The following is a 47,455-nucleotide window of genomic DNA, read 5'->3' on the forward strand; positions in this document are numbered from 1 at the left end:
ACAATTAAAATAACAATAATTCCTAGAAGAAATTTAGTTTTAACGTTTTACTTCTATATCGTTTTAATATAAAATGAATACGTGCAGAATTATTGGCTTTTCTGTAGAAAAACGCTAATTAATAATTGAAACGAAACATTACATAAGTTAAGGGGGTAAAGTAACATGGTAGCTAGTCATGCTTCAAACTCAAAAAAGCAATTCGAACTTAATGGTAAAACGTATAATTATTACCATTTAAAAGCACTTGAAGAGCAAGGCTTGGGTAACGTTTCACGCCTACCTTATTCAATTCGCGTGCTTTTAGAATCTGTATTACGTCAATATGACGGTCATGTTATTAAGGATGAACACATTGAAAAACTAGCAAAATGGGCTGATGGTGAAAAAGTAGATGTTCCTTTCAAACCATCACGTGTTATTTTGCAAGACTTTACAGGTGTACCAGCAGTAGTAGACTTGGCATCACTTCGTAAAGCAATGGTTGATATGGGTGGTAGCCCAGATCAAATCAACCCAGAAGTACCAGTAGATTTAGTAATCGACCACTCTGTACAGGTAGATCAATATGGTACTAAAGACGCATTACGTCTCAATATGGAAATGGAATTTGAGCGTAACAAAGAGCGTTATGAGTTCCTACACTGGGCACAGAAAGCATTTGATAATTATCGTGCTGTACCACCAGCAACAGGAATCGTACACCAAGTAAACTTAGAATATATTGCAAATGTTGTTCACGAAAAACAACAAGAAGATGGAACTTATGATGCGTTCCCAGATACACTTGTTGGTACGGACTCACATACAACTATGATCAATGGTTTAGGTGTTCTAGGTTGGGGTGTAGGTGGTATTGAAGCAGAAGCAGGTATGCTTGGTCAGCCTTCATACTTCCCAACTCCAGAAGTTATTGGTGTTAAATTAACTGGTAGCTTCCCAGATGCAACGACTGCAACAGACTTAGCATTAAAAGTAACACAAGTGCTACGTGAAAAGAACGTTGTCGGTAAGTTTGTTGAATTCTTCGGTCCTGGTCTTACAGAAATGCCATTAGCAGACCGTGCAACAATTTCAAACATGGCGCCTGAATATGGTGCAACATGTGGTTTCTTCCCAGTTGATGAGGAAACATTAGACTATATGCGTTTAACTGGTCGTACTGAAGAGCAAATCCAGTTAGTTAAAGAATATTTACAGAAGAACGATTTATTCTACACGTCTGACCAAGAAGACCCAGCATTCACAGAACTTGTAGAAATTGATCTTTCTGATTTAGAACCAAACTTATCTGGTCCAAAGCGTCCACAAGACTTAATTCCACTTTCAAATATGAAAGAATCATTTGACAAAGCGTTAACAGCTCCTGCTGGTAATCATGGTTTTGGTCTTGATGAGAAGGATAAAGAAAAAGAAGCTGTTGTTAAGTTTAACAATGGCGACGAAACAACGATGAAAACAGGTGCATTAGCGATTGCGGCGATTACATCTTGTACCAACACATCTAACCCACACGTTATGTTAGGTGCTGGACTACTTGCAAAGAAAGCTGTCGAAAAAGGCTTAGAAGTACCTTCGTATGTTAAAACGTCATTAGCGCCTGGTTCAAAAGTTGTTACTAACTACCTTGAGAATTCAGGTTTAATGGAATATCTTGATCAATTAGGTTTCAACTTAGTTGGTTATGGCTGTACGACTTGTATCGGTAACTCTGGACCTTTACTACCTGAAATTGAGGAATCAATTGCTGAAGCTGATTTAACAGTATCATCAGTGCTTTCAGGTAACCGTAACTTTGAAGGTCGTATTCACCCATTAGTGCGTGCAAACTACTTAGCTTCACCACCGATCGTAGTAGCATATGCATTAGCTGGAACAGTAGATATCGACATTTTAAATGAGCCTTTAGGTCAAGATGCTGATGGTAATCATGTTTACTTTAATGATATTTGGCCATCTTCTGATGAAATTAAGACTGAAATCGAAAAAGTTGTAACACCAGAAATCTTCCGTAAAGAATATGAAGATGTATTTGACTCTAATGAAGAATGGAATAAAATCCAAACAACTGACGAGCCATTATATGAGTTCGATGAAAATTCAACTTATATCCAAAACCCACCATTCTTCGAAGAAATGTCTAAAGATCCAAAAGAGGTTCAACCTCTTGATGGATTACGGGTCGTTGGTAAATTCGGTGACTCAGTTACAACCGACCACATTTCTCCAGCAGGTGCTATTCCTAAAGATATGCCTGCGGGTCAATATTTAATTGGAAAAGATGTTTCTCCTCGTAACTTTAACTCTTATGGTTCTCGTCGTGGTAACCATGAAGTTATGATGCGTGGTACATTTGGTAACATCCGGATTCGTAACGAAATTGCAGGAGGTAAAGAAGGCGGATTTACAACTTACTGGCCAACTGGTGATGTAATGCCTATTTACGATGCTGCAATGAAATATAAAGAAGACGGCACTGGTTTATGTGTCATTGCCGGTGATGATTATGGAATGGGTAGCTCTCGTGACTGGGCTGCTAAGGGAACTGACCTACTAGGTATTAAAACTGTAATTGCCCAAAGTTTTGAGCGTATTCACCGTTCTAACCTTGTTATGATGGGTGTATTACCACTTCAATTCCAGAAGGGTGACACGATTGAATCATTAGGTTTAACGGGTGAAGAAGCAATTGACGTTCATGTAACTAAAGATGTTAAACCACATGACTTAATTAAGGTAACAGCAACAGACGACAAAGGTGAAACTAAAGAATTTGAAGTAGTTGCTCGTTTCGATAGTGATGTTGAGGTTGATTACTACCGCCATGGTGGAATCTTACCAATGGTACTACGTAAAAAGTTACAAACAGTTGAAAAGTAATAATTTCTTATAGTCAAAAGCCACCGTTATATATAACGGTGGCTTTATTAATAGTTACGCTTGTTTTTCATCCTTTAATTCCCGGTCCCAATGTCTATGATTGGCTAGCTGTTCTATAAAACTTTGACTATAGTCTGTTAATTGATCAGATTGGATCGTAAGAACTCCCATGTCATTAAATAATTCATTTTTGGATTGTTCGTTAGCTAATTGTGTTTGCTTGGGTAAAACAGTTGAAAATAAGTTTATTGCTTCATTACTTGCTCCTAGTGTTTTTGCGTGAGCAAAGGTATCTTTAATGAAATCTTTAGCCTCTTTATGAGTCGTCAATTGATCGACATGTTGTTTACCACCTGGAATAAATAATGCATCATACATCACAGAATGCGTGGTGGCATAGTTTTTTTGGACATTTACCGGTTCATTTTGATCACTATGCACTTTACCTAACGTTTTACTAATGATCTCTATATGAACATCTTGGTTTCGTAATGCATTCATCATTTCCTGTACTTCTGAGAATTTAAATCCATCTGCTAATATTATGCCAACTTTACGCGTACTCGGTGAAAATTTTGTTTGTAATTGGCTTAAAGCAGGGGAAGGGGCAACCTTTGGCTCTTGATTGTTTGACTGTGGTGGCTCTACTCCAACACCTTTAGCAATTTCATTTGCCAATGTATGATTAACATTACTAAACATCTCGACAACTTGTTGTTTAATGTTAGGATCTTTCACACTACCAACCTCAAAATGAAATGCTTTATGAAGATGACGTTTTTCAGGTTCTGACAAGCTGTTATAAAATAATGCTGCCTGTGTATAGTGATCTTTAAAACTCTCACTTCGCATCCTTACTTTTCGACCATCAACTTTTTCTTGATAATGCTCAAACCCGCCCTCAATAAAGCTACTGGTAGCTGGGTCATTGTTTAAAATCCCGTTTGGACTATATGACACTTTACCCTTATTAATCGTCATGCGATGAAAGCCATCTCTTTGATTATTATGAATGGGAGCAAGCGGTCGATTAATCGGAATTTCATTAAAGTTAGGCCCGCCTAACCTTAGTAATTGTGTATCCAAATAGGAGAATAATCTTCCTTGTAACAGAGGATCATTTGTAAAATCAATTCCAGGTACAATATTCCCCATATGAAATGCTACTTGTTCTGTTTCAGAGAAGAAATTATCTTGATTTCGGTTTAGTGTCATCTTACCAATTATTTTTACAGGCACTTGTTCTTCAGGCCATAACTTAGTTGAATCGAGAATATCAAAATCGAAATCAAACTCTTGCTCCTCTTCAATAATTTGAACGCCTAATTCATACTCAGGATATTCTCCATTATTAATCGCATCCCAGAGGTCTTGTCTATGGAAATCAGGGTTTTTACCAGCTAACTTTTGTGACTCATCCCAAGTAAGAGAATGTACACCTAAAAGTGGCTTCCAATGAAATTTAATAAATCGTGCTTTTCCTTGGTCATTAACAAACCTAAACGTATGAACGCCAAAGCCTTCCATCATTCGAAAACTTCTAGGGATAGCTCTGTCAGATAATAACCACAGCATCATGTGAGCTGACTCACGATTATGAACGACCCAATCCCAAAGTGTATCATGGGCAGCTGAAGCTTGTGGGATTTCATTATCAGGTTCTGGTTTAATGGCGTGCACGAAATCAGGAAATTTCATACCATCCTGCATAAAGAAAACAGGCATATTGTTAGCAACTAAGTCAAAATTACCGTCTTCAGTGAAAAACTTTGTAGCAAAACCTCTAACATCCCTAACTGTATCAGCAGACCCTCTAGAACCTACTACAGTCGAAAATCGCACAAAGACAGGTGTCTTAACGGAAGGATTTTGAAGAAATTTTGCCTTTGTTAATTCAGGCATTGACTCATAAGGCTCAAAATATCCATGAACGCCAAACCCTCTTGCATGAACAACTCGTTCTGGAATACGTTCATGGTCAAAATGTGTCATTTTCTCGCGGAAATGAAAATCCTCCATAATGGTTGGACCACGATCACCAACTTTCAGTGACTCAGAGCTGTTTGAAATCTTTATTCCTTGATCCGTGCTCATTTTTTCACCTTGATTACTGTTCTTATACTCATTTAGCTGTTGATTTTTAGCATCTTGCTGATTTTGTTTATCATTTGACATGACTATACCTCCTAGATCTATGTAATTCATCATCTAGTTTGTCAATCGGAACCATATTTATTCCTAAATTTAGTAATAATTTTAAGTTCACTGAATCGTAAATCGTTACATACGTATTTTAAAGAAAAATTTGATATGATTTATAAGTAGGAGTGGTAAGATGAATGATTTGATTCAAATAGGGCCTTTAAATATATTTGTCCCTTATTTATTCTATATTGCTGGTATTATCGCATCTGCTGTGATTGCACACTTATTAATCAAACGTTTGATTAATTTTCCAATAAGGAAAAAACCAGCCGATTTAGTTATTGAATATTGGGTTGTATTCATTGCTGTATGGAAAATCAGTTATTTTATTAATTATCCCATGGACATACTAAATAATCCTTTAGCCATTATTTATTTTGATGGTGGTACAATTGGTATGATTCTAGGTTTTAGTGCACTTTTGTTATATTCGTTTTACCAAAAACAAAAGCATGAAGTTTCATTTAATGTTCAACTGATCTTAATGCTACAGTCTTTATTTGTATTTATAATTTTTGAAAGAGCATCACTGTTTTTATATGGCTTTGATCTTTACATTTTTCTAGAGGTTGTTTCATATAGTTTATTGATAGTTGTATTAGTTTGGAAGACCCCAAAACCGACTTGGTTCAATGTCTTTAAAGCATTTAGGTGGTTCTTAATCACCTGGGCTCTTTTTAGGGTCATCACAGACGAAATACACTTATATACAGGTCCATTAATGCTAGCATTATTCATTGCATTAATTACCTTCATTTTTGAATGGTACATAGTAGCTAAGCAGAAAGGAGATACAAAATGAGTATAATGATTAAACGTCTAATTGGGTTAGCGATCATAGGAGTTTTACTTGGCATAATAGTTTATAATACATGGTTTGATGATGATACAGCCCAAGGTGACCCATCAGAAGAAGCAGTGTTTGTCCAACCTGAAGGAGTAGATATTGATACAGATGGTGTTGATGTAGGAGATGTAGCACCTAACTTTCAATTAGAAACGCTAGAAGGTGAGGACGTTGAATTAGCGGATTTCAGAGGCCAAAAAGTATTTATTAATTTCTGGGCAACATGGTGTCCGCCTTGTCGTGCGGAAATGCCACATATGCAAGAAATACATGAAGAATACGAAGATGATGTTGTCATTCTTGCTGTTAATGCTACAAGTCAAGAAACTTCATCAGATCAAGTAGAGGAATTTGTTGATGAACTTGAATTGACTTTTCCAATCTTAATGGATGAAAGTGGCGAGGTTAATGTTAGGTACCAAGCACTAAGTTTACCGACGACTTATTTCGTTAATACAGAAGGAGAATTACAAGTACCAAGACATGTTGGACCTCTTTCATATGATGATATGATCAGAAAAATCGAAGAATTAGATTAAGTATAACTTTTACGAATCATGGCAATCCTATACTAAAAAAGGAGACGATCATGATGCGTAGGAAAGAACGATTATCATTTCAGGCTTTGGTGAGAAATGAAAAAGAGAAGATTTTAAACAATCCAGAAGAACTAGATAAGATTTATGACAAAATTGAACAGCGCATGGAATTAGTTAGAAATCCGAAAAAGCATGCATAGGACGGTTTAGTTATCAAAAAATAATGATTGTCACCATCAAAAGTTTAAGGAGAGATGTTGAATGCCTAATCATAATCAAAAGCCTAAACCGGACAATCGTCGTGACAATTTAAAGAAAATTCAAGAAAACATTGAAAATACACTTGAGAATATTCAAGAAGCTGAACACTCAGTGGAGACAGCTTCAGAATTCCAAGAAGAAGAGATCCGCCGTAAAAATGAGCGTCGACGAGAATCAATTGAAGGCATGCGCGATGAAGTTCGTGATGAACACGCACATCAAAAACGTAAGAAAAAGTAACTACTTTAAAAGGCTAGCTTTTGCTAGCCTTTTTAACTTGGTATAAAATATAGTAAAGAAATAGACAAACAAACTAGAGGGGGAAGTACTCAATTATGGTATTTAATGAAACAGAAATCAAAGTGCGATATCAAGAAACCGATCAAATGGGTGTTGTTTATCATGCCAATTATTTAGTCTGGTTTGAGATAGGACGTACACACCTAATAGAAGATTTAGGCTTTAAATATGCTGAAATGGAAAAAGAAGGAATTGTTTCGCCCGTTATAGATCTTGAAGCTAAATATAAACGACCATTAACATATGGCCAAACAGCAAACGTTAAAACATACATAAAAGAGTATGATGGATTTCGAGTTGTGTACAGATATGAGATTTACACTGAGACAGGGGAATTAGCTGTCACTGGTTCCTCGTCACATGTTTGTGTAAAGAAATCCAACTTTAGACCAATTTCAATTAAAAAGAAGTTCCCAGATTGGCATAAAGCATATACTGAAGCGATGGGTGAAGACAATGGCATTCGGAATTAAACGAGATGAATTAAAACAATGGAAAAAAGATGTTAAATCTGGAGAAATTGCATTTTTAACACATTACTGGGCAGATGATCGTTTTCCTAAAATGAATACAGTCACAAAAGTAGGGTGTAGTGACATTAGAAAGTTAAAACAATGGGGGAAGAAATACGGACTTAAACCGAAATGGATTCATCAAGATGAACGATACCCACATTTTGATTTAATCGGCTCATTTGAAGAAGACATTTTATTTGCAGAAGGTAAGATTGAACAATTGAAACGTTTTAAAAACATTTCAAACTAAAATTTATAATTATTCATGTGATGGTGAATTGAGTCAAAGGAACTTAAGTAATGCCTAGTTCTAGGTATGATTCAGATTAAGTCTTCACAGTTACAATTGAATGTTTCAAGTATGAATTCAATATTAGACGGTTCGATCTCTTTTTGTTGAAAAGTATTACTGTATTATCAATTCAAAAAAACACGTGAACAAGTAGATTAAAAGGAGTGCTCTTTCTAAAGAGAGCACTCCAGCACAGTAATTCCTAAATCTTATTGACCACTCTTGTTTTTACCTTTTTTGTTTTTTCTTTCTGGAATTGGATCAAATCCACCTTCATGAAATGGGTGACACTTTAATATCCGCCTAATCGATAAATAAACCCCTTTAATCACTCCAAACCGTTCAAATGCCATTAAACTATAATGTGAACAAGTAGGATGAAATCGACATGTAGGCCCTAATAGGGGTGATATGAAGTTTTGATATAATTTAATTGGCCAAACAAATAAATATCGCATGATCCGCTCACTCTATTCAGTCCGTTTATCATAAGTTATTGAAGCAATGGCATCGTGTAAGTGAATCGACTCTTCATTTAAACATTTAACTGAGAATTGAACAATTTCATCAATTTCATATAAATCACAAGAGACTAGCCTAACCATATCCTCAACAAATCGAGGGTTCTCATAGGCTTGTTCTGTTACCATCTTTTCATCTGGACGTTTTAGCACCGGATGAATGCGAGCACTTGCGTTCGATTCAGCAGCTTCTAACAAAAGAAACTTCCAATCATGCTGTTCTTCATTAAAATCTTCACTCAAAGTAACTTCCATTTCAATATTTCCACGCTGATTATGTGCACTATATTCACTAATTTCCTTTGAACAAGGGCATAGTGTTGTAATTTTCCCCGTTAAACCAACCTTTATATCATAGCCTTGTTCTTGGTCATAATGAACTTTAATCCACGCATCAGCATAGTTTAAGCCAGCTTTTTCTGAATACGGTGCTTTACGTTCAAAAAACCATGGAAATGATACAGTCATCTCAGCATCATTTTGTTCTAAACGTTCACGTAAATGATATACAAATGATTTTAACGTTTTTAAATCTAATACGAATCCATCTTCATAATAACTTTGCAGCTGCTCTGTAAAACGGCTCATATTAGTTCCTTTTGAACCTTGCGAAATAGAAGATGCGAAGTAAAATGTGCCAACACTTGTCTGAGTTTCTGGCGTTAAGGAACTATTGATCACAACTGGGTGTTTCACATTTGAAATTCCAACTACGTCAAGTTCAAATAAAAAGTCTTTCTTTGTATTTTGTAAATCCTTCATTTTACTTTTTTCCATCGGCTTATGTTTAGGTCCAGGTTCCACAGAGCCGAATAATTTATGACGTTCTTGTTTATTAGGTAGCTGTTTTTTTGCTGTTTCGTGCATATCAAAGACTCCTTTCAAATCTAAAGAAAAGAACATAACTACATTTAAATTATACATGATTATATTAGAGCTATTCAATTTTTTAAACTTAATCAAAATAAGGTACAATTTTAACATCTGAAGAAAAGCTTTTAATATGGTCAACTGTATCATCAAATAACTTTTCCGCCTCATCTAAGTCAAATTCATCTGCTTCTATAAGTGGCATAACTTGAAGGTCAATTAAGACATCTTCATGATCCTCATAATAGTTATAAGTAGGCATAACCTTCGCATTAACTACATCATAAGAAATCGTTTCTTTAGTAATTTCTTTCGTTAATTCAACCTGTGAAATAGCACCTATTTTACGCTCAAGCCCTCTTTGACCTGATAAAAAGTTACCTAATGAATAAATGACAAACTGGTTTTGATCATTGAAAGAAAACCAATCAATCGGCTGCAAAACATGGGGGTGGTGACCGAGAATGACATCTGCCCCTTCACTTGTTAGTAATTCAGTTAAATGGATCTGTTCATCATTAGGAAGTGGCTGATACTCTTGTCCAAAATGCATACTTACTATTACAAAATCAGTTTCTTCTTGCATGTTGTGTATATCTTCAATTATTCTTTGTTCATCAATTAAATTTACTAAATAATCTTTACCATCTGGAATAGGAATACCATTTGTTCCATACGTATAAGCTAAAAACCCAACAGAAATGCCGTTTTTATTTATAACACGCTTTGTTTGTTGGTCTTGATCACTTTGATAACCACCTACATAATCAATACCGATATCGTTTAAATAATTCGTCGCATTCATAACCGCTTCTTCACCGCGGTCAAGTGTATGGTTGTTAGCAATTGAAACAATATCAACCCCAGCATATTTTAATGCATCGCCAACCTCAAAAGGTGAATTAAATGTTGGATAGCCAGATAACCCTATTTCTTCACCACCAAGTATTGTTTCTTGGTTCGCAAATATAAGGTCTCCACCTTCTAAATAAGGCTTAATGGGTTCAAGCATGGATTTAAAATCAAACCCATCATCAGTATGAGCACCATCATAAACACGGTCATGAATTAAAATATCTCCAACAGCATTTAATGTTAAACTGGTATTAACAGTACGCTCATCAACCACTGAATGTGCTATTTCCTGATGTGAGCTAACTTTTACACTACTGCGGTCAGTTTCATTTACAGGGTTGATCATAGCCATAATAAGAACAAAGAGGCTAATGATACTTATTCCAGATAATACGGCTATTTTTCTCAAAAGAATCACCCTTAATTACGACTCGTTAAAACCACGTTATTTTAGGTTCTGTTTTATTTTTAATGCGCTTAATATTGTCGGTATGTCGGTATATGACAAATGAAGCTAAAAATACAGTAACAATAATTAACCCTAAATCTTGCATGATTAAAGAAGTGATCACGGCTGTCACACCAGTTAAAATGGATGCTAACGACACGTATTTAAAAAGCTTTAAAAACACAAAGAATGAAATAACTAAAATAATAAATAATAGCGGACTAACACCAAGTAATACTCCACCTGATGTCGCAACAGCTTTTCCACCTTTAAACTTCGCAAAAATAGGATAAATATGACCAATTACTGCAAATGCACCTACAATTAAAGGCTCTAAGTTAGATGCCAATACTATGACAATTAAAACAGGGATTGTACCTTTTAATATATCTAAAACTGTTACAACTAATCCTGCTTTAACACCTAAAACACGAAAAGTATTGGTAGCACCTAAGTTTCCACTCCCATGCTCTCTAACATCAATCTTATAAAATAACTTGCCTATAATTAAAGCACTAGGAATAGAGCCTATTAAATAAGCGATTATTGCATAAGTTACATATTCCATATGATTCTCCTTTTCTAAGACTTTGAATATACCTTATTTTATCAAATGTATCATGAATAAAGAAGTTAATATTAAAGATCAAGAGAAAATCATTAATATAATAGCGTCAAAGTTGAGAAATCGCTATAAAAACGCTATCCTAATAATTATCAAAAACATTTAAAATAGGAGAGATGACATGCAAAACCCTTCTAAAGAAACAATGAAAGACATTTTAGTGAACTCTAAAACAATCGCTGTTGTTGGACTTTCAGATAAAGAGAGTCGTACATCCTATCAAATAGCTAAAGCAATGCAGGAGAAAGGTTACAAAATTATCCCTGTCAACCCAACAGTTGATGAAGTATTAGGTGAAAAAAGTTATCCATCTTTAGCTGAAATTGAAGAGAACATTGATATTATTAATGTTTTCAGACGTTCTGAACATTTAGTTGAAGTTGCTGAAGATGCTTTAAAAACTAATTGTAAAGTATTTTGGGCTCAACAAGGAATCGTTAATGAAAAAGCAAATGAGCTGTTGAAAGAAAATCAATTCACAGTCATAATGGATTCATGCATTAAAGTCGTACATGCTGTAACAGTCTAAGAAGTCATAATTTGTAGTAAAATCTCTGCTATTAAGCAGGGATTTCTCATGTCTTAGCGAATGTATATCTCATACGAGGATTTATAGAGAAAGGGGTCTAATATAGTGACTCAATCAAAAGAACTTTACAACGATGATTCCATACAAGTATTAGAAGGACTAGATGCCGTTCGTAAAAGACCTGGAATGTATATTGGAAGTACTGACCATCGTGGTTTGCATCATTTAGTCTTTGAAATCGTGGATAACTCAGTAGATGAAGCTTTAGCAGGATACGGACAGTCTATAAAAGTAACGATACATAAAGACAACTCCATATCTGTAAGTGACGAGGGAAGGGGTATGCCTACTGGAATGCACAAAATGGGTAAGCCAACTCCTGAAATTATTTTCACTATTTTACACGCAGGTGGTAAGTTTGGCCAAGGTGGTTATAAAACGAGTGGTGGCCTTCATGGTGTAGGTGCATCAGTTGTAAATGCTCTATCTGAATGGTTAAAAGTAACAATCTATCGTGATGGTAAAAAGCATGAATTAAAGTTTGAAGATGGCGGAAAGCCTGTAACAGACCTACAAGTAATTGGTAATACACGCAAATCTGGTACAACCATACACTTCAAACCAGATGAATCCATGTTCACAACAACACAATTTCAATTTGATACATTATCAGAACGTTTAAGAGAAGCAGCCTTTTTATTAAAAGGTATTGAATTTGTCTTAAAGGACGAGCGTGAAGATACAGAAGAAAAGTATATATACCCAGATGGACTAGAATCGTTTGTCGACTATTTAAACGAAGAGAAGGATGCTTTACATTCTGTTGTATCATTAGAAGGTGAAGTGAAGGAAATTGAAGTTGATTTCGCCATGCAATTTAATGATGGCTATTCTGAGAACATCTTATCTTTTGTTAACAATGTTCGTACAAGAGACGGTGGTACACATGAATCTGGTGCGAAAACAGCAATTACTCGCGCATTTAACGAATATGCCAGAAAGATGCAATTTCTAAAGGAAAAAGATAAAAATCTAGACGGAAATGATATTCGTGAAGGTTTAACAGCCATTGTTTCAACGCGTATACCTGAACAACTTTTACAATTTGAAGGCCAAACGAAAAGTAAATTAGGTACACCTGAAGCTAGAAGTGCTGTCGATAGCATCATTGCTGAGAAGCTAACTTATTTTCTTGAGGAAAACCCTGATACATCAAAGATGCTAATTAAAAAAGCAGTTAAAGCACGTGATGCAAGAGAAGCTGCCAGGAAAGCTAGAGAAGATGCCCGAAATGGTAAAAAGCGTAAACGCAGAGATGCTTTATTGAGCGGAAAACTAACGCCGGCACAGTCTAAAAACGCCTCAAAAAATGAACTGTTTTTAGTTGAGGGTGATTCAGCAGGTGGTTCAGCAAAACAAGGGCGAGATCGACGTTTTCAAGCTGTACTCCCTTTACGTGGTAAAGTCATTAATACAGAAAAAGCAAAAATTGACGATATATTTAAGAACGAAGAAATCGCAACTATTATTCATACAATTAACGCTGGTGTAGGGTCAGACTTTAATATTGAAGACTCACAATATGATAAAGTCATCATTATGACAGACGCCGATACAGACGGTGCTCACATTCAAGTCTTGTTGTTAACATTCTTCTATCGTTATATGAAACCATTAATCGAACAAGGTAAAATATATATTGCCTTACCTCCATTGTTTAAAGTCTCTAAAGGAAAAGGCAAAAACGCTAAAGAATCCTATGCCTGGGATGAAGATGGGATGGACCGCTTATTAAAAGAATTCAAAAGCGGCTATACCATTCAGCGTTACAAAGGTTTAGGTGAGATGAATGCTGATCAATTATGGGAAACAACGATGAATCCAGAGTCACGCACGTTAATTAGAGTGACAATAGATGATGTAGCACGAGCTGAAAGACGTGTTGCAACGTTAATGGGCGATAAAGTTGAGCCAAGACGTAAATGGATCGAATCAAACGTTGCATTTGGTATGGAAGATGACGATACAATATTAGACAATGATAGATTGCTTAGCTAGGAGTGAATGGATTTGGCTGAACAAGCAAAGTATTTAGATTTACCATTAGAAGAAGTAATTGGTGACCGGTTTGGTCGCTATAGTAAATATATTATTCAAGACCGTGCCTTACCAGATGTAAGAGACGGTTTAAAACCGGTACAAAGACGGATCCTTTATGCAATGCATCAAGAAAAGAATACACATGATAAACCGTTTCGTAAATCGGCTAAAACGGTCGGTACTGTAATTGGAAACTACCATCCACACGGGGATTCATCTGTTTATGAAGCACTAGTTAGAATGAGTCAAATGTGGAAAGTTAAAGAAGAGCTTGTTGAGATGCATGGTAATAATGGTAGTATTGATGGTGACCCGCCGGCAGCGATGCGTTATACAGAAGCACGACTTTCAGGAATAGCATCAGAACTCTTACAAGACATTGATAAAGACACAGTCGATTTTATTCCAAATTTTGATGATACGGATTATGAGCCCATCGTATTACCAGCTAAATTCCCTAACCTTCTAGTCAATGGTTCAACAGGTATTTCATCTGGTTATGCAACGGACATACCACCACACAATTTAAAAGAAGTAATCAACGCTGTTGTATATAAAATTGAACATCCAAATGCTTCGATTGATCAACTGATGAAGAAACTACCTGGACCAGACTTTCCAACTGGTGGAATTATTCAAGGTGAAGACGGTATTCGAAAGGCCTATGAAACCGGGAAAGGGAAAGTTGTTGTGCGCGGTTTAGCAACAATTGAACCATTACGTGGTGGTAAAGAACAAATAATCATCACTGAGTTACCTTATGATGTTAACAAAGCAAACCTGGTTAAAAAAATGGATGAACTCCGTTTAGAACGAAAGGTTGAAGGTATTGCTGAGGTTCGTGATGAAACAGATCGAACTGGTTTAAGAATTGTAATCGAGTTAAAGAAAGATGTCGACAGTCAAGGTGTATTAAATTACTTGTACAAAAATACCGACTTACAAGTATCGTTTCATTTCAACATGGTAGCTATTTCAAATAAAACTCCTACTGTCATGACTCTAACAGGTATTTTAGATGCTTACATTGAACATCAACGTGAAGTCATCAAGAGGCAATCAGAACACGACCTAAAAAAGGCTAAGAACCGTGCTCATATCGTTGAAGGGTTAATTTATGCTGTATCGATTCTAGATGATGTGATTGCTACAATTAGAAGTGCTAAAGATAAGAAGGACGCTAAAGTAAAGCTTCAAGAACAATATGAATTTACCGAAGCACAAGCTGAGGCAATCGTTATGCTCCAGTTATATCGTCTAACGAATACTGATGTAACTGAATTACAAAAAGAAGCAGAACAACTACGAGAGAGAATCGCCTATTTAGAAGAAATTCTAGGAAATGAAAGCAAATTATTAAACGTTATAAAAAACGACTTGAAACGTGTTAAAAAGACTTATAAGAGTGAGCGTTTAACAAGAATTGAATCAGAAGTAGAAGATCTAAAGATTAACCTTGAAGTGATGATTCCTTCAGAAGATGTTGTCGTATCCGTAACTAAAGATGGCTATGTTAAACGAACAAGCCTAAGGTCATATATTGCTTCTAACATCGAAGACCTCCAAATGAAGGATGAGGATTATATATTGAGTTTATATGAGGTCAACACCACCGATACATTACTTCTCTTTACAAATAAAGGTAACTATCTTTACATACCAATCCACGAATTACCTGATATTAAATGGAAGGATATGGGACAGCATATAGCGAGCATCATTTCAATTGGACAAGACGAAAGGATTATTAAAGCTATACCAATACGTAAATTTCAAGATGACCAATATATATTAGCTTTAACAAAAAACGGTATGATTAAAAAATCAGTTTTAGCTGATTTTAAAGTGCAAAGATATAACCGACCAATTGTAGGCATGAAGCTTAAAGGTGAAGATGAAGTTATTAATGTTCATTTAACAGATGGACATCAAGAGGTCTTCTTAGCATCGAATACAGGTTATGGACTTTGGTATCATGAAGCTGAAGTAAAGCTAGTTGGTGTTAAAACTGCTGGAGTTAAGTCTATGACCTTAAAGGAAGAAGAGCTCATTGTAAACGGAGAAATTTTTCCTGAGTTAACAAACCCTAATTTATTTATCGTGACACAACGCGGGGCATGTAAGAGAATGAATATTTCTCAGTTTGAACAAGGTACTAGAGCAAAACGAGGACTAGTTATGTTAAAAGAATTAAAAAGACAACCTCACAGAATTGTAGGGTTCCATGTTGTTAATGAAGATAAAACAGTAGTTCTACAAACTGAAAATAGTGAAACACATTCTATGCTACCAATTGAATTTAAAGAACAAACGCGTCAAAACAACGGATCTTTTGTAGTAGATGCGGATCATCAAGGACAAGTAACAGAAACATATGTAGAAGCACAATATGAGAAGTGGTTTGGTGAAGAAACTGAATCTTAGACCATGAAGAATCTTTGACAAAATTAGTTATAATAATAAAAATCCGAACGAATTCATTAATGATGAATCGTTCGGATTTTTTGCTTTAATATAGAGGATGAAACGGTGTTTTTGATCGCTTACGGTGGACGATTTAACCCAAATGAACTTCTACTAAAGAAAGTTTAACTTGCCAATTAATCAAGGTTACACTTTGCCAAAAGCTCATTTTTTTACATAATGATTAACCCACTTTAAATAAATTCAGAAAATTTATTTGCTAGTTTTCTAAATTGTGATAAAATATTGACAAAAGGTAGGAGTGATATGTCACATTTAAAGGAAAAAATTATTCAATCATCTTTAGTTCTTTTCTCTGAAAAGGGCTTCCACGGTGTATCAGTAAAAGATATTGTTGAGTATTGTGATACATCAAAAGGTGGGTTTTATCACTATTTCAATTCCAAAGACGAACTTCTTTATGTCATTCACGATTTGTTTATATCATATGTGTTAAATGAAGCGAATCGAGCGAAAAAACGTCACAAACGCCCCATGTATCAACTCCATGAGATTCTCTATTCTTTCGTTAGAGTATTTGATTTATACAATGACCATATATCAGTTTTTTATCAAGAAAACAAATACTTAAAAGCTCATTTTGAAGAAAAGATTAAATTTAAACGTGATCAATTTAAACAAATCGTCATTCAAATCATTGAGGAGGGACAAAAACAAGGTGAAATTCGTCAAGAGTTGCCAACCATCATAACCAGTATGTCAATTCTTGGGATGGTGAACTGGACTTATAAGTGGTATAAACGAGAAGGTGAGCTTTCGATTGACGACATTGCAGAAGTCTATATTGACATTTTGTTTAAAGGTGTCTTAACAGACGAAGCGACCCAAGAGTATCATCAGTCAACTTTGCACAATTAAATAGTTTATTGTTAAATGCTTTAGTTAAAAGCTTTTTTATTTACTCCAACACAGACCAACCAGTCGGTCTAAATATAAAAGGGGGAGTTTTAAATGAACTTCACACTAAATGAAGAACAAGAAATGACAAGAAAAATGGTTCGCGATTTTGCTGAGGCAAAAATCCAACCACGTGCTGTTGACATCGATGTAAAGGCAGAATTTCCAGAAGATATTTTTAAAGAAATGGGTGAGTTAGGTCTTTTAGGTATTCCTTATCCAGAAGAGTATGGTGGTTCTGGTGGTGACACTGTGACATATGCACTTGCCGTTGAAGAGATAGGGCGTGTATGTGGAAGTACGGGGTTAAGCTATGCCGCTTCAGTATCACTCGGTTCATCACCCATTTACCAATTTGGAACTGAAGAACAAAAAAAGAAGTATTTAGTCCCGCTGGCTCAAGGTAAGGCTCTCGGGTCATTTGGTTTAACTGAACCAAACGCTGGTTCAGATGCAGGAGGAACTAAAACGACAGCTAAATCAGATGGTGATGACTTTATTATTAACGGTGAAAAATGTTTTATTACGAATGCCTCTTATGCTAAACAAATCATTGTAACCGCTATCACGGGTAAAGACGACCGCGGTAAAAATATCATTTCAGCTATCGTAGTTCCAACAGATACAAACGGCGTCACAATTACGGATAACTATGACAAGATGGGGGTTCGTGGTTCTAATACAGCAGAAATCGTATTAGAAGATGTAAGAGTACCCAAAGAGAACCTTATTGGAGACCCTAATGCAGGATTTAAGCAATTTTTACAAACACTTGATGGTGGGAGAATTTCAATTGGTGCATTAGGAGTTGGAATTGCTCAGGCATCTCTAGACCGAGCATTAGCATATGCTAAAGAACGCAAGCAATTTGGTCAATCGATTTCTAATTTCCAAGCGATCCAATTTAAATTAGCGGATATGGCTATGGAAGTTGAATTAGCACGTAATATCGTGTTAAAAGCTGCTTGGTTAAAAGACCAAGGTAAAGTCTTCTCAAAAGAAGCTGCGATGGCGAAGTTATTTGCTACAGAAGCTGCTTTCCGCTCAGCTAACCAAGCGATCCAAATTCTTGGAGGCTATGGTTATATGCGTGAGTATGAAGTAGAGCGTTATTTACGTGATGCTAAATTACTTGAAATAGGAGAGGGTACTTCTGAGATTCAAAGGTTAGTTATTGCTAGACAATTAGGTTGTTAATTTTTATAAGGGGGACGTTTGAATGCCATTAATGAATTTAACTGTCGGTCAGTTGTTAGATGAAAAGGCAAAGAAACACCCAGAGCATGAAGCAGCTGTGTATCCTGAAAAGGGGATTCGTTGGACTTATGAACAGTTTAACGAAAAAGTAAACGATGCAGCCAAAGGTTTAATGGCTTTAGGTATTGAAAAAGGTGAACATGTCGCTATTTGGTCAGATAACAAACCAGAATGGCTAACATCTCAATTTGCATCAGGTAAAATGGGAGCGGTATTAGTGACTGTTAATACGAGCTATCAAGCTTCAGAACTCGAATATCTATTAAAACAATCAGATGCAACAACTTTAATACTAGCAGAATCATTCAAAGGAACTTCTTATATTGAAATTTTAAAAGAGTTATGCCCTGAATTAGAAAACTCCAACAAAGGAGAGCTTAATTCAACAAGGTTACCAAAGCTTAAAAATGTAATTGTACTTAGTGATGAAGAGTATAATGGGTGTTATACATGGAATGAGATGATCGAATTAGGTTCACAGATGATTCCTGACTCGAGTTTTCAAGAAAGGTATGATTCTTTACAGTGCGACGAAGTGATTAATATGCAATATACTTCTGGTACAACTGGTTTTCCTAAAGGCGTCATGTTAACTCATTACAATATAGTCAACAACGGAAAGCAAATAGCTGAATGCATGAACTTCACAAAAGATGACCGACTATGTATACCGGTACCTTTTTTCCATTGTTTCGGCTGTGTTCTAGGTGTATTAGCTGCTGTATCAAAAGGCGCCACTATGGTTATTTTAGAGCAATTTGATCCAGAAAAAGTATTAAAAGCAGTATCTAGGGAGAAGTGTACAGCACTACACGGCGTACCAACTATGTTTATTGCTGAACTGAACCATCCTAACTTTGAGCAATATGATTTATCACATTTAAGAACTGGTATTATGGCTGGGTCGAATTGCCCGATTGAAGTCATGAAAGATGTTATAAATAAAATGGGAATTTCAGAAATTACCATAACTTACGGCCAAACTGAATCATCACCAGCAATCACACAGACAAGAACTGATGATCCAATTGAACGTCGTGTGAGTACAGTAGGAAAAAAGCATCCTAATGTCGAAATTAAAGTAGTAGAACCGGGTACAAATAAAGAAGTCAAGTCTAATCAACCAGGTGAACTTTGCACAAGGGGTTATCATGTTATGAAAGGCTATTACAACAATGAGGAAGAGACAAATGAAGCGATCGATCAAGATGGTTGGTTACACACAGGAGATATCGCTATTTTAGATGAGGATGGATATGTCCAAATAACGGGACGTATTAAAGATATGGTGATTCGTGGTGGTGAAAATATTTATCCACGTGAAATTGAAGAATTCTTATATCAACACCCAGATGTAGTAGATGTTCAAGTTATTGGTATACCAGATGCTAAATATGGTGAAGAGCTAGTGGCTTGGGTGATCACGCAGGAAGGCTCTGAAATTACTGAAGAAGACTTAAAAGCATTTTGCGAAGGAAGTATTGCCTATCATAAAACACCCAAATATATACAATTTACTCACGAGTACCCGATGACTGCAAGTGGAAAAGTTCAAAAGTATAAATTACGTCAACAATCTGAGGAATTATTGGCAAGACATTAAGAGTGAAGGTGATAACATGCAATCATTTGAACAAGTACCTGAAACTTATCAAATCGAAAGTTTTATAACTAATCATAAACAAGTTATTGACGCAAAAGTCATTACGATCCCACATCCAGAACATAACGAGTTAATAGTGGCTTGGGTAATTAGAGAAGACCAATCAGTAAATGAACAAGATCTCATTCAATATTGCCAACAATCTAATGAAATCAAATCTCCAGATCACGTATTGTTTACTGATGAATTTCCAACAACACCAAGTGGGAAAATCCAAAAAATTAGATTAAAAGAAATAGCACTAGAACAATTAAACCGATAAAGGGGTGCTTAATGTGTTTACTAAAATACTCATCGCTAACAGAGGAGAAATTGCTTCAAGAGTGATTCGTACATGTCATAATTTAAACATTAAAACAGTAGCGATATACTCTGAGGCAGATTTTGAAGCACCGTTTGTTAAAGAAGCGGATGAGAGTTTTTTAATAGGTGGTCCAAAAGTAAATGAAAGTTATTTAAATGTTGATGAGATTGTAAAAGTAGCTAAGGACACTGGAGCTGAAGCAGTTCATCCTGGTTATGGATTATTAAGTGAAAATACCGATTTTGCCAAGAGGCTTGAAGCTGAAGGTATTGTATTTATAGGCCCTGATTCAGGTGCTATTAATAAAATGGGGAGTAAATTAACTGCTCGTCAAACTATGGAAAATGCAGGGGTTCCAATCATACCAGGAACTAATGAACCGGTTGAATCAGTCGAAGTAGCCAGGAAAATTGCCAATGATATTGGATATCCAATTATGGTTAAAGCCTCACATGGTGGTGGTGGTATTGGAATGCAAATCGTTCAAGATGGAACTGAATTAGAAAAAGCATTTGAAAGCAATTCAAGACGTGCTGAGCAATTTTTTGGTAATGGTACGATGTTTATTGAAAAAGTAATAGAAGATGCCCATCACGTCGAAATACAAATACTAGCTGATCAATACGGTAATACTGTTCACCTTTTTGAGAGAGAATGCTCTATTCAACGTCGACACCAAAAGATCATTGAAGAAGCACCATCACCGTTGTTAAGTGAATCAACAAGACAACATATGGGAGATGCTGCCATTAAAGCAGCAAAGGCCATTCACTATAAAAATGCTGGAACAATTGAATTTCTCGTTGATGAAAGCCAAAACTTTTACTTTCTAGAGATGAATACTCGATTACAAGTCGAGCACCCTGTTACAGAGCAAATTACAGGAATTGATTTAGTTGAAGAGCAATTAAAGATTGCATATGGTGAAAAACTATCATTCTCTCAAAAAGACTTAACTATTAATGGTCATGCGATTGAAGCAAGAATATATGCTGAAGACCCTAAAACTTTCTTTCCATCACCAGGACAAATTACAGCATTTAACCCACCAATCGGGACAAACATCAGACATGATGTTGGTGTAAATAGTGACTACAAAGTGACACCTTACTATGATCCAATGATTGCCAAGTTAATCGCTTATGGTGAAACGCGAAGTGAGGCTATTAATTATTTAATAGATGCTTTAATTGACTATGAAGTAGAAGGAATCAAAACGAATATTCCATTTTTAATTGATGTAGCAAAGTCTAAAGCCTTTAACGAAGGGGATACAAGAACATCATTCATACAAGAATTTATGATTAAACAATAGGAGGAATTAACATGACAGAAGTTAAGGCAAATATGGCAGGTAACGTATGGAAGGTCCTAGTTAATGAAGGGGATTCAATTGATTCAAGTCAGGATGTTGTTATTTTAGAATCTATGAAAATGGAAATACCGATTGCTGCAGAAGTTAGCGGCACAGTGAAAGAATTAAAAGTGAAAGAAGAGGATTTTGTCAATGAAGGCGATGTGATCGCGATTATTGAGTAAGATCGCTTTAGTATGTTTAAAAGGAGCACTGATTCTATGAACCTACCAAAACAAGTGCAAATCAAAGAAGTAGGTCCACGAGATGGATTACAAAATGAAAAGCAGCTTATTCATACAGAGGATAAAATTAATTGGATTAATCAATTATCTGAAAGTGGTCTATCATACATCGAGATCACATCATTTGTTCATCCAAAATGGATCCCACAACTTAAAGATGCTGTTGAAGTCGCCAAGTCAATTAAACGAAAAGAAGGCGTCACTTATGGAGCTTTGGTTCCGAATATGAAAGGATTAGAGCGAGCGCTTGAAGCTGATGTTGATGAGGTTTCAATCTTTATGTCAGCAAGTGAAAGTCATAATCAAAATAATATTAATAAATCAATTTCAGATACTTATCCGGTACTTCGTGAAGTTGTTGATGAAGCAAAACAAGCAGGAAAGAGTGTTCGCGGTTATGTGTCAACGGTTTTTGGCTGTCCATATGACGGAGCAGTTGATGAAAACCAAGTCATTGATGTTTGCCATAATCTATTTGATATGGGAATAGATGAATTATCTTTAGGTGACACAATTGGAGTAGCAAACCCAGTACAAGTCAATCAAGTTTTAACTAAAATGGAAGCTCACTTTAGTAAAGAACAACTAGCATTACATTTCCATGATACAAGAGGAATGGCGTTAGCCAATACACTAATCGCACTTCAATTAGGTTATCATACTTTTGATAGTTCATTAGGTGGCTTAGGTGGATGTCCTTATGCTAAAGGGGCATCCGGTAATGTTGCTACAGATGACTTAGTTCATATGCTACAGGAAATGGGGATTGAGCAGTCAATTGACTTAAATAAGCTTTTGGAAGCGGGTCATTTTATTGAATCGAGTTTAGGTCAGCCATTACCTAGTAAGCAAATGGGCATTTCAAGAAAGGCTTAAAAAGGATGTGATGTTTTGAGTACAGTACAGTTTGAGATGATTGATGAGCATATAGGTACAATTACCTTAAATCGACCTGAAGCGGCGAATGCTTTCTCAAAACAATTGATGAAAGATTTTCATGAACAGCTTGATCAAATTGAAATTCATCAATCATTAAGAGTGCTCATTATTAAGGCACAAGGTGAAAAAGCATTTTGTGCCGGTGCTGATTTAAAAGAGCGCCGTACGATGAATCAAGAGCAAGTTGTAGATGCAGTTCGTCAAATTGGAGAGTTAGTCACACGTGTTGCTAACTTAAAAGTCCCGACGATCGCTGCGATTAATGGAGCTGCTTTCGGAGGAGGATTAGAATTATCGCTAGGCTGTGATATTCGCATCGCCAGTAAAAATGCAAAAATGGGATTAACCGAGACATCACTAGCCATTATTCCCGGAGCAGGTGGGACGCAACGATTAGCTAGACTGATTGGACTTGCTAAAGCGAAGTATTACATTTTAACAGCGAAACGATTCGATAGTTTTGAAGGTGAAAAAGTTGGTTTAATTGAAGAAGTTGTTGAATTAACAGATTTAGAAGACAAAGCGCTTGAAATAGCAAATCAAATTGCATCTAATGCACCGGTTGGTGTTCAAATGGCTAAAAAAGCTATGGAAGAAGGATTTGACCACGATATTCATACAGGTTTAAAAATTGAACGAGACAGATATTTAAACACAATACCAACAGCTGACAGGTTAGAAGCATTAGAAGCCTTTAAAGAAAAACGTAAGCCGACTTTTACTGGTAAGTAGAAAGGATGACATAAACATGGCATTTGAAGAACAACACCAAGCGATTCGTGATCGAATTGAAAAGGGTGGAGCTGAAAAATACCACGAAAAAAATGCTGAAAAAGGAAAAATGTTTGTTAGAGATCGTTTAAATAGGCTACTAGACGATGATTTGAATGTAGAAGATGCATTTTTCGCCAACTGTGTAGATGAATCATTACCGGCTGATGGTGTCGTTACAGGCTTAGGTAAAATCAATGGTGAGACTGTTGCGATTATGGCTAATGATTCAACAGTTAAAGCAGGTTCCTGGGGTGCACGTACAGTAGAAAAAATCATTCGTATTCAAGAAACAGCGATGAAACTAGAAGTGCCTATGCTTTACTTAGTCGATTCTGCAGGTGCACGAATTACCGACCAAATCGAAATGTTCCCAAATCGTCGGGGAGCAGGACGCATTTTCTATAATCAAGTTAAGATGTCCGGTCGTGTTCCTCAAGTTTGCTTACTCTTTGGGCCATCTGCTGCAGGCGGTGCGTACATACCAGCGTTCTGTGATATTGTTATTATGGTTGATGGTAATGCATCGATGTATTTAGGTTCCCCGCGCATGGCAGAGAAAGTAATCGGAGAAAAAGTGTCACTAGAGGAAATGGGTGGCGCAAAAATGCACTGCTCAGTTTCCGGTGTAGGTGACGTTCTAGTTAAAAGTGAACAAGAAGCAATTGAATATGCACAAAAGTATTTAACGTACTTCCCGCAAAACTTTAGAACGCAACCACTAGAGAAAGAAACAATTAATCCAGGTCAATTTGATAAAACAATTAGCGATTTAATTCCAGAAAATCAAAACGCACCATTTGATATGTACGAGTTAATCAATCGTTTGATTGATGAAGATAGCTTCTGTGAAATTAAACGCGAATTTGCAAAAGAATTGATTACTGGCTTAGCACGAATTGATGGTAAGTCAGTTGGGATTATCGCTAACCAACCCCGTATGAAAGGTGGCGTTTTGTTCCATGATTCTGCTGATAAGGCAGCTAAGTTCATTCAACTATGTGATGCGTTTAATATTCCACTCGTATTCTTAGCTGACATTCCAGGATTCATGATTGGTACAAAGGTTGAACGTGCAGGTATTATTCGACATGGAGCTAAGATGATCTCAGCTATGAGCGAAGTAACTGTACCTAAGATTTGTGTTGTTGTGAGAAAAGCATATGGTGCAGGATTATATGCCATGGCAGGACCAGCTTTTGAACCAGATGTAACAATTGCACTTCCTACAGCTCAAATTGCAGTCATGGGGCCAGAAGCTGCCGTTAACGCAGTATATGCTAATAAAATAGCTGAACTACCAGAAGAAGACCGCCCAGCATTTATTAAAGAAAAACATGAAGAGTATAAAGAGAACATTGATATTTACCGACTTGCTTCAGAGATGATTGTCGATGATATTGTACAACCAAACGATTTAAGAGATGTTCTGACACGAAGGCTAGACATCTACCAATCTAAAAACTTAACATTTACCGAAAGAAAGCACGGTGTTTACCCTGTGTAACGATTCAAGTACAGCATGGCTTAGCAATATTGTCTAAGTCATGCTGTTTTGTTTAGAATTTATTAATGAGTAAACGGAATGAGTTTAATATAATAATAATATGTAAACTTATGATTGGAGGAGAACTGATGACATATGATGCGATAGTCATAGGTGCCGGACTATCCGGATTAGTAACCAGTGCTGAGATTGCTAATAACGGTAAAACAGTGTTACTACTCGACCAAGAACCAGAAAGCTCCTTCGGTGGTCAAGCTTGGTGGTCATTCGGTGGGTTATTTCTAATAGATTCACCCGAACAACGCAAAATGGGAATTAAAGACTCACTTGAATTAGCAGAACAAGACTGGTTCGGCTCAGCTAGTTTTGAAAGAGAAGTTGAAGATTACTGGGGGAAACAATGGGCAAAAGCCTATTTAGAATTCGCAGCAAATGAAAAAAGAGATTGGTTAAGGCGTTTAGGGATTAGCCTTTTTCCTGTAGTCGGTTGGGCAGAGCGAGGCGGTTATTTAGCAGAAGGCCATGGTAACTCGGTGCCTCGTTTTCATATCGTATGGGGGACAGGTCCTGGGGTTGTTGAACCGTTCGAGAAGTTAGTAAATAAATTTATAGAAGGCGGAATGATTACTTATAAGCCACGCCATCAAGTAGACGAACTTATTACCGAAAACAAATCTATAACTGGCGTAAAAGGATCTGTTTTAAAAGACGATCGAGTTAAACGTGGGGAAAAAAGCTCTCGAGAAGTAGTTGGAGAGTTTGAGTACAATGCTGAACATATAGTCATTGCAAGTGGTGGAGTAGGGGCCAACTTTAATTTAATTCGTGAAAATTGGCCAGAACATTTAGGCAATCCACCCAAACATATGATTTCAGGTGTGCCCGATTATGTTGATGGTCGAATGGTTACAATTGCAGAAGATGCAGGGGCTAGAGTGGTGAATAAGGATCGCATGTGGCATTACACTGAAGGGATTAAAAATTGGAACCCAGTATGGTCCAACCATGGCATACGCATTTTACCAGGGCCATCATCAATCTGGTTAGATGCAGAAGGTAGACGTTTTCCAGCACCAAACTTTCCTGGGTTTGATACATTAGGTACACTAGAGACAATTTTGAAAACAGGCTACGACTACTCTTGGTTTATACTGACTCAAAAAATAATAGAAAAAGAATTTGCATTATCAGGTTCAGAACAAAATCCGGATCTAACTGGTAAAAGTATTAAGCAACTATTAAAACGGGTACTACCTGGAGCTCCAGAGCCAGTTGAAGCATTTAAAACTAAAGGAGAAGACTTTATTGTAGCTGATCAGTTATCTGATTTAGTTGAGAAAATGAACGACTTAACAGGAGATGAGCTACTTAATGAAGAACATATACGTAAACAAATAGAAGCACGTGATCGAGAAATTGACAATAAATTTACGAAAGACTTACAAATCACCGCACTTAGAGGTTCAAGGTTTAATAAAGGAGATAAGCTGATCCGTACAGCAAAACCACATAAAATATTAGATTCGAAAAACGGACCACTCATCGCAGTTCGCCTGAACATACTAAGTCGAAAAACACTAGGCGGTCTACAAACAGACTTATCCGGTAGGGTGTTAGGCCAAAATGATGAGCCAATTAAAGGTTTATATGCAGTAGGTGAAGCATCAGGGTTTGGTGGCGGTGGTATGCATGGTTATCGCGCATTAGAGGGAACATTTCTCGGTGGTTGTCTATTTACAGGTAAAACGGTAGGCAGAACAATCGGAAAATATAGTTAACTATATTTTTGTTATGTAAACTTAGTTTGAAAATTTATAGAATGGATAGAGGACTATGATTCATTACTCATTATTTTAGCGTTTGTATTGATTTCTTTTTTCTTTATACTTTTACAAACAATACTTAAGACTAATCATGATTACAACTTCATAATATTTAACATCTTGTTTTATATTAGTTTAATTACTGTAATCATTGGTGGCATAGGAATGGTCTTTAATTTTGAATTGATTAATTTTCATTTACTATTTGGAATTAGCATGATCATTTTAATCGGGTCAACTCTCAGCATGGTTACATCCATTTCTTTTTATAAATAGAGAGGAGCAAAGTGATTGGGATCTCGAATTATGCACTTAATCATAGCAAACCGCATTTTAAAGGAAATACAAGTTAAGGACAGTACGTCGTTTTTACTTGGAGGAATTGCACCTGATGCTGTATCACCAAAAGATGATTCACATTTTTATATAGGCGATCAAAGTGCCTTTACAAGAGCAATTGATTATGAAGGTTTCCTTACCAAATATCACGCTCTGAGTGATTATAATTATATTTTAGGATACTATACACATCTCATTGCTGATGATCTTTGATTACAAGGGTTTTATTTACCATGGTTAAAAAATCGTATGGAAGCCGATGAAGAATTATTTAAATCGTATCATCAAGATTTTTGGTTATTAAATGCAAAATTAATAGAATACTATGGTTATCAAGAGGAGTTAATCAATACTTTTGAATCGAGTCTTCCGCATATAATCAATATAGAAGAAGTAAAACAGCAAAATATTATCGACTTTACAAAACATATATTAGATGATTTAAATTATGACAAAGTTAATATAGATGAAAAGCTTCAAGTGTTTACATTTGAACAAATCGTTGGATATATTGAAACATCAGTTGATCAAGTTCTCTATAGACTAAATAGGAACAAGATTGTTACAGTTTAATTTTATCGGTAAAGGAGGGAGCTATGCAAATGAATACTATTTTAGCTATAGTTTTAATATCATCCATAGATCTTAACTTTGACCACAATCGTAATTTTGATAATAATGAAAAACCAAGAATTGAACTGCTAGAAGATCCTAATCTAAAAGAAAATGCACTATTACCTTTACCTAAGATAAGTGAAGAGCCATTCGAAAACGAACTACTACCTTTACCTGATAAAACCCCGATTCCTGACCTATTAGAAGAACAGAATTAATTAAAGGTCAATGCTTATTACCTTCTAAATCAAAAGATAATTCATTCAAGTGCTCTACTCCCATTACTAGAGAAGTTTTTTATGGAGGTCCCTTATCATTTTTATTTTAATTCTAGTCTTTTCAATCGTCGCTATTACTAAAGTTCATAAATTAGAAGACCGCGTTGAAGGTTTAGAAAGCAAATTATAAGTAATAGAAAGTAATCGTGAATAATAGAAAAGAGGCTTGGATTACAAATTAATCCAAGCCTCGTTAATATTAGTTTTGCACTTTTCCAATATCACGAATTTGATCAACAACATGTGGGTTTTCTAACGCTGATAAATCACCAGCGTCTTTGTTTAAATAGGCTGCTTTAATCGCACGACGCATTACTTTAGCATTTCGTGTTTTTGGTAAGTCTTCTACAATATGCACGGTTCTCGGTGCAATTGCTTTTCCTAGGCGATTAATGGCATGATCAATTAGTTCGTTCTTCAAGCCTTCTTCATTGTTTGGAACATCTTTCGTCACAACAAATGCAATTGGCTTCTCACCTTTAACTTCATCCGGAATACCAATAACGCCAGCTTCAACGACAGAGTCATGCTCTACGAAAATAGACTCAATTTCCGCTGGCCCTAAACGTTTACCAGCTACGTTTAAGGTATCATCTGAACGCCCCGTAATCGTATAGAAACCTTCATCATCATGGATAACCCAGTCTCCGTGAACCCAAGTATCTTTAAATCGGCTCCAATACGTATTTTCATAACGTTCATTTTCTTTATAGAAACCATTTGTCATACCGACCCAAGGCTGTTTAATGACTAATTCACCAACTTCATTTTCAACACGATTCCCTTCCTGGTCAAACACATCAACATCCATAGCTGGTAAAGCCGCATTGAACCCGACTGGAGCAATCGGTTTAACCAGTACGTTTCCGAAAATACCACCGGAAATTTCCGTACCACCCGAATAGTTGAAAATCGGAATTTTTTTGCGACATACTTTTTCAAACAGCCACATCCAAGGCTCCTCATTCCAAGGTTCGCCAGTTGATCCAATCAGTTTTAATGATGATAAATCATGTTGTGTCACATACGATTCATCTAATGTCATTAAAGTACGAATTAACGTTGGTGCAATTCCTAAATGTGTCACCTCGTATTTCTCAACAATTTCCCAAATACGATTAGGTTTAGGGAAGGTAGGAGTACCTTCAAACATTAAGATCGTCGCGCCATTTAAAAGCCCACCGTACACTAGGAATGGGCCCATCATCCAACCCATATCGGTATACCAGAACAAAGTATCACCAGGACTAACATCCATAGTAATTCCAGCATCAAATGCTGATTTTAACGGAAAGCCGTTATGCGTATGCAATGCACCTTTAGGTTTACCAGTTGTCCCAGATGTGTAAATGATCATATAAGGATCATTGCCATTTGTTTTAACTGATTGGAACTCATCATTTGTTGAAACTAATTCTGACCACGTGACATCTTTTGAATCGTCCCACGTCACCTCAGCACCTATATGCTCGACCATAAATACTTTTTCAATTGATGATGCACTTTGAACAGCTAACGAAGCTTCATTTTTTAAGTTGACAGACTTACCACCACGATTAAAACCATCTGCTGTAATTAAATACTTGGATTCTGCAGCATTCATTCGAGTTGAAATTGCTTCTGACTTATAACCAGAAAAAGCAGGAGAGAAGACCGCACCAATTTTAGAGATTGCTAGCATTGCAATCGTAGTCTCTGGAATCATTGGCATATAAATTGTAAAAATGTCACCTTGTTTAGCACCATGATTAACTAAGCCATTAGCTACACGATTTACTTCTTCATCTAGCTGTTTAAACGTGTATGTTACTGTCTCACCAGCGTCACTTTCCCATATAAGAGCATTTTGATCTTTAAACTTGGGATCTATTGCCCACTTTTCAACAGCATTATAAGCTACATTTAATTGGCCGTTAACAAACCACTCAGGGTACATCACGCCATTCGATAAATCTAGCGTTCGATCATAGTCTGTAAACCAATTAATATCTAATTCCTTTATCGATTCATGCCAAAATTCAGCAATATCATTAACACTATAATTATGAAACTCATTATAATGATCAAAACCTAAACGGCTCATAAATTGATAAAGTCGTGTTTGTTTTGAAGCGTTTTCATTAGGAAACCAAACTGCTTTCGTCATATAAGGGATCACTCCGATTCATATAGATTAATTTGCTTGAAAATTTTAATATCTATAGTCAATTATAACGTAGAACATTAGGAGTGAGAAGGTGATACGTGTAATCGGTTACAAGATAAGAATAAAACAGGACAACATATAGATCATTAGATTAATAGGAATATTAAAGATCTGCAACTAAGATAACTATAGGAAATGAAATAAGAATAGATTATAGAGTTAAATGAAAAAATAATTTTCTCATAACAATAAGTAACTTATAAATAATTATTGAGATTGCAGCAAAGTTAGTAACGACTAAAAAGATACAAACACTGACACAGCAACATTTAGAGTAGCTTTAATGAGATTTAATCCTAGTATTTAAACCATTCAATAACTTGGTATAATCAATGTTATGTAAACCTAAATATAAATTTCATAATGGCAAATACTTTATCATAAGTATCTCATAAGTATTTACCATTATAAAACTAATTAAGTATCTTTATATGTATTCATTTTACTTCTTAACATCTTTCAATCTTCTGGTAAGATATCATTTACTAAAACAGCAAGTTGTTCCTCACTTAATTCGCCTCTATAATGCGTTTCAATAGTTCCATCTGGATTAATAAAGTATGTAGTTGGAAGGTTTATAATCATATATTGATCAGCTATAATATCATCTTCAAGTAATAAATGAAATTCAAGCTCTGGGAATTGAATTTGAAAATCTTCAATAGTATTTCTTGATTCGCCAATATTCACTGCTAAAACTTCCAAACCTGAATCTCCATATGTATTATAAATTGATTGAATTGCAGGCATCTCATTGAGACACGGCTGACACCAACTTGCCCAAAAATTCACTAACACAGCTTGGCCACGGAGATCTTCTAACGTAATGGTATCACCATCAATTGCATTTAATGTAAAATTAGGAGCTATTTCCTCATCAAATTCAGAATTCATACGGTTTTCTAAATCAATTTCGACCTCTTCTTGGTTTATAATATGGTAATTGATCATAACCCAGATTAACAACCCTAAAAGCAAAACGCCCCCAATTCTTCCTACAACCTTATACAATGGCGCCCCCCTCTTCTGCTCTTCTGCATTGCCTAATAATTGGTAAAAACACCACTTTTCTAATTAAAAGATAATTCTCTACTTTTCTTATTAATAGTCACAGCACTTGCAAACAATAAACTAACAAAAACTAATAGTATACTAACACCAAATAAAGTAGACACTTCAAAGCCGCTCACTGTTTGGTTGATTGCTAGTATAAAGTTAATAATGTTATCCCTTTTCTTTTATCTTTAAAATAATACGACATGACCATAGCTAATGAAATTCCAACACCAACAAAAATTGCAATTAGGATCATTATATAAAGCAAAACTTCTGTAAACATGATTAGAACACCCTGCCTCTAAACTATTTTTCACTCATATTGAAGGTAGTGAACCCCGAAAGTTAGAGTTTTGATTATGCAGCTGGTTGGCTGGTTTGAGTTCGGTATCGTACTGGAATCGCACTAGACTTAAACCAGTTCACAATCCCCTTCAACTCTCATTTTTTGCTTTATGTAACTTAAGAGCGATTGCTCTCCACAATCAAAAGTATTTCACTCAAATCTTTCACTATGAAATCTGCTTTAACATTATCCCATTGGTTATCTTTTTTCCATACACCTTTCATACCTACATTTTGAGAAGCCTGTACATCCTTTACTGGGTGGTCGCCAACAAATATACTTTCTGACGGTGAAACATTGAGATTACCTAGGGCTTTTTGAAATATTTCAGGTTCGGGCTTTTTTATACCTTCCCATTCGGATATAAGAATTGTTTTAAAGTATTGATCGATACCTAAAGCTTTTATGTTATCCATTTGGAACTGCCCTTTACCATTCGTGATCAATCCAAGGCCAATATTATAATCCTTTAATTTTTCTAGCGTACTAATAAGGTTTGGAAGCGGAACACAGCTATCATGGAATTGACTGACATAGTCTTGGAGTAATTCTTCCCAAGTCAAACCAGTAATACCAAACTCATCAACTAACTGTTTATAGACCTTATCCTTCCAAACATACCCTCTATTATCAAGTTCTATAAACCTTGTTATGTATTTTTCTAATGGCACATGATTTACCCATTTATTAAATCGTTTATATTGCTTAGCAATAAAAATCTTTACTGATTTATCTCGATTTAACAAAGTTCCATCTAAGTCAAAAATCACTGCTTTGATCATATTCATGCACTTCCCATATAAGGTATTTACCTTTTGTTTCTATATTTATAAGTTAGCTTAAAAAAGATGAAAATTGTTAAATGATCAACTCAACCCTTGCTCCCTAGGTTTGAAAATGAACTAAATTCTACCATTTCCATCATATTGAGAAAGATGAGTAACTTGATTATAATTTTTTATCTTCCATTCATTTTCAGGGAAGTGAATATTACTTACACAGGCATTTTTTAACTTCGTTTTACCTGAACCAATTTTACCATCAGATATAGTAGCTAGTATCGAATTAATTACGGCACCGTGAGCTACAAGAAGTACCTTCTTATTTCTGAATCTTTTATCTACTCTCTTAATACCTTCCATTACACGTTGTTCTAAAGACCCCATATTTTCCTGGTTCGGAATAATTCCACCTGGAAATTTATGAAACCTTTCCTCTCTATCCATCCCTTCAGCATCCCCATAACCTCTTTCAAGAAATTCCTCCATTGTCAAGGTTGGTAATTTCAATTTGACATTTATTATTTCTGCTGTTTGTTTAGCTCTTTTTAACGGACTGGTAATAATAACATCCCAATTAGATTTTGATAAGAACATACTACATTCCTTTGCCTGCTTTATCCCTGTTTGATTTAGCGGGATATCTGTTCTCCCTTGTAATTTCCCTGCTAAATTCCAATCTGTTTCACCGTGTCTCACCATACATATAGTAGTTATATTAACCTCTCCCTTCTACTAATATAATCTGTACCTTTTATATTAAATTACTGATTCAATCACCCTACTTCTCTAGTTGTTCACAATTATCCTTATCATAATCATGCATGTCGTTAGCTTAATAGAAAACACCTTTAAATCTCTTCTGTGTATTTATGTTTATTATTTCATCAACATAAGCTCCTATTTAAATAAAGAATATGTTGTACAATCCCAATGTTTAGTAACTGTTTTTCTCTTTCCTTTCCAGCCTTTTTCCTTCAATTCTTTTGCTATTAACATATTAAAAAAGGCATGACCTACTAATACTATAGATTCAAATTCTCCTGCATAATCAATTAATTGTTGTGATGCTTTTTTTGCCCTAAGCTTTGCATTACTAAAAGACTCGCAACCATTAGAATAACCACAGAACCATAATATCCTTAAAATGAATGCCCATATACTCGGTCTTAATTTTAAGTTCAATAACTTCATTGAACAAATAGGTAACTCAGTTTCTCGAAATAAAGGGTCAGACAGTATCTTTACTTCTGGATGTAATAACTTGGCTGATTGAATGCTCCTTTTTAAATCACTGGTTACAACAATCTTTGCATTTACCACTATTTCGATCGTTTTGGGAGGGTAAGTTATTTCTTCAAATACTCCATAATTATCATACTTCTCAACCCACTGTTTAAACTCATAACAAGTTATTGTATCGTTTTCGATTAGTTGTGATTTTCCATGCCTAATCAATGATAATCTCATAGTTATCCCCTTAAGTAAATTTTAATAATAACAATGATAGGTATAAAAACCTATTCCACTATGCTTTTTGTTAGCACAAAAAACCAACACTCTTATTGAACAATCACCCCTGTCACTTAAATCCAATTCTTTTACATGCATTATACATTAAGAAGTTATAACAACCTCTTTATCAAATGATAAATTATACAAACAGTTCAAAACATCTCTTGCTTCATTACTATGTTCCGTTAGTGGTTTGCCCTCACACATTGGTACCTTACTGTATACTTTTCTTATACTAATAGGATAACCAATTCCTGTTTTCACTTCGTTAATTCTAACCTTATTTGGTTTAAAGAGTAAGGTATTCATTATCTCTTTGGCTTCATGAGAAGGAGATGTTTTTAATATCGATACCACATCTGAGTCTGTTAATCGGGCAAATTCACTTCTATTAATTAAATCTACTTTCCAGTGTAACTTTATTGACTCTGCTAATAATCTGTCTACACCAACCATATGTGGCGATAAAAATAATTGATGATCCGTCAAAATTAGTTGTAATAGATATTGTCCTGTTTCTTTATTTGTTTCTATACCTTTAGATGTACATTTGATTTGGGTCAGTAAATAATTTGGAAGTGTTTCTAACAATCCTGACATATAAGTGTCTCTAAAAAAGCTATCAAGGTGGTCAATACCTAATATATTCTCTTTACCTGTGATAACAGAAGGTTCATTTAAAATCTCTATAATCTTATTAGGTTTGATATTATATTGCTGCAATATAGAAGATACTTCATCTTCTAAAATATATTGTTCTGTTAATTGATGGTGGTTAAACTTTAACGTATTTTCTACAGCATGGTTCTGAAAATAGTTCTGTTTCTTTTATATGCAAAAAACTTCCTCCCTCAATAATTTAAACTTTTATCCGTTAAATCTTCTACCATTCTACTTCACTAGTTACCTCTACACCAATCCTAACATAATATTCCAAAAAAATATTAGTTGTACAAAAAATGACGATCAAAATTGTTGACCACCCTGTTCGACTCTTGTCACGATAGTAGCAATGCTATGCATTATTTTCCTTTAACCATTTCCAGATACTGTTTAGGAGTTTATCCGAATTCACACTTATATATGGTAATGGTAAATTATGAATAATTACTTTTATATTTTCATCTATAGTAGTTGCTTCAATTTGTTGTACATAATGTGGTACAAATTGATTTAAAGCTTCATAATAACGTTGGTGGGGTTCAACAATTTTTAAATGCTTTTCAAAGTTTCCTCTTCTTCGAGTATTATCATTTTCCTTTCTATATCTCAGCTTTGTTTTGCTAGCGTATAAATAAAAATACTTGTCTGGAAACCCAATTCTGCCAGCTTTTATTTGCTTTTGATAAAACTCATAAATAAAGTCTAAACTTTGATTGAATAATTTAAAATCTAAGCACCAGTTGTAACTTAGAGGTTGAAATAGATCACCATCAAGAATCACTGTATCGTGTTCTCTCAGTTTTTCTTGTGCTATTTGCCACCTTTCGACCTGACGTTCTAAATACCATGTTTTCGATTCTCTTTTAGGACGTTCAAATAAAAGGTTGACCTCTGGAATGATGTATGTATTTGTTTTTCTTGCTATTTCTTTACTAGTAGTTGTTTTACCTACCGCACTAGCCCCTTCCAAACAAATTACTGCCAAAATATCCACCCCTCTTTTTGCTCGGTTGTGTCTTCTTAAACATTGTGGAATACTTCCTAATTCTAGATGGCAATTGAGTAGAAAATAAGAAGGCTGGAATTTAGAATAGGTTTTTCGGATTTGCCCTCTCCTCGCTCAATTAACGATAAACGGAACAATTATTCTAACGCCCTTTCCAGTTGCTTTTTCCTAAGAGTTATAAAACTTGCTATAAGTAATCCGCTAATAATAAACAATGTTAAAGCACCGAGTATATTAGAAATTTCAAAAATATTTAATTGAAAATTGATCACTAGAGCAATAAATATTGCTAAGATCAATAATCCTCTTCTTTTACTTTTCCTGTAAAATGACATAAAAATGGATAAAGATATTACCGTTCCTATAAATACAGTAATTAATACCATTATGTATAAAAACATCTCTTCAGTCATGATTTACTCCCCTTTCTAAATATTACGTGAATTATACCATTTTTTGTGAATTTAAAAATGATTTTATCCAAATTTTCAAAATCCATAAACTGATAAGTTCTCTCTTACTTATTACATATTACTAAAGCTTTTACTTATCATAATGGTTAAGATTATATTAAATTCAATAAAGAAAGAAGTGTAGATAATGTCAAAAGAAATGAACTACGGAGATGATTACAAATTTATTCCGGCGACATCGATTGGCAGCGGTGTTGGCAGAGAATTACTTACTGACCTCTATCAGCATACCATTCAAGTCGTAAACCTATTCTTCTATGGCGATTCAAATAGTAACGAATTCGTCTTAATTGATGCTGGTATGCCAAGATCTGCAGATGACATTATAGCGGTTGCTAAAGAGCGATTCGGTGAAGATGCACGTCCGAAAGCGATCATCTTAACGCATGGGCACTTTGATCATGTCGGTGCGATTATCGAACTAATCGAATATTGGGACGTACCCGTTTATGCCCATGAGTTGGAAAAGCCGTTTTTAACAGGAGAAAAAGATTATCCTGAGCCTGATTCAACTGTTGAAGGTGGCTTAGTGGCTAAGATGTCTCCTTTATTCCCTAATGAAGCAATCGACATTAGTGGTCAGTTAGAAACACTTCCGTCTGATGGAAGTGTACCTCATATGCCTGGTTTCAGATGGGTCCACACTCCTGGGCATACACCAGGGCATGTTTCTTTATTCCGTGATGAAGACGGTACATTAATCGTCGGTGATGCTTTTGTGACTGTTAAACAAGAATCATTATACAGAGTGTTTACACAAGAAAAAGAAATCAGTGGACCACCTCGCTACTTAACGACAGATTGGCAACAAGCTTTTAATTCAGTTAAAAAGTTAGCTGAATTAAAACCAACACTGGCTGCTACTGGACACGGTGTTCCATTATACGGAGATGAGCTAACAGAAGACTTAAATGATCTTGTACAAAATTTTGAGGAGGTGGCTATTCCTGATCACGGAAAGTATATTTAAAATGCACTTAACCCCCTTTGTCATTTATACAAAGGGGGTCATTCTTAAAAATCGTATTGATCTTCTTTCTTCTGCTTAATCTCTTGATAAGTCTCGGTTAACACAACTGTGTCTTCTATCAAACGATCAATCCTTGCTAACACGTCGTGATTGACGATTTCTTTTCTATGGAAGTCAACTTCTTCAATAAATACATAAGTCTGGACGATTTGCGCTTTCATATAGCCTAAAATTGACTTTAAGTGTTGTTCAATAATAAGATAATGTTTTGAAGAACCAGCTGTCGCAAGCATCCCAACCACTTTATCACGGAAAGCATCAACTGGTAATAGGTCGAAAATATTCTTTAATGTTGCTGGAATTGATGCTTGGAAGATTGGCGTTCCAATGATAATCGCATCTGCATTCATTATTGTTTCGGTTACATATTTAGTATCACCGTCATAATCTAAATAGTTACGTCCATCACTAAATTGAACTTGATAATCTGCTAAGTCGATTAGCGTTAGTTCAGCTTCAGGATATTGCCTTTTTAACGACTCCACTGTGTAATCCATTGCGGTTCTCGTTTTAGAACCAACAATCGACCCGGATAATCCGACAATTTTCATCCCTCTTCCCTCCTCTACTTGCGTGTGTGCTTCTTAATCTCTGGTAGTATTTCAGATCCGATTAGGTCAATGTTACGTTTTAGTTGATCAAACGGCATCCCACCAAAGTCCATTTGGGCAATGTAACGTTGATGACCAAACAATTCGTGCTGATATAAAATTTTCTCAATAATTTGTTGTGGACTACCAATATTCATGACATTATGTGGATCAACACCTTGAGCAAAGTTTTGCTTCGGAAAGCCTTGTCCATTCGTCTTCTTCATACCTTCATTAATATGAGGATACAATTCTTTAAGTGCTTGTTGTGATGTTTCAGCTGCATAGAAAAAGCCAGCTGTCGCAATCGGTAATTGTTCTGGGTCATAACCATTCATACTAGCCGCTTCACGATATGCATCGACCGTTCGTTTAAATACGGTCGCCGGTCCACCTAAATGCGCCATAAACATCGGAACGCCAGCATAACCTGCTTTTACAGCACTCGTTGGCGAACCACCTACCGCACGCCAAATAGGCATCCAACCATTTTTCGGACGCGGTAATACGTGGGCATCTTTAAGTGGTGCGCGATGCTTGCCACTCCAATTAACGACCTCTTCTTCATTAATTTTACGTAATAACTCAAACTTCTCTTCATATAGCTCTTCATAATCTCTTAAGTTATAGCCTAACAATTCAAAGTTCCCGACACGAGATGCTCGTCCTGCAACGATCTCTGCACGACCTTTGGAGATTAAATCAATTGTGGCGAAATCCTCATACACACGAACAGGGTCAAGTGTACTAATAATCGTTGATGAGCTTGCAATTTTGATCTTTTCTGTCGCTTGTGCAATAGCACCAAGTACGACAGAGTGAGCTTGTGTTGTAAAATAATCTTGATGGCTTTCACCAACACTAAAGAAATCAATTCCCGCCTGTTCCGCTAATTGAGCTAACTCAATTATTTCTTGAAGACGTTGTTCTGTAGATATTCGTTCACCTGTCTGTGGATTTGGTAAATGATCGCCTAAAGTATATAGACCAAATTCAAGACCGTTATCAGGATTAATACGATATTTTTCCATGATGATCAGCCCTTCCATTCTTTTGTTTTTCTTTATTTTATCTTACAATAATATTATCAACGAAAACTGCTTTAAATGAAAGTACGCACTTTTATGAACCATAGTATACCAAAAGATACTATAAGGAGTGTTCCTCAATGGAAGAACGTCAAGTAGAATTATGTCGTGTTGAAGATGCTTTAAGTATTCTAGTCGGCAAGTGGAAACCGATTATATTATTACACCTTTTACATGAAGGTACTCACCGTTTCAATGAACTTAAACGTAAATTACCGGGGATTACACAGAAAATGCTAACGAAACAACTGCGTGAATTAGAAGCAGAAGATATTGTAGAACGCACAGTTTTTCCTCAAGTTCCGCCAAAAGTAGAGTATTCGATCAGTGAATACGGTCAAACCTTAGAACCGATTTTAGAAGCAATGCACGAATGGGGAACGAATCACACACTTAGAAAGAGACAAATAGAACAAAATAAGGATGAACAATAAACTGTCCATCCTTGTTTTACACTAATTCTTTATTTAAATAATGTAATAGATCCGTTAATGATGCGTATTGTTCATCATTAATCACATCATAATACTGGAATATCGGTGTGTAACTCTTGGTTAACCTTTCATTCACCGCTTCTAGATCTTTCTCAATATCTTCAATTGACTTCTTATATTTATCTTGAATTGGTAAATCAGTATACTCGCTTGCAAATTGAACTTCACTTTTTGCAATCGTGCCATTAAAATGAGGCGCCTTTGCCTTTATATCCTCTAGAAACAAAGTATGATCACTTATAATTTCGTTATGACTATATACTCTTACCGTTAAATCTAAAGTATCATTAACCATTAACTCTGCTCTTCTTTGTCCTATTGATGCAACGATAAACACATTACTATCAGAAATCTGAAAATCTCGTTTATAAAAATACTCCTTAAATTGTTGAATGGCCTCTTTCACTTTTTCAAACTTAATTTTTTTATAAGTTGTCGACTCATTCAAGCTTTGATACCCCTTGTTTAATTGTTTATAGGCCTTTTTAAGATTGCGATCTAATTCGTTCAATGCTAAGTCAGTATGAATCATCTCTTTAGCTTCATCAAAGAACCCCATTGACTCATCCCCTTTCTTACTAATAATTACGATTGGTATATTGTTGATATACATGACAAATTTCATTTTTATAGGTATTTTCTATAACAATTAAATCACTTATATTCATATACATAGATTATTAGATTGCCAATTGCTATAAGGAGGGATCGCAATGGGGTTTTGTCTTTTGGGGTATCGTTATTGTGGACCGGGCTGTAGTGGTCCAGGTGCTCCTGTCAACCGGATTGACCGAGCATGTAAAGCGCATGATGATTGCTATAGAAGAAGAAGTCATTCAAAAAAACAATGTGATGAAGCATTTATTCGAAGGCTTGATCTTATAAAACAGCAATCAAATTATGAGGGTCGCCACGCTCGATTAATTCGAGATGTCATGAGTATTCGTCTAAAATTTTATTGGTAAACTCATAAAGTCATTCTGAGATAATTAATTGTAATAATAGAAAATCCGAACGATTCATCATATAAGTGAACTCGTTCGGATTATAGCACTACGATACCGACTATTCTTAACTTCTATTTACCCTCTACAACCTCTTTTAATATCTCATATGAACGCTTTTGTTTATCGCGGTCATAAATGTAAGTAATTGCCATAATTTCATCTACATCAAATTGTTCTTGAAAACTAGTTAATTGTTTCTTCACTGTTTCTTTGCTACCTATTAATGAAGCGCTAGTCATTGAATCGACAATTTGCTTTTCAGAACCTTTATAGTATGCCTCTATATTGTCAATTGGAGGACTAAGTGGCTTTTGGGTACCTCTTACAACATTGAGGAAAAATTGCTCTACTGTTGATTTTTCACGAATGGCTTCTTCATCTGTTTCTGCTGCAATAACATTTAAACAGACCATCATGTATGGCTCATCCAGGTACTGTGAAGGTTCAAATTGTTCACGATAAATCTTAATCGCTTCACGCATGTGACGAGGAGCAAAATGTGCAGCGAATGCATAAGGTAATCCTAATTTAGCCGCTAGCCTAGCTGAATCAGTTGATGAACCTAAAATGTAAACAGGAATATTTGAATCAACACCTGGGTATGCTTTTACAAACCCTTGATTCTCTTGTGGTCCAAAATACTTTAAAATCTCTTTAACGTCATTCGGAAAGTCATGAACAGAATCATGCTTCGAACGTCTGATGGCACTAGCTGTTAATTGGTCTGTACCAGGCGCCCGACCTAAGCCTAAATCTAATCGACCTTTATAAATGGTCTCCATCGTCCCAAACTGTTCTGCTACAATTAGCGGTGAATGATTAGGAAGCATGACACCACCAGACCCTACGCGAATTTTTTCCGTATATTCTAATGTATGTTTCATTAACATCGTCGTTGCTGAACTTACCAAAGTCGAGGTGTTATGGTGCTCTGCGATCCAATAACGTACATAGCCCATCTCTTCTGTTACTTGAGCTAAATCAACCATTGCATCAATGGCATCTTTGGCATTTTCTCCTTCTCTAATTGGTACTAAATTTAATACAGATAAAGAAATGTCTGTTTTAGTCATATTGCATAACCCTTTCTTGATTGCTAGAAAATATAAACTTTGTCCTACCTACTACATAATTACAAAAAAGCAAGTTATTCTTTATTTAATTCAAATCAATCTTATCAGTTTCATATTTAAATTTGAATCAATTTGCTTTATCAGCATAATAATGCTCCTTTAATAATAAATTATATAAATTTCCTTTTATATGGAATACTATTAATCTATTAAACCATTTATGAAGGTGGTTGGTCTTACTCATCTCCTTACCTAGCCCACTTTTCTGAGGGCTAGGTTGATTTAATCATTCTTTTCTTGAACAACAAAAGTCATTGTTGCTTCATATTCAACTCCTTCATCTTCTAATTCTGCACGAATTAAGTAATAATCTGCTTCACCTGCTTCCCAACCAAATTTTCCGTTTAGGTCTGTTTCTAGCTGGATGTCAGCTGAATCACTTCTTCTAATCACAGAAACGTCCTCATCTTCAACTGGTTCACCATTTAATATTAATTGAGCTGTAATAAATTCCCCTGGTGTAGTGACGACAGGGTTAAACATCGGTACAATTTCTGCTCGGTCTGAGGTGACAGGCTGTTCATAACCCGTCATCTCTTCCACTCCTTCTATTGTTGGGGTTTCACTTGCTGCTACAAAAGCTTTTGCTGTTCTAACTCTTGCTTCTTCCTGATCGCCATATTTAAAATCCCCTTTTGCCGTAACAGTATAAATACCGTCTTCATCTGTTTTAAACGATCCATTGTAAAAGTTATTTAACCCTGCTCGGTCATCATCAACTTCTGAAACCTCTCCCATGTAATAAAAATCACTTGTCATATCATGTTCCTTTTCAGACGGAGTTTTTACGATCACTTTCGTATCTTGAATTCCCCATTTACGGTCAATTCTATAGCTAGTATGCTGATCTGAATGATTTCCAAAATAAAGCTCCGTGTACGCTTTTTGACCTTTTTCAACAATTGGTGTATTTATTTCCACCCATCCATTATGCGCCGAAACGTTTACGACAACAAACAATAACGCCAATACACTTAAGCTTGTTGCAATCAGGTATTTCATAATCATCACCTCAATAGTTCAATTTCTTTTTTTAGCGTTCCAAAATCCTTCTTTTTTAACCGCCATAAAAACAATATTCATAAACTACATTTAATAAGAAAGACTATAAGTAAATGATTGATTCAGGAGGCACTAATATGAATGAAGGACACGAAGATATTATTACTATTTATGATGATGATGGTAACGAAAAAGAATTCTCAGTAGCAGGAATGTTTGATATGCATGAAGAGTCTTATGCTTTATTAAAAGATGAAAATGAGATCTTTGTTATGCGCGTTGAAGAAGAAGGTAATGATCAATATTTAGTTAAAATTAACGACCCAGATGAGAAAGCTTCGATTTTAGAAGCTTATGAAGTAGCAACAGAAGCAGAATTCGACGAGGAGTCCTAAGGCCGATATGAGTAAAAGGATCATTGAAGCAATCCCACGAGAGATAAGGGAGAAATACCACAACGAGATTGAAGGGGTAAAGTTTACTAAAAATTTTCGCTCCATGACTTGTGAAGAGTGGTATATTTTCTTACCTTCTTATAGAGAACCAAACACTAAAGGAGCAGCAGGGAAAGCGATCATTCATTATAACATCTTCGACAATAAAGAAGTGTTTATTAATACGACTATAATATTTGAAGACCCCGCCTTATCTGATCCTAAACTTCATTCTTTCATATATTTATTATGTGATGAAATTGTGAATCGACTGGTTGGTTATGCTGATACGTTATTATCCGTTCACGCAGGGGAGAATTCGTATAACGCTGAATATAGAGAGTAGAGATTGGGGATCACTCCTTCTCTACTCTTTTTAAATTTAGGTATGTCAACATTAAATTAATGCTCTCGTATGTAAACAGCCATTCCAAGGCTCCCGTAAGTAATTTCTTGCCAACACCACGACCTTACTCAGTTTCTTTAACAGTAAAAAAATCAATACTACCATCACCAAATTCAGGCTCTGCCTCGACATAAATATACCCAATGAGAATACCGTCGTTAGTCTTTATAAAAACTCTCTTATCTTCATCTAAACGTTTGATAATCTGTTGATTACTATAGTAAGCGCCAGATTATGCTTCGTCACGAAGTTGTTTCATATCGTCGTAATACTTTGGGGTCATGTCTTCAATGGAATCACCCTTCAGTTCATGGCGATCATTGTGTTTAAAAGTTAATATTGATTCATCACTATGCTTTTCAAATGATACATCTTTGGCAAATTGACATGCTCGTTCATTTTTCAAATTCGGAAACATTTCTAACGAATCAATTTCATTTGTAAGCAAATCTGTCATCTCATTCCACATGTCCAAAACGATATCCTACTTACTCGGAACTATGAATGGCCCCTATATTTCGGCATTACTATTTTCAAAATCTGCGTCAAAACCTAATACACCTACTAATTCATTACCTTCATACGGCACAATGAAGCTATCCGTATAATTAATATCATCCATATCATTTTTCATACAATCTACAATTTCGTCTTGTTCTTTTCCACAAAAGCCAATATGTGACTTCATGATGATTAAGCTCTGCGATAAAATGAGATATTTTACCGAGTTCATCTTGATTAATGATCCTTATTTCCATCATAAAATCCTCTTCCCTCATTAAAAATGGTGAGACTCTGTTAAATCAACATAATCATCTACAATCACACCTTTTTTAACATAATCTATTAACTTACTAGTTTCAGATTCTACTTTGGATCTACCACAATCCGTCTTAAACCAATTATCGATTCTCGATGTACGATCATTCACAGCACACAAGGTAAATTCAATCCAACCAGGCATGTATGTCTTTAGGGTTAAATAAAGTCTGCGCATATGAAAAGCTGTCGTCACGACGATTACACGCTTAATATTATGTAAATCAAATGCTCGATCTAAAACTAGCATCGAAGATAATACATTTTCTTTCGTATGTAGTGATAAGTCTTCAACTAAAATGTCCTTCTCAGGGACACCTTGTTCAATAGCTTTTTCTTTAAGAAGTGTGACTCTGGCAAACTTGAACCTTCCCAAGTCACACCTCCTGAGAATAGAATTCTCCCTGCTCTACCTTCTTGATACAACTGAACAGCTATAGGTAAACGGTACTGCACAGCTTTACTACTCCCTGGAACAAATATTAAATCACCATTCTCAAAATCATCTTCTATGTTTTCAAATAAGAACTCTGTCATTTGTAAATCAGTAAGTTGGTCAGGTTCTAGCTGGGATATTTTAATTAACATAGTTCACCTCAATGTTTAATTCAAAATTTTACCCTTATGTACTTCGTGAAGTATGCATACTTTAAAATATATTTAGAAGTTCTGCAAAGTCTTCAATAACATAATCATATTCACTTACTTCACCAAAACCATACTTTGCATAGACAAATGGTATTCCAGCATATCGTGCTGCTTTCAAATCACCATTTGTATCCCCAACATAAATTGCATCCAATAAATTATTCCTCTCGATCATTAATTTAATATTTTCCCCTTTTGATAGCCCTGTTCTTCCTGGGTTTTCATAGTCTAAAAAGTATTCTTCTAGTCCGTGATACTTATAGAAAGCTTCTATATATCCATCTTGGCAGTTACTCACAATATATAATTTATACCTTTGTGACAGTTTTTCAATTACATTTACCACGTTTTTATATAAATGACCACCTTGTTGTTCTAAATAAACGTTTTCTTGTTCACAACATTCTTTTAATACTTGTTTTTGTACCTCTTCATTCAAATTTGGGAACAACTTTTCACCTAATTTGCAGGCCCATTGTTTCCTTAAAATCATCCTTTGTTAATTCTTTATTGATCTCTTCGTTTTGTTTGATTACATTATTCCAAGCGATTAATACAGTATCTCTTGAATCCCATAAAGTTCCATCTCAATCAAAGATTATACTGTCCATTTTATAAAGCCTCCAAAACTATAACAGAATATTATGTCCACTTAATTTTAACACAATATTCCAAGAATTGATCAATAAAAAAACGACCAACCTTGTTGATCGTCTACGAAAATTACTCTTCTATCTTTTAGCAATTTTCAAACTGAAAACTTATTAAATATAATTTAACAAACGATCAAAAGAATAGACCTCAGCATAAGGTTTAATTTCAGTATTATTCTGGATCTGATGAGGGTTAAACCATATACCGTCTATACCTGCATTTTGACAGCCACCAATATCTTTTTCTATGTGATCTCCAACGAACAATACATCTTCAGGTGGTACACTAAGCTTATTTAATGCTATTTCAAATATGCGTTTGTCAGGTTTACTGAACCCTACTTCTTCAGAGATAATGATAGTTTCAAAAAATTCATTTAAATTAGTGTTATTTATTTTTGCGTTCTGTCTCTGAGTTGAGCCGTTTGTTATAATCCCAACTTTAACTTGCTTCTTTATATTATTTATCGCATCGATCATGTTTTGGTTTATAGAAAAACAACGAGGGAAATGATGATCCCAAAAACCTTGTATGTCATTGTTGTTTGGCAAAGGATATTTAGGTGGGAATTCATCGAAAAAAGGTTTTAGAACCCGTTCTTTATCACCATTTCCATACCCTATTACATCATGCTCTTTAAACCTCTGCAGCATGTGTTTTTTTGCTAAAGGCGTAACATTCTCATAACACTGTTCACTAATAATCGAAAACAACTGATCTACTGCCTGATCTCTATTAAGTAATGTGTCATCCAAATCAAATAACATTGCTTTATAAATTTTCATATATGCCCCCTTAAACCGTAAACTTCCAATGTTGAATCTGGCTTAAAAGCTATTTCCCAAATATTTAGTCTCTATTTCAACCTCTTTAACTATCTTATCAAAATATACTTTATAAGCCTTGGAATTTGGCCTCGAACTTACGACTTTACTTACTTCTTGATCAATATAATGAAGAGCGACACCATCATCAGTAGCAAAACCTGATTTTACTTTACCCTTAACTACAAGCTCGTGATAAGAAGGTCTTCTATTTTCTTCGCCATCATAATGAGGGCAATTACTTCCTTTTAAGAACCCTAAACACTTCAGTGGTTCGAGCTTATCTCCAAATGAATCAGAAACCCCTTCTTCAAACCAACAAATGGAACCTGCACTGATACCTGCTAATACTATTCCTTGTTCCCAAGCCTTTTTTAAAATCGCATCTATTCCCCATTCTTTCCATAAGATCAGCAAGTTTTTGGTGTTACCACCACCAACATAAATGATGTCTTTCTCTAATAGAAAGCTTTCCAAGTCTCTTCTAGGTGGTTTAAATAGTGATAGATGTGAAGGTTTACAATTTTGTTTTTCAAAGAAGTTATAAAACCTTGATATGTAGTTTTCTGAATCTCCACTAGCTGTAGGAATGAAACAGATCTTGGGGGTTATTTTATTTGATTGATTAAGTACATATAAATCTAACAACGGATTTTCTGGCTCCATAGAGAAACCACCGCCTCCAAGAGCAATTATTTGTTTCATCAACTTACCTCCCTCCTGTTTTATGTCTTATACGTTTGGCTATTTGTTACAGTCTCTATTATATCTTCAATAGATCCAATACATTTCTCTACTTCAGATAAATGATAAAACGTACTCGTAGTTTCAAGGTCATTTACTTCATCATTGGATGAGTATAGATAAATTCTCTTTCCTTGTCCAAGTGCTATACCAAACTCTATGTGACTACCTTTCCCTCCTGGTAGTAAGACAATAATGAAATCTGCTTGTTTATAGTAATCTAAAACTGACCCAGAATCGCAATTGAAAACTGACCCAAAGTAATAGAAAATTAC

The 47,455-nt window shown here is 35.4% G+C and carries 52 protein-coding genes and 2 pseudogenes (1 of these 54 only partly in view); 28 read left to right on the forward strand and 26 right to left on the reverse strand.

The features are described from left to right. Together selA and acnA are read left to right on the forward strand one after the other, a co-directional pair. On the forward strand, positions 1–13 hold the 3' end of the coding sequence (selA, locus tag ABDZ63_RS08555) for an L-seryl-tRNA(Sec) selenium transferase (protein ID WP_343783121.1). 1,388 nt of this gene lie to the left of the window's left edge; the window shows 13 of its 1,401 coding nt (coding positions 1,389–1,401); the start codon falls outside the window, past its left edge; the stop codon is at positions 11–13. 152 nt (positions 14–165) lie between these two features. Then, entirely contained in the window at positions 166–2,880 is a 2,715-nt protein-coding gene (acnA, locus tag ABDZ63_RS08560) for an aconitate hydratase AcnA (RefSeq protein ID WP_343783123.1), read from the forward strand. 54 nt (positions 2,881–2,934) lie between these two features. On the opposite strand, the gene ABDZ63_RS08565 is transcribed toward acnA, so the two are convergent. Further along, positions 2,935–5,055: a catalase gene (locus ABDZ63_RS08565; protein WP_343783125.1), complete on the reverse strand. Its 2,121-nt coding sequence runs from the start codon at positions 5,053–5,055 to the stop codon at positions 2,935–2,937. Between the two features lie 160 nt (positions 5,056–5,215). Here ABDZ63_RS08565 and ABDZ63_RS08570 point away from each other — a divergent pair, with 160 nt between their 5' ends. The 6 genes from ABDZ63_RS08570 (at position 5,216) to ABDZ63_RS08595 (ending at position 7,797) form a co-directional block, all read left to right on the forward strand. Continuing rightward, positions 5,216–5,887, forward strand: a complete 672-nt coding sequence (locus ABDZ63_RS08570; RefSeq protein ID WP_343783127.1) for a hypothetical protein — start codon at positions 5,216–5,218, stop codon at positions 5,885–5,887. Next, positions 5,884–6,471, forward strand: coding sequence for a redoxin domain-containing protein (locus ABDZ63_RS08575; protein ID WP_343783129.1), 588 nt, complete (start codon positions 5,884–5,886; stop codon positions 6,469–6,471). Before ABDZ63_RS08570 ends, ABDZ63_RS08575 begins: the two co-directional genes overlap by 4 nt. 53 nt (positions 6,472–6,524) lie before the next feature. Further along, the gene (locus tag ABDZ63_RS08580) at positions 6,525–6,671 is read left to right on the forward strand and encodes an FbpB family small basic protein (RefSeq protein WP_343783131.1); all 147 of its coding nucleotides are present in this window, start codon (positions 6,525–6,527) and stop codon (positions 6,669–6,671) included. A gap of 61 nt (positions 6,672–6,732) precedes the next feature. Continuing rightward, a complete protein-coding gene (tlp, locus tag ABDZ63_RS08585) occupies positions 6,733–6,972 on the forward strand; it encodes a small acid-soluble spore protein Tlp (RefSeq protein ID WP_343783133.1) in 240 nt (79 codons plus the stop codon). A 95-nt stretch (positions 6,973–7,067) separates the two neighbouring features. Beyond that, on the forward strand, positions 7,068–7,505 hold the full coding sequence (locus tag ABDZ63_RS08590; RefSeq protein WP_343783135.1) for an acyl-CoA thioesterase: 438 nt from the start codon (positions 7,068–7,070) through the stop codon (positions 7,503–7,505). Then, positions 7,489–7,797, forward strand: a complete 309-nt coding sequence (locus ABDZ63_RS08595) for a hypothetical protein (RefSeq protein ID WP_343783137.1) — start codon at positions 7,489–7,491, stop codon at positions 7,795–7,797. Before ABDZ63_RS08590 ends, ABDZ63_RS08595 begins: the two co-directional genes overlap by 17 nt. Positions 7,798–8,048: 251 nt before the next feature. Here ABDZ63_RS08595 and yidD read toward each other — a convergent pair whose 3' ends face one another. The 4 genes from yidD to plsY all read right to left on the reverse strand — a co-directional run bounded on the left by yidD (position 8,049) and on the right by plsY (position 11,101). Continuing rightward, positions 8,049–8,297 carry a membrane protein insertion efficiency factor YidD gene (yidD, locus tag ABDZ63_RS08600; RefSeq protein ID WP_343783139.1) on the reverse strand — a complete coding sequence of 83 codons (249 nt, stop codon included), beginning with the start codon at positions 8,295–8,297 and terminating at the stop codon, positions 8,049–8,051. Positions 8,298–8,309: 12 nt separating this feature from the next. Continuing rightward, positions 8,310–9,227 (reverse strand): GTP cyclohydrolase FolE2, encoded by a 918-nt coding sequence (folE2, locus tag ABDZ63_RS08605; RefSeq protein WP_343783141.1) that lies wholly within the window; start codon positions 9,225–9,227, stop codon positions 8,310–8,312. Between the two features lie 88 nt (positions 9,228–9,315). After that, positions 9,316–10,494, reverse strand: coding sequence for a CapA family protein (locus ABDZ63_RS08610; RefSeq protein WP_425541964.1), 1,179 nt, complete (start codon positions 10,492–10,494; stop codon positions 9,316–9,318). A gap of 25 nt (positions 10,495–10,519) precedes the next feature. Beyond that, positions 10,520–11,101 (reverse strand): glycerol-3-phosphate 1-O-acyltransferase PlsY, encoded by a 582-nt coding sequence (plsY, locus tag ABDZ63_RS08615; RefSeq protein ID WP_343783143.1) that lies wholly within the window; start codon positions 11,099–11,101, stop codon positions 10,520–10,522. A 178-nt stretch (positions 11,102–11,279) separates the two neighbouring features. On the opposite strand from plsY, the gene ABDZ63_RS08620 reads away from it, so the two are divergent. The 15 genes and pseudogenes from ABDZ63_RS08620 (at position 11,280) to ABDZ63_RS08690 (ending at position 28,203) form a co-directional block, all read left to right on the forward strand. Further along, positions 11,280–11,687, forward strand: a complete 408-nt coding sequence (locus tag ABDZ63_RS08620; protein WP_343783145.1) for a CoA-binding protein — start codon at positions 11,280–11,282, stop codon at positions 11,685–11,687. Positions 11,688–11,792: 105 nt separating this feature from the next. Then, positions 11,793–13,745, forward strand: a complete 1,953-nt coding sequence (gene parE, locus ABDZ63_RS08625) for a DNA topoisomerase IV subunit B (RefSeq protein WP_343783147.1) — start codon at positions 11,793–11,795, stop codon at positions 13,743–13,745. Between the two features lie 12 nt (positions 13,746–13,757). Further along, entirely contained in the window at positions 13,758–16,211 is a 2,454-nt protein-coding gene (gene parC / locus ABDZ63_RS08630; RefSeq protein WP_343783149.1) for a DNA topoisomerase IV subunit A, read from the forward strand. Positions 16,212–16,517: 306 nt separating this feature from the next. Further along, positions 16,518–17,129 carry a TetR/AcrR family transcriptional regulator gene (locus ABDZ63_RS08635; RefSeq protein ID WP_343783151.1) on the forward strand — a complete coding sequence of 204 codons (612 nt, stop codon included), beginning with the start codon at positions 16,518–16,520 and terminating at the stop codon, positions 17,127–17,129. A 93-nt stretch (positions 17,130–17,222) separates the two neighbouring features. Next, entirely contained in the window at positions 17,223–18,365 is a 1,143-nt protein-coding gene (locus ABDZ63_RS08640) for an acyl-CoA dehydrogenase (protein ID WP_343783153.1), read from the forward strand. A 22-nt stretch (positions 18,366–18,387) separates the two neighbouring features. Further along, entirely contained in the window at positions 18,388–20,028 is a 1,641-nt protein-coding gene (locus tag ABDZ63_RS08645) for an AMP-binding protein (protein ID WP_343783155.1), read from the forward strand. Positions 20,029–20,044: 16 nt separating this feature from the next. After that, positions 20,045–20,350, forward strand: coding sequence for an AMP-binding enzyme (locus ABDZ63_RS08650; protein WP_343783157.1), 306 nt, complete (start codon positions 20,045–20,047; stop codon positions 20,348–20,350). 13 nt (positions 20,351–20,363) lie between these two features. Next, a complete protein-coding gene (locus ABDZ63_RS08655; RefSeq protein ID WP_343783158.1) occupies positions 20,364–21,707 on the forward strand; it encodes an acetyl-CoA carboxylase biotin carboxylase subunit in 1,344 nt (447 codons plus the stop codon). Positions 21,708–21,718: 11 nt separating this feature from the next. Further along, positions 21,719–21,931, forward strand: a complete 213-nt coding sequence (locus tag ABDZ63_RS08660; RefSeq protein ID WP_343783160.1) for an acetyl-CoA carboxylase biotin carboxyl carrier protein subunit — start codon at positions 21,719–21,721, stop codon at positions 21,929–21,931. Between the two features lie 36 nt (positions 21,932–21,967). Further along, on the forward strand, positions 21,968–22,867 hold the full coding sequence (locus ABDZ63_RS08665; protein WP_343783161.1) for a hydroxymethylglutaryl-CoA lyase: 900 nt from the start codon (positions 21,968–21,970) through the stop codon (positions 22,865–22,867). Positions 22,868–22,882: 15 nt separating this feature from the next. Next, the gene (locus ABDZ63_RS08670; protein WP_343783162.1) at positions 22,883–23,662 is read left to right on the forward strand and encodes an enoyl-CoA hydratase-related protein; all 780 of its coding nucleotides are present in this window, start codon (positions 22,883–22,885) and stop codon (positions 23,660–23,662) included. 16 nt (positions 23,663–23,678) lie between these two features. Continuing rightward, positions 23,679–25,208, forward strand: coding sequence for an acyl-CoA carboxylase subunit beta (locus tag ABDZ63_RS08675; protein ID WP_343783163.1), 1,530 nt, complete (start codon positions 23,679–23,681; stop codon positions 25,206–25,208). Positions 25,209–25,336: 128 nt separating this feature from the next. Further along, on the forward strand, positions 25,337–26,986 hold the full coding sequence (locus ABDZ63_RS08680; protein ID WP_343783164.1) for an FAD-binding dehydrogenase: 1,650 nt from the start codon (positions 25,337–25,339) through the stop codon (positions 26,984–26,986). A 336-nt stretch (positions 26,987–27,322) separates the two neighbouring features. Next, positions 27,323–27,943: pseudogene (locus tag ABDZ63_RS08685) on the forward strand (zinc dependent phospholipase C family protein). 29 nt (positions 27,944–27,972) lie between these two features. Next, on the forward strand, positions 27,973–28,203 hold the full coding sequence (locus tag ABDZ63_RS08690; RefSeq protein ID WP_343783165.1) for a hypothetical protein: 231 nt from the start codon (positions 27,973–27,975) through the stop codon (positions 28,201–28,203). 259 nt (positions 28,204–28,462) lie between these two features. Here ABDZ63_RS08690 and ABDZ63_RS08695 read toward each other — a convergent pair whose 3' ends face one another. The 8 genes from ABDZ63_RS08695 to ABDZ63_RS08730 form a co-directional block, all read right to left on the reverse strand. After that, on the reverse strand, positions 28,463–30,409 hold the full coding sequence (locus tag ABDZ63_RS08695) for an AMP-binding protein (protein WP_343783166.1): 1,947 nt from the start codon (positions 30,407–30,409) through the stop codon (positions 28,463–28,465). 519 nt (positions 30,410–30,928) lie between these two features. Next, a complete protein-coding gene (locus tag ABDZ63_RS08700) occupies positions 30,929–31,480 on the reverse strand; it encodes a redoxin domain-containing protein (RefSeq protein WP_343783167.1) in 552 nt (183 codons plus the stop codon). Positions 31,481–31,987: 507 nt separating this feature from the next. Further along, positions 31,988–32,653 carry an HAD family hydrolase gene (locus tag ABDZ63_RS08705; protein WP_343783168.1) on the reverse strand — a complete coding sequence of 222 codons (666 nt, stop codon included), beginning with the start codon at positions 32,651–32,653 and terminating at the stop codon, positions 31,988–31,990. 120 nt (positions 32,654–32,773) lie between these two features. Then, positions 32,774–33,367 (reverse strand): histidine phosphatase family protein, encoded by a 594-nt coding sequence (locus tag ABDZ63_RS08710; protein ID WP_343783196.1) that lies wholly within the window; start codon positions 33,365–33,367, stop codon positions 32,774–32,776. A 183-nt stretch (positions 33,368–33,550) separates the two neighbouring features. Continuing rightward, entirely contained in the window at positions 33,551–34,120 is a 570-nt protein-coding gene (locus ABDZ63_RS08715) for a histidine phosphatase family protein (RefSeq protein ID WP_343783169.1), read from the reverse strand. Between the two features lie 147 nt (positions 34,121–34,267). Next, a complete protein-coding gene (locus ABDZ63_RS08720) occupies positions 34,268–34,888 on the reverse strand; it encodes a hypothetical protein (RefSeq protein WP_343783170.1) in 621 nt (206 codons plus the stop codon). Positions 34,889–35,180: 292 nt separating this feature from the next. Continuing rightward, positions 35,181–35,813 (reverse strand): AAA family ATPase, encoded by a 633-nt coding sequence (locus ABDZ63_RS08725; RefSeq protein WP_425541965.1) that lies wholly within the window; start codon positions 35,811–35,813, stop codon positions 35,181–35,183. A gap of 158 nt (positions 35,814–35,971) precedes the next feature. After that, positions 35,972–36,247: a hypothetical protein gene (locus ABDZ63_RS08730; protein ID WP_343783172.1), complete on the reverse strand. Its 276-nt coding sequence runs from the start codon at positions 36,245–36,247 to the stop codon at positions 35,972–35,974. Between the two features lie 187 nt (positions 36,248–36,434). Here ABDZ63_RS08730 and ABDZ63_RS08735 point away from each other — a divergent pair, with 187 nt between their 5' ends. After that, on the forward strand, positions 36,435–37,277 hold the full coding sequence (locus ABDZ63_RS08735) for an MBL fold metallo-hydrolase (protein WP_343783173.1): 843 nt from the start codon (positions 36,435–36,437) through the stop codon (positions 37,275–37,277). Positions 37,278–37,321: 44 nt separating this feature from the next. Here the strand turns inward: ABDZ63_RS08735 and ABDZ63_RS08740 are convergent, their stop codons facing one another. Then, the gene (locus ABDZ63_RS08740; protein WP_343783174.1) at positions 37,322–37,888 is read right to left on the reverse strand and encodes an NADPH-dependent FMN reductase; all 567 of its coding nucleotides are present in this window, start codon (positions 37,886–37,888) and stop codon (positions 37,322–37,324) included. A 14-nt stretch (positions 37,889–37,902) separates the two neighbouring features. Beyond that, complete coding sequence (locus ABDZ63_RS08745) at positions 37,903–38,958, reverse strand: LLM class flavin-dependent oxidoreductase (RefSeq protein WP_343783175.1); 1,056 nt, start codon at positions 38,956–38,958, stop codon at positions 37,903–37,905. Between the two features lie 137 nt (positions 38,959–39,095). On the opposite strand from ABDZ63_RS08745, the gene ABDZ63_RS08750 reads away from it, so the two are divergent. Then, positions 39,096–39,449, forward strand: coding sequence for a winged helix-turn-helix transcriptional regulator (locus ABDZ63_RS08750; protein WP_343783176.1), 354 nt, complete (start codon positions 39,096–39,098; stop codon positions 39,447–39,449). Positions 39,450–39,465: 16 nt separating this feature from the next. Here ABDZ63_RS08750 and ABDZ63_RS08755 read toward each other — a convergent pair whose 3' ends face one another. Continuing rightward, entirely contained in the window at positions 39,466–40,134 is a 669-nt protein-coding gene (locus tag ABDZ63_RS08755; protein WP_343783177.1) for a hypothetical protein, read from the reverse strand. 88 nt (positions 40,135–40,222) lie between these two features. On the opposite strand from ABDZ63_RS08755, the gene ABDZ63_RS08760 reads away from it, so the two are divergent. After that, the gene (locus ABDZ63_RS08760; RefSeq protein ID WP_343783178.1) at positions 40,223–40,474 is read left to right on the forward strand and encodes a phospholipase; all 252 of its coding nucleotides are present in this window, start codon (positions 40,223–40,225) and stop codon (positions 40,472–40,474) included. 113 nt (positions 40,475–40,587) lie between these two features. On the opposite strand, the gene ABDZ63_RS08765 is transcribed toward ABDZ63_RS08760, so the two are convergent. Then, positions 40,588–41,589 (reverse strand): LLM class flavin-dependent oxidoreductase, encoded by a 1,002-nt coding sequence (locus ABDZ63_RS08765; protein WP_343783179.1) that lies wholly within the window; start codon positions 41,587–41,589, stop codon positions 40,588–40,590. Positions 41,590–41,871: 282 nt separating this feature from the next. Continuing rightward, positions 41,872–42,651, reverse strand: coding sequence for a DUF4198 domain-containing protein (locus tag ABDZ63_RS08770; RefSeq protein ID WP_343783180.1), 780 nt, complete (start codon positions 42,649–42,651; stop codon positions 41,872–41,874). Positions 42,652–42,788: 137 nt separating this feature from the next. On the opposite strand from ABDZ63_RS08770, the gene ABDZ63_RS08775 reads away from it, so the two are divergent. Next, on the forward strand, positions 42,789–43,046 hold the full coding sequence (locus ABDZ63_RS08775; RefSeq protein WP_343783181.1) for a DUF1292 domain-containing protein: 258 nt from the start codon (positions 42,789–42,791) through the stop codon (positions 43,044–43,046). A gap of 7 nt (positions 43,047–43,053) precedes the next feature. Further along, on the forward strand, positions 43,054–43,431 hold the full coding sequence (locus tag ABDZ63_RS08780; protein ID WP_343783182.1) for a hypothetical protein: 378 nt from the start codon (positions 43,054–43,056) through the stop codon (positions 43,429–43,431). Positions 43,432–43,723: 292 nt separating this feature from the next. Here ABDZ63_RS08780 and ABDZ63_RS08785 read toward each other — a convergent pair whose 3' ends face one another. From ABDZ63_RS08785 to ABDZ63_RS08820, 8 genes and pseudogenes are all read right to left on the reverse strand, one after another. Further along, positions 43,724–43,948, reverse strand: coding sequence for a hypothetical protein (locus tag ABDZ63_RS08785; protein WP_343783183.1), 225 nt, complete (start codon positions 43,946–43,948; stop codon positions 43,724–43,726). Positions 43,949–44,002: 54 nt separating this feature from the next. Beyond that, on the reverse strand, positions 44,003–44,224 hold the full coding sequence (locus ABDZ63_RS08790; RefSeq protein WP_343783184.1) for a hypothetical protein: 222 nt from the start codon (positions 44,222–44,224) through the stop codon (positions 44,003–44,005). Between the two features lie 45 nt (positions 44,225–44,269). Then, complete coding sequence (locus ABDZ63_RS08795; protein ID WP_343783185.1) at positions 44,270–44,686, reverse strand: YdcF family protein; 417 nt, start codon at positions 44,684–44,686, stop codon at positions 44,270–44,272. After that, entirely contained in the window at positions 44,605–44,898 is a 294-nt protein-coding gene (locus ABDZ63_RS08800) for a YdcF family protein (RefSeq protein ID WP_343783186.1), read from the reverse strand. Before ABDZ63_RS08800 ends, ABDZ63_RS08795 begins: the two co-directional genes overlap by 82 nt. 61 nt (positions 44,899–44,959) lie before the next feature. Then, positions 44,960–45,451, reverse strand: a complete 492-nt coding sequence (locus tag ABDZ63_RS08805) for an HAD family hydrolase (protein ID WP_343783187.1) — start codon at positions 45,449–45,451, stop codon at positions 44,960–44,962. Positions 45,452–45,722: 271 nt separating this feature from the next. Next, positions 45,723–46,397: an HAD family hydrolase gene (locus ABDZ63_RS08810; RefSeq protein ID WP_343783188.1), complete on the reverse strand. Its 675-nt coding sequence runs from the start codon at positions 46,395–46,397 to the stop codon at positions 45,723–45,725. 42 nt (positions 46,398–46,439) lie between these two features. Continuing rightward, positions 46,440–47,141 (reverse strand): Type 1 glutamine amidotransferase-like domain-containing protein, encoded by a 702-nt coding sequence (locus ABDZ63_RS08815; protein ID WP_343783189.1) that lies wholly within the window; start codon positions 47,139–47,141, stop codon positions 46,440–46,442. A gap of 20 nt (positions 47,142–47,161) precedes the next feature. Next, positions 47,162–47,455 (reverse strand): annotated as a pseudogene (locus ABDZ63_RS08820) (hypothetical protein); the annotation flags it as partial.

Origin of the sequence: Alkalibacillus silvisoli, from assembly GCF_039521975.1 — a bacterium.
GTDB lineage: Bacteria > Bacillota > Bacilli > Bacillales > Alkalibacillaceae > Alkalibacillus > Alkalibacillus silvisoli.

What these genes read in the sequence shown, in the direction of transcription:
- acnA (WP_343783123.1), top strand. Translation starts at nt 166, where the DNA reads ATGGTAGCTAGTCATGCTTCAAACTCAAAAAAGCAATTCGAACTTAAT.
- ABDZ63_RS08565 (WP_343783125.1), bottom strand. Translation starts at nt 5,055, where the DNA reads ATGTCAAATGATAAACAAAATCAGCAAGATGCTAAAAATCAACAGCTA.
- ABDZ63_RS08570 (WP_343783127.1), top strand. Translation starts at nt 5,216, where the DNA reads ATGAATGATTTGATTCAAATAGGGCCTTTAAATATATTTGTCCCTTAT.
- ABDZ63_RS08575 (WP_343783129.1), top strand. Translation starts at nt 5,884, where the DNA reads ATGAGTATAATGATTAAACGTCTAATTGGGTTAGCGATCATAGGAGTT.
- ABDZ63_RS08580 (WP_343783131.1), top strand. Translation starts at nt 6,525, where the DNA reads ATGCGTAGGAAAGAACGATTATCATTTCAGGCTTTGGTGAGAAATGAA.
- tlp (WP_343783133.1), top strand. Translation starts at nt 6,733, where the DNA reads ATGCCTAATCATAATCAAAAGCCTAAACCGGACAATCGTCGTGACAAT.
- ABDZ63_RS08590 (WP_343783135.1), top strand. Translation starts at nt 7,068, where the DNA reads ATGGTATTTAATGAAACAGAAATCAAAGTGCGATATCAAGAAACCGAT.
- ABDZ63_RS08595 (WP_343783137.1), top strand. Translation starts at nt 7,489, where the DNA reads ATGGCATTCGGAATTAAACGAGATGAATTAAAACAATGGAAAAAAGAT.
- yidD (WP_343783139.1), bottom strand. Translation starts at nt 8,297, where the DNA reads ATGCGATATTTATTTGTTTGGCCAATTAAATTATATCAAAACTTCATA.
- folE2 (WP_343783141.1), bottom strand. Translation starts at nt 9,227, where the DNA reads ATGCACGAAACAGCAAAAAAACAGCTACCTAATAAACAAGAACGTCAT.
- plsY (WP_343783143.1), bottom strand. Translation starts at nt 11,101, where the DNA reads ATGGAATATGTAACTTATGCAATAATCGCTTATTTAATAGGCTCTATT.
- ABDZ63_RS08620 (WP_343783145.1), top strand. Translation starts at nt 11,280, where the DNA reads ATGCAAAACCCTTCTAAAGAAACAATGAAAGACATTTTAGTGAACTCT.
- ABDZ63_RS08635 (WP_343783151.1), top strand. Translation starts at nt 16,518, where the DNA reads ATGTCACATTTAAAGGAAAAAATTATTCAATCATCTTTAGTTCTTTTC.
- ABDZ63_RS08640 (WP_343783153.1), top strand. Translation starts at nt 17,223, where the DNA reads ATGAACTTCACACTAAATGAAGAACAAGAAATGACAAGAAAAATGGTT.
- ABDZ63_RS08645 (WP_343783155.1), top strand. Translation starts at nt 18,388, where the DNA reads ATGCCATTAATGAATTTAACTGTCGGTCAGTTGTTAGATGAAAAGGCA.
- ABDZ63_RS08650 (WP_343783157.1), top strand. Translation starts at nt 20,045, where the DNA reads ATGCAATCATTTGAACAAGTACCTGAAACTTATCAAATCGAAAGTTTT.
- ABDZ63_RS08660 (WP_343783160.1), top strand. Translation starts at nt 21,719, where the DNA reads ATGACAGAAGTTAAGGCAAATATGGCAGGTAACGTATGGAAGGTCCTA.
- ABDZ63_RS08665 (WP_343783161.1), top strand. Translation starts at nt 21,968, where the DNA reads ATGAACCTACCAAAACAAGTGCAAATCAAAGAAGTAGGTCCACGAGAT.
- ABDZ63_RS08675 (WP_343783163.1), top strand. Translation starts at nt 23,679, where the DNA reads ATGGCATTTGAAGAACAACACCAAGCGATTCGTGATCGAATTGAAAAG.
- ABDZ63_RS08680 (WP_343783164.1), top strand. Translation starts at nt 25,337, where the DNA reads ATGACATATGATGCGATAGTCATAGGTGCCGGACTATCCGGATTAGTA.
- ABDZ63_RS08690 (WP_343783165.1), top strand. Translation starts at nt 27,973, where the DNA reads ATGAATACTATTTTAGCTATAGTTTTAATATCATCCATAGATCTTAAC.
- ABDZ63_RS08695 (WP_343783166.1), bottom strand. Translation starts at nt 30,409, where the DNA reads ATGACGAAAGCAGTTTGGTTTCCTAATGAAAACGCTTCAAAACAAACA.
- ABDZ63_RS08705 (WP_343783168.1), bottom strand. Translation starts at nt 32,653, where the DNA reads ATGATCAAAGCAGTGATTTTTGACTTAGATGGAACTTTGTTAAATCGA.
- ABDZ63_RS08715 (WP_343783169.1), bottom strand. Translation starts at nt 34,120, where the DNA reads ATGAGATTATCATTGATTAGGCATGGAAAATCACAACTAATCGAAAAC.
- ABDZ63_RS08730 (WP_343783172.1), bottom strand. Translation starts at nt 36,247, where the DNA reads ATGACTGAAGAGATGTTTTTATACATAATGGTATTAATTACTGTATTT.
- ABDZ63_RS08735 (WP_343783173.1), top strand. Translation starts at nt 36,435, where the DNA reads ATGTCAAAAGAAATGAACTACGGAGATGATTACAAATTTATTCCGGCG.
- ABDZ63_RS08740 (WP_343783174.1), bottom strand. Translation starts at nt 37,888, where the DNA reads ATGAAAATTGTCGGATTATCCGGGTCGATTGTTGGTTCTAAAACGAGA.
- ABDZ63_RS08745 (WP_343783175.1), bottom strand. Translation starts at nt 38,958, where the DNA reads ATGGAAAAATATCGTATTAATCCTGATAACGGTCTTGAATTTGGTCTA.
- ABDZ63_RS08750 (WP_343783176.1), top strand. Translation starts at nt 39,096, where the DNA reads ATGGAAGAACGTCAAGTAGAATTATGTCGTGTTGAAGATGCTTTAAGT.
- ABDZ63_RS08755 (WP_343783177.1), bottom strand. Translation starts at nt 40,134, where the DNA reads ATGAAATTTGTCATGTATATCAACAATATACCAATCGTAATTATTAGT.
- ABDZ63_RS08760 (WP_343783178.1), top strand. Translation starts at nt 40,223, where the DNA reads ATGGGGTTTTGTCTTTTGGGGTATCGTTATTGTGGACCGGGCTGTAGT.
- ABDZ63_RS08765 (WP_343783179.1), bottom strand. Translation starts at nt 41,589, where the DNA reads ATGACTAAAACAGACATTTCTTTATCTGTATTAAATTTAGTACCAATT.
- ABDZ63_RS08770 (WP_343783180.1), bottom strand. Translation starts at nt 42,651, where the DNA reads ATGAAATACCTGATTGCAACAAGCTTAAGTGTATTGGCGTTATTGTTT.
- ABDZ63_RS08775 (WP_343783181.1), top strand. Translation starts at nt 42,789, where the DNA reads ATGAATGAAGGACACGAAGATATTATTACTATTTATGATGATGATGGT.
- ABDZ63_RS08780 (WP_343783182.1), top strand. Translation starts at nt 43,054, where the DNA reads ATGAGTAAAAGGATCATTGAAGCAATCCCACGAGAGATAAGGGAGAAA.
- ABDZ63_RS08785 (WP_343783183.1), bottom strand. Translation starts at nt 43,948, where the DNA reads ATGACAGATTTGCTTACAAATGAAATTGATTCGTTAGAAATGTTTCCG.
- ABDZ63_RS08790 (WP_343783184.1), bottom strand. Translation starts at nt 44,224, where the DNA reads ATGAACTCGGTAAAATATCTCATTTTATCGCAGAGCTTAATCATCATG.
- ABDZ63_RS08800 (WP_343783186.1), bottom strand. Translation starts at nt 44,898, where the DNA reads ATGTTAATTAAAATATCCCAGCTAGAACCTGACCAACTTACTGATTTA.
- ABDZ63_RS08805 (WP_343783187.1), bottom strand. Translation starts at nt 45,451, where the DNA reads ATGATTTTAAGGAAACAATGGGCCTGCAAATTAGGTGAAAAGTTGTTC.
- ABDZ63_RS08810 (WP_343783188.1), bottom strand. Translation starts at nt 46,397, where the DNA reads ATGAAAATTTATAAAGCAATGTTATTTGATTTGGATGACACATTACTT.
- ABDZ63_RS08815 (WP_343783189.1), bottom strand. Translation starts at nt 47,141, where the DNA reads ATGAAACAAATAATTGCTCTTGGAGGCGGTGGTTTCTCTATGGAGCCA.